We start from the raw sequence: 55,901 nt of genomic DNA, 5'->3' as shown, positions 1-55,901 counted from the left end.
CATGGCGCCGCTGTCGATCCGGTGGCCGCCGAACCACAGCACCGCGACGCTGGACAGGTTCACGATCAGCATCACGGTCGGGAACATCAGCGCCATGAGCTTGCCGGCCCGCAGCGAGACGTCGGTGAGCTCGTCGTTCGCGCCCTCGTACCGGGCCTGCTCGCGGTCGTCGCGGACGAACGCGCGGATCACCCGGATGCCGGTGATCTGCTCGCGCATCACCTGGTTGACCTTGTCGATGCGCACCTGCATCGTGCGGAACAGCGGTCGCATCCGCACGATGATCAGGCCGACCGTGGCGATCAGGACCGGGACGATCACCAGCAGCATGCCGGAGAGCGGCACGTCCTGGCGCAGCGCCAGCACCACGCCGCCGACGCACATGATCGGCGCCGAGACCATCAGCGTGAACGTGAGCAGCACCAGCATCTGGACCTGCTGCACGTCGTTGGTGGTCCGGGTGATCAGCGACGGGGCGCCGAACTGGCCGACCTCGCGGGCCGAGAAGTCCTGCACCCGCGAGAAGATCGAGTTACGTACGTCGCGGCCGACCGCCATCGCGGTGCGGGCCCCGAAGTACACGGCGACGATCTGCGCCGCGATCTGGAGCACGGTGATGCCGAGCATCCCGACGCCGATCCGCATCACGTAGCCGGTGTCGCCCTTGATCACGCCGTTGTCGATGATGTCGGCATTGAGCGTCGGCAGGTAGAGCGTCGCCAGCGTCTGGAGGAATTGGAAGAGCACGACCAGGATGATCGCGTTCTTGTACGGCCGGAGGTGGCCGCGGAGTAGTTGGATGAGCACTTCTACTGAGCCCCCCGCTTGTCGTCGTCCTTGACAAGAAATCCGTCTAGTAGCAGCGAGACCAGCTCGGTCCCGCGGAAGGAGTCCGGGTCGCCGAACGGCCCGTACGTGTTGGCGCCGCAGAACAGCAGCAGCATCTGCGCCACCGCGTGCGGCGGGCGGCGCAGCAGTGCCGCGTCCGGCTCGATGACACTGATCAGCGCGTCCCGGAGCCGTTCCCGGCTGGAGAACATCCGCGATTGCGCCTCCGGGTCACCGCTCTGCCCGGCGAGGATCAGCTTGCGCGCCGCCGTGAGCAGCTGTGCATTTTCGGCGAATCGGGCATGAATCAGCTCGGCCGCCTCGGCGAGACGGGAACGCAACGGCAGCGACCGGTCGATCGCCTCCAGCGCGTCGAGCGTCACCTGCGGGTCGAGCGCCTGGATGACCGAGCACACCACCAGCGAGTTCTTGCTTTCGAAGACGCCGAAGATGGTGCCCTCGGCGACGCCGGCGGCCGTGGCGATCTGCCGCGTGCTGACGTCGAGACCGTGCTCGTGCAGCAGCGGGATGGTCGCCGCGATGAGGGCCTGCCGGCGCTCCTCCGGCGCGAGCGCCGGGACCCTTCTGCGCCTGTTCTCCATGAAACGACACCCTAACTGAGCGAGCACTCACTCAGCCACTGACATTTGTCATGGGTGCGGAACGGGTGCGGATCAGCTCATGTCGGTAAAAGTCCGGCCGATGAACGAGCCGTGCGGCGACACGAGTTGGACGATCACACCGCGGACTACTGGGCCCGTCAGATCCTCATCGCGTCGACGATCGCCGCGGTGGTCACCGCGATCGGCGGTCTGCGGATAGCCCTGAGCTGGCCGTCCGAGATGCGGTGGTGGCTCATCCCGGTGATCGCCGCGGTCGTGCTCCAGGTCGCCGCGCTCCGGCTGCCCTGGAACCGGATGGTGCGGCAGGAGAGCCTGCGGCGGCGGCTGCCGATCTGGTGGTTCGCCGAGCTCCCGGTGCTGGTCCTGTTCGGCATCGCCGACCCGCGTGGCGCGATGCTCTACCTGCCGGCCGCCGTCCTGCTGCTGATGTCCGCGGCCACCGTCTGGTCGCCGAGGTTCGTGGTCGTGATGGGCGTGTTCACCGGCGCCGGCTACGCGCTGCTGCTGCCGCTGAAGGCGAACCTCGGCCCGGTCGGCATCTTCGTCCTGCTCGGCATGTACGGCTGCCTGGTCGCGCTCACCGCGATCAACGCGCAGAGCCGGCGCCGCCTCGACGCCCGCCGGCACGCGGCCGAGCAGCGGGCCGAGACCCTGCTCGAGGCGTCGGCCGACGCCGTCGTCGCGGTCGGCCGCAGCGGTGAGCTCAAGTACGTGAGCGCGTCCATCCGCAACCTGCTCGGCCGCGACGCCGCCGCCCTGACCGGCAAGCTGCTCACCGAGGTGATGCACGCCGACCGGGCCGGCGACGTGCACGAGTTCATGAACCGGATGCTGGCCCTGCCGATCGGCCGCAGCGAGCGCACCGAGACCCGGTTGCGCAACGCAGACGGCGAGTGGGTCTACGTAGACGTCATGGGCACCAACTGGATCAACGACCCCGACCTGCAGGCCGTGGTGGTGAGCCTGCGCGACATCGGGGAGCGGCGCGAGCTGGAGCGCCGGCTGATCCACCAGGCGTACACCGACTCGCTGACCGGCATGCCCAACCGGGCGATGTTCCGCAAGAAGCTCGAAGACGCGGTCACGACCGCCGGCGACCGCCCGGTGACGGTGCTGCTGCTCGACCTGGACGACTTCAAGCTGGTCAACGACAACCTCGGGCACAGCGCCGGCGACGAGTTGCTCAGCACGATCGCCGAGCGGCTCCGCGCCCAGGTACGCCCCGGCGACGTGCTGGCCCGGCTCGGCGGCGACGAGTTCGCCATCCTGCTGCGCGACCTCGACCCGGCCGACGCGTCCGGCCTCGCCGACCGCCTGCTGACCACCGCCCGCGAGCCGATCCGGCTGGCCAGCCGCGACATCAGCTGCTCGCTGAGCATCGGCCTCGCCAGCTCCACCGGCTGCGAGCCGACCTCCGGCGGCGCCGTCTGCGCCGAGCAGCTGCTCGGCAACGCCGACCTGGCGATGTACGCGGCCAAGCGGGCCGGTCGCAACGCGTACGCGATCTTCGACCCCACCATGACCATGTCGGTCCTCGAGGAGGCGCAGCAGCGCGCCGACCTCGAGCACGCGCTCGAGCACGACGAGTTCCGCGTGCTCTACCAGCCCGTCGTCGACATGCACACCCAGCGGCTCACCGCCGTCGAGGCGCTCGTGCGGTGGCAGCACCCCCGCGACGGGCTGCTCGGCCCGTACCACTTCATCGCCGGCGCCGAGGCGAACGGCCTGATCGTTCCGCTCGGGCGCTGGGTGCTGCGCCAGGCCTGCGCGCAGCTGGCGAGCTGGCGCGCCGAGACGCCGGCCGCCGCCCACCTCAAGGTCAACGTCAACCTCTCGGCCCGCCAGTTCCAGTACGCCGGCCTGGTCGACGACGTGGCGGCGGCGCTCGCCGATGCCGGCCTCGACGCGGCCTCGCTCACCCTCGAGATCACCGAGTCGATGCTGATGGCCGACATCGAGGCCGCCAAGGAGACGCTGCACGCGCTGCGCCGCCTCGGTGTGCGCCTGGCCATCGACGACTTCGGCACCGGCTACTCGTCGCTGAGCTACCTCAAGCAGCTCCCGGTCGACATCATCAAGATCGACAAGACGTTCGTCGACGAGGTGCACATCGACGAGGACGACGTGGCGCTGGTGGACGCGGTGGCCGGCCTCGGGCAGGCGCTGAAGATGCAGACCGTGGCCGAGGGCATCGAGACCGACGAGCAGTGGGAGACGCTGCGCCGCATCGGCATCGATCACGGCCAGGGCTACCTGTTCGGCCGGCCGGCCGAGCCCGGCGACATCGCGGAACTGCTGTCGACCGAGCTTCTGTCGGATCGGGAACACGTGTAAAACATTTTTGACATGGCCCTCGACCGTGAGCTCATGTCCAGTGAAGAGAAGAGAGCGTGGGTCCTCGGCGGTGTCACCGCGCTGATCCTCGCGCTGGCGCAGACCGGCTACTTCTGGATCGCCAACACCATCTACCTGGGCTTCATCCTGTCGGCCGCGGTCGGCTCGCTGGCGCGCGTCTGCGCCTACCGCTACGGGCTGCCCGGCCGGCGCGCGTGGTGAAGCCGACCCGGATCACCAACTCGATCCGGGAACTACGGCAGGCCGCCGACGGCATGACCCAGGCCGAGCTGGCCCGGCGCCTCGGGATGACCCGGCCGACGGTCATCGCCATCGAACAGAGCCGCTACTCGCCATCGCTGGAGACGGCCTTTCAGATCGCCCTGATCTTCCGGGTGCCCCTCGACGACGTCTTCCACTACCCCGACGAAGGAGAACACCAATGAAGGCGATAACCCAAGACAAGCTCGCCGATCTCGAAGCTCTCGCCGGTCTTCTCGCCGACGGCACGCTGCGGCCGGTCATCGATCGTACGTTCGGCCTGGAGGCGGCACCGGACGCGATTCGCTACCTCAACTCGGGTGCGGCCCGTGGAAAGGTGGTGGTGACCATGCCCTCGGCTTGAACCGAAGCCGCGGAGACGCCGTGTACTGAAGGCAGGTAACACCGGCGGTTAGGAAACCCGAGTTGTCCCACTTCAAGCGGCATCTGCGCCATGTCGGTGGCGCGATGCTCACCACGCTCGCCGCTCTGCTCGTCTTTCTCGAGCTGGTCATGCCCGACCAGATCACGCGGCTCCCACCCGGTAACTTCTGGCTGAACGCGCTGGTCCGCATCCCGATCGAGGCTGTCGTCGCGGTCGCCGTGCTGCTCGCGCTCCCGGCGCGCCCCCGGCGCGTCCTGGCTACCCTCCTCGGCCTCACGCTCGGCCTGCTCACGATCGTGAAGATCGTCGACATGGGCTTCTTCGCGGTGCTGGCACGCGAGTTCGATCCCGTACTCGACTGGGTGCTGTTCGTTGACGGATACCACTTCCTCGAAGACTCCATCGGCAAGCTCGGCGCCTTCGCGGTGGCCGCGGGAGCGATTCTGCTCTCCGCATCGATCTTGACATTCACGGCATTTTCCGTACGACGATTGAGCCGTGTCCTCGCCGAACATGCCCGTCCCACGCGTCACGCCACCTTCGCCCTCGCGTCGGCCTGGGTGATCCTCGCGGTGCTGGGCGTTCAGATCGTCGGCGGTGTGCCGGTGGCCGCGCAGGCCGCCGCCGAGCTGGCCCGCGACACCGCGCTCAAGGTGCCGCAGGACATCGCCGACCAGAAGGCGTTCGAGCACGAGGTCCAGATCGACGCGTTCCGCAATCTGCCCGACGACCAGCTGCTCACCGCGCTGCGCGGCAAAGACGTGATCATCAGCTTCGTCGAGAGCTACGGCCGCGACGCCGTGGAGAACCCCGAGTTCAACTCGACCGTGCTCAACCAGCTCCAGGTCGACGACGCCAAGCTCGCGTCGGCCGGCTTCGCGGCACGCACCGGCTACCTCACCTCGTCGACCTCGGGCGGCGGCAGCTGGCTGGCCCACTCGACGTTCCTGTCCGGCCTGTGGATCGACAACCAGCAGCGCTACCGCAGCCTGGTCAACTCCGACCGGCTCACGCTGACCCGCGCGTTCAAGCGGGCCGGCTTCCGCACCGTCGGCGTCGAGCCCGGCGTCACGTACGCGTGGCCCGAGGGCCAGTTCTACGGCTACGACCAGGTGTACGACGTGCATTCGCTGGACTACCACGGCCCGATGCTGAGCTGGTCGACGATGCCCGACCAGTACGCGATGCGGCAGCTGCAGAAGTTCGAGTACAGCCGGACGTCGCGCGGCCCGCTGATGGCCGAGGTCACGCTGACCTCCAGCCACACCCCGTGGGCGCCGCTGCCGAAGACGCTGCCCTGGGACCAGCTCGGCGACGGATCGGTCTACGGCCCGATCATCAAGTCGGCCGAGGGCGCCGGCACGATCTGGAAGGACAACCACCGGGTCCGCGAGGCCTACGCCACGTCGATCGCCTACTCGGTCGACACGCTCAGCTCGTACGTGCAGAAGTACGCCGACGACAACCTCGTGATGATCTTCCTCGGCGACCACCAGCCCAACTCGATCGTGGTCGGCCAGAACGCGAGCAAGGACGTGCCGATCTCGATCATCGCGAAGGACCCGAAGGTGCTCGACCGCATCAAGAGCTGGGGATGGACAAACGGGCTCACACCGGCGCACGACGCGCCGGTGTGGCCCATGAACGAGTTCCGCGACAAGTTCCTCACGGCGTACAGCCCCGACGGGGAGCCGCACTAATCAGTTACGCGGGGGAGCGTCTCGGCCTTCTTCAACGCCGCTGCGGCGCTCGAGTACGGGTTGTACGTGTACGTCCGCGACAGCGAGCCCGGGACCGTGAAGTACTCGGCCGACAGCTTGGCCGGGTCGGTCGCGATCTCGCCGCGGGCGGGCGCGTCGTTGCCGTCGTCCCAGCCCCACGGCGCGTTCGCCGAGTTCGTCGAGCACGACCAGGTGCCCACGCCGCAGTCGCCCGAGGTGTCACCGGCGAACGTGCCGAGGTTGGCGAACAGGGCGGCGTTGGTGCGCTGCGCCCACATCCCGCCGTCGGCGAAGATGTCGATCAGCTGGTACCGCACGTCGCGGTCGTCGGCGCCGCTGGGCGACTCCGAGGCGGTCAGCGACGGGTAGTAGACGATGCCGTCGCCGTTGATGTCGTACTGCGGCCAGGCCTTGAGGCCGTGCCCCTTCGCCTCCTGCGCGGTCACCGGGTGCTGGAAGGAGTCGTGCGTGGACGCCTGGAGCTGCAGCGTCCCGTCGATCGTCTCCTTGCCGTTGGTCCAGGTGCTGCCGGACGGCGCGTAGGAGTAGAAGTCGCTGTGCGCGACCGTGACGGCGGCGCGCAGGATTCCGTACGCGGAGCCGTCCTTCTCGATGATCTCGGTGAGGCCTTCACCGTCGTTCTCGTGCTCGGTCTCGAAGAACGGGTGGTCGACCCAGTCGCGGGGGTGGAAGAAGAAGTACGTGACGAACCAATGCGTGCTGGTCTCGGTGACCGCGTAGTAGGCGGCGGCCTGGGTGCTTTGACCGGCGTGGTCCCAGTTGTCCTTGCCGATCAGGTTGCCGTCGAAGTCGTACCGCGTGATGAAGTCGGACTTTCCGGACAGCGCGTGGCTGCCGGTGGCGTCCACGTCCTGGTAGTGGATCGGCGCCCAGCGCAGCGCCAGCTCGGCCCGACTGGGCGCCGCGTTCGCCGGCGCGGCGACGACGCCCGCCATCAGGATGCCCACCGCTATCCCTTTGATCACCATGGCCATTTCCTTTCGATCGACCATGGTGAATCTTTTGGGGTGATCCTTGTCAATGAGGGTTATTCAGGGCCTACCTTGAGCTGCACCTCGCCGCAGGTCAACGGCTTGGTCTCCACCGCCCTGAATAATCCTCTTTTGGGTGGACCGGAGGCGAAGTCTGCCTGCACGCCGGACGTAGGCTTCCCGGGTGTTCTCCGTAGACCTCGGCGGCGGCGCCACGCTGCGGCCCCTCGAGCCCTGGCAGGCCCCCGAGTTCCTGGCCCACATGGACAGGGCGCGCGCCACCGTCGACCCCTGGATCCCGTGGGCGAGCCGCAGCCCCGACCTCGACGGCGCCCGCGCCACCCTCCAGCGCTACGCCGACCTGCAGTCCCAGGACGCCGGCCGCCTCTACGGCATCTGGCTCGAGGACACCCTCGTCGGCGGCACGATGTTCGTCTCCTTCGACGTCGACTCGAGCGTCGCCGAGGTCGGCTGCTGGCTCGAGCCCGCCGCCACCGGCCGCGGCCTGATCACCACCGGCGCCCGCGTCCTGATCGACTGGGCGTTCCGCGTGCGCGGCCTGCACCGCATCGAATGGCACTGCCGCACCGACAACACCGCCAGCTCGAACGTGGCCCGCCGCCTCGGCATGAAGCTCGAGGGAACGCTCCGCGAGAACTACCCCTGGCAGGGCGTGCGCCACGACACCGAGGTCTGGGCTGTGCTCGCCTCCGACTGGCAGTAGCATGCTGGGCATGTCGCAGACACCCCCGTAAGGACGGCGCTCGTTCCCGCCTCCTTCCGTCTGCGCATTCCTAGGAGCCCCTTTCATGCCCCGCCCCGCCGCGGTGGGGAGTTACCGTGCTGTCCTGCTGCTGCCGTCCGCGTCGCGCACGTTCGCGCTCGCGCTCGGTGGCCGGCTCGCGTACGGCCTCCTCCCGCTAGCCACCCTGTTCACCATCCAGCAGGCGACCGGCTCGTACGCCGCCGCCGGCCTCGCCCTGGCCTTGTTCGGCCTGGCCGGGATCACGCTGCCCCTGAAGGCCCGCCACCCGGTTCTGCTGCCGTGGCTGGCCCTGTTCTGCGCCCTGTTCCTGGCGGCGGCCGCCCTGACACCGTGGCCGGTGCCGTTCGTGGCGCTGGCCGGCCTCGCGGCCCCACCGCTGGGCCCGGCGATGCGGGCGACCTGGCGCTCGCTCACCGAGGGGACGTCGCTCAAGGAGCGCGCGTACGCCCTCGACTCGATCGCCGAGGAGACCCTGTACCTGATCGGCCCGCTGCTGGCCGGCCTGCTGATCGCCGCGGCGCCCGCCCGCTGGGCCCTGCTGCTGACCGCGGCCCTCCTCCTGACCGGCACCGTAGGCATGGTCCTGGCCGCCCCCACTGTGCGTCCCGTGCCCGCCGTGTCACCTGAGCCCGCCGTGTCGCCTGTGCCCGCCGTGTCACCTGAGCCCGCCGTGTCGCCTGTGCCCGCCGTGTCGCCTGTGCCCGCCGGGCCTCCGCCCGCGCCCATCACTTCGCCGCCGGGGCCCGTGCCTACGCCCGAACCCGGCGTTGCTCGCCGCCTGCGTGGCTTTCTCGATCCCGGTCCGTTGCGGTCACGAGGCCTGCTCGGCGTGCTGGCCGTGCTCCTCCTGACCGGCGCCGGAATCAGCGTCGCCTACACCGGCATGGCCGCCGTGGCCCAGTCTCACGGCCGCCCCGGCGCCGCGGGTCTGCTGGAGGGCGCGGTCGGCGTAGGCAGCGTCCTCGGCGGCCTGCTCTGGTCCCGCCGGAGGCACACCCGGCCGCGTTCCCGCCACTTCGCCGGCCTCCTGGCCCTGCTGGCCGCCGGCCTGCTGGCGGCCACCGTCGCCCCCGGCCTGCTGGCCCTGGGGTCGATCATGGGCGTGGCCGGCCTGGCGATCGCCCCGCTCTACGTGGTCGCCTACCTGGCCGCCGACGACCTGACCCCACCCAGCCATGCCACCGAGGCCGGCACCTGGATCAACGTCGCCGCCAATGCGGGCAGCGCCCTGGGCGCCGCCACCGCCGGCCTGGTCACCGATCGCCTCGGCCCGTCCCCGGCGTTCCTGCTGGCCGGCGTGGCAGTGGCCACCGCATCGCTCGCCGCCCTGCTCGGAGGGTGCCGCCGTGCTCGGAGGGTGCCGCCCTGCTCGGAGGGCGGCGCCCTGCTCGGAGGGTGCCGCCGTGCTCGGAGGGCGCCGCCCTGCTCGGAGGGCGCGGCCCCCATGTGGCCGGCCTCCTGAGCCGCGGGGCGGGACCTACGCTCAGCAGGTGCTCACAGAACCCACGCTGACCCACCGCCCCGAGGGCGGCCACGACATCCCGCTGCTGGTGTGGCGCCTGCCCGCGCCGGCCCGCTCGATCTCGTCGGCCGTCCTCGGCGGCGGCATAGGGGAGTGCCGCTGGGTGGTCAACGCGAGCGTCCCGATGTCCTACGACCGCGACGACCCGGCTGCCCACCTGGCCGCCATCGCCGCCGACCTCGGCCTGCCCGGCCCCGGCGTAGGCCTGCTCACCGGCGTAGACGTAGCCGACGTCGTGGTCGAGACCGACGGGGGAGTGCGCCTGTGGGCGACGGTAGGCCTCGGCGCCCCCATCCAGGCCGCGCAGCAAGTCATCAATGACGATTCGCCGTCCGCCGCGCGCGGCAACTCATCAAGGTTGGGGCACCCCCGGCCGGGGACGGTCAACGTCGTGGTGTGGGTGCCGCAGCGACTGAGCGACGCCGCCCTGGTCAACGCCGTCGCGACGGTCACCGAGGCCAAGACGCAGGCGATTCGCGATCTCGGGCTCGCCGCCACCGGCACCGCGACCGATGCCGTCTGCGTGCTCTGCCCGCCCGAGGGCGACGAGGCCTCCTACGGCGGTCCCCGCTCTCAGTGGGGCGCGCCGCTGGCCCGGGCCGCCTACCGGGCCGTCCTCGCGGGCGGCGAGATCAACCTCGCCGGCACGCAGTCGTGGTCGGACCGGATACGCCGGTAGCGCAGTACGGCCGGCGCCGGTCGCGTTCTCGCGATGCCCCTGCACTCCCCGCTGCCCTGCACTCCCCGCTGCCCTGCACTCCCCGCTGCCCTGCACTTCCCGCTGGCCCGGCACTTCCGCCGCCATTCTCGCACTTTCTCGCGATAAATCTGGTAAAAGGGCTGTTCCTGGGTTTTCCCGGCGCTGAGGTGGTGCCCTGATCGGGTCATTTCATCAGCAGGGAGGACGCGACATGAACACCACCGTACGACTGTCGGTGCTGATCGGCGCCGGTCTCCTGGCCGGCGGCCTCGCGGCGGGGCCGGCTCAGGCGAGCCCGGGGCACTCGCAGGACGGCAACGACATGGTCGGCTACTTCGCCGACGAGTCCGACTGCGATTCGATCGCCGATCTCGGTGACCAACTGGGCCGTTGGAGGGACGCGAGCTGCGACAAGGTCGACGGCGGCGCGCATGACGGGATGTGGGCGCTGACCGCCACCTGGGACGACGACAGTGACGGATGGGTCGTCCGCCACGACAACTTCTACGACGACAACGACTACTTCCCGTTCGACGGTGATTTCCCGTTCGACCACGACTATCCGTTCGACCACGATTTCCCGTTCGGCTCCGGCTGGACCGGGTTCCCGTTCGCCTGAGACGAACGCGAGGCGAGCAGATCGGGGAAGAGGCCAGAAGATCAGCGAAGAGGCCGGACGCGACAGCGCCCGGCCTCCAGCGCCAGAAAACCCTAAGCGGCCGGCATCAGCGCGGCCGCCCGGTCCAGATCGGACTGCTTCACCGCCGCGACCGAGCCGAAGATCAATTGGGGGTGTCCGGCGTGAGCACCACGACCGCGGTCTCCCGCCCCCGGCGAGCGGAGAGCTCGTCCAGGTCGCCGTACCCCTTGACGGTGTGCAGCTCGGCCCAGAGCCGGTCCCGCTCGGGGCCGGTGGCGCGCGCGGCGGTCACCGCGCGTGGGCCGCCGGCGGTGTCGACGGTTGCGGACGGGCGCGTCTTGAGGTTGAGCCACCAGGCCGGATCGGCCGGATCCCAGCCGTTCATGGCCAGGGTGACCAGGCGTCCCTCGTCTTCGATGTAGCAGAGCACGACGGCGCGCGGCTCGCCCGAGCGGCGCCCGACGGTGTGCAGCCGCAGGATGCCGCAGCGCTCGGGTGTCGGCGGGTGCAGCCCTCGATCGGACGTGGCGCGGAGCAGAAGCTTGTGCGCCACCCAGGCGCTGCGGACGAACCATCTCGGCGGAAGCATGAGCGTATCCTCCTACGGTGTAGACCTACGCCGTAGAGTAAGCCCTACGGCGTAGAAGAGCAAGTAGGATCGGGGAGTGCCACGACGTGCGAGCAACGAGACGACGCGTACGACCAAGCGCCTGACCAAGCAGAAGATCGTCACCGAGGCGATCGCCCTGGCCGATGCCGACGGCCTCGACGGGCTGAGCATGCGCAGGCTCGCGCAACACCTGGCCGTCGACCCGATGTCGCTCTACTACCACGTACGCGACAAGGACGCCCTGCTCGCCGAGATGGCCGACGCGGTCGTCGCCGAGATCAGTCCGGTCCCCAGGACCGGAAGCTGGATCGAACAGCTGCGGGAACTGATCATGGCAGCGCGCGCCACGATGGTGCGGCACCCGTGGGCGGCCCGCGTGCTGGAGGGCCGCGACACCCCCACCCCGGCCGTGATGCTCCATCTCGAGCGGGTCCTGGCGATCATGCGGGGCGGCGGCTGCTCGGTCGACCTCGGCCACCACGCGATCCATCTGTTCGGCAGCCGCCTGCTCGGCTTCAGCCAGGACCTCTTCGACGACGACCCCGACACCGCGCCGCCCCCGGACGCGGTCGCCGCGTGGGCCACGACCATGCCGCACATCGTCGAGCTGGCCACGGCCGTCACCCACGACGGCGCCCTCGGCGGTTGCGACGACGACGGCGAGTTCGCCTTCGCCCTCGATCTGCTGCTGGAAGGGCTGGAAAAACGACGAGCTGGAAAAACGACGAGCTAGAAAACCTGCGAGCTAGTGGTACGCGAGCTCGCCGGCCTCGATCGGCGCGGAAACCCGGTTCTCCGGCGGCGCGAGCGGGCACAGCCAGGCGTCGTCGTACGCGCAGGACGGGTTGTACAGGTAGTTGAAGTCGAGCCGCACGCGGTCGCCCCCGAGAACGTCGAGACCCCGCCCGTGCGTCCCCTTCACCGTGTCGGTCAGGTAGCGCCCGCCGCCGTACGAGCCGTGACCGCAGGTGCCGTCGCGTACCGGCAGGAACAGCCCACCGCCGTACGCGGAGATCCACCACAGGGAAAGCGAGCCGTACGGAGTCTCCAGCACCCCGACGCGGTGGTAGCGCACGACGCCGTCGGGCCCGCCGGTGTCGATGTCGATCTCGCCGGACGCGGGCCGCACGACGGTCTCGACGATCGCCGCGTCGTTCGGGGCGAAGTAGCGGATCCCGGTGAACGAGGCCCGTTCCCCGGCCGGGATGGGCGACTGCGGGTGGGTGGCGAACAGCTCGTCCCGCCGGGCCCGGAAGTCCTTGAGGTCGGCGGCGTCCAGATACATCCGGGCGACGGCGGCGCGGTAGTCGGTCAGATCGAGTGCCTCCATGGACGTCACGCTAACGCTCAGGCGGGGTAGGCCGTCGCCTCCTGGGCCTTCACCGTGGCCCACACCTCACGTCCCGGGGCGAGTTCAAGCTGCACAGCCGCCGCGGGTGTGACGTCCGCCGCCACCGGGATCGGCCCCGCCAGCTCGATCCGCAGTACGTCGCCGTGCCGGGCCATCGTGGTCACCGTCGCCGCCCACGTGTTGCGAGGGCTGCCGTCCGGGCGGTCCGGGAAGAGCGAGACCGCCGCCGGCGGAAAGGCAACAAAGGCATCACCCTCCAGCGGTACGGCGGTGACCAGCGCGAACCCGTCGGGGAGCGTGACGGTCGTCCCCGACGCGTGCCCACGGTACAGGTTGAGCCCGACCAGACGGGCCACGTAGTCGGTGCGCGGCTGGGCGGTGATCGTGGCGGCGTCGCCGGACTGCACGATGCCGCCGTCCTCGACGATCACCAGGCGGTCGGCGAGCATCAGCGCGTCGAGGGGGTCGTGCGTGACCAGCACCGTCGCGCCGGGGAACGACGCGAGGTGCCCGCGCAGCTGCGCGCGCGTGTCCAGCCTGGTGCGGGCGTCGAGAGCCGCGAGCGGCTCGTCGAGCAGCAGAAGCTTGGGCTCCGCGGCGAGCGCGCGGGCGAGCGCGACCCGCTGGGCCTGGCCGCCGCTCAACTGACGGGGCTTTTTCCGTACGTGATCCGCGAGACCCACCCGCAGCAGCCACTCCCGGGCCGTGTCCCGGGCCTCGCGGCGCGGCACCCGCCGGCAGCGAGGCCCGAAGGCCACGTTGTCGAGGGCCGTGAGGTGCGGAAACAGCAGGTAGTCCTGGAAGACGACGCCGATCCGGCGGCGCTCGGGCGGTTCCCGGTCGATCCGGGCGCCGTCGATCGTGACGTGCCCGTCGTCGAGGTCGGTCAGCCCGGCGAGCGACCGCAGCGCCGTGGTCTTGCCCGCGCCGTTGGGCCCGAGCAGCGCCACCACCTCGCCGGCCGCGACCGTCAGCTCGATGTCGAGCGTGAACCCGGCGTGCCGGACGACGAGGTGAGCATCGAGCATCATGCCGCCGCCCACTTGTCGCGCAGGGCGGCGAGGATGCCGACGGAAACGACCAGCAGCAGCAGACTCAGCACGATGGCCGCGTCCAGGTCTTGTTCCAGGGCCAGATAAACGGCCAAAGGCATGGTTTGCGTACGGCCGGGGAAGTTGCCGGCAAACGTGATCGTCGCGCCGAACTCGCCGAGCGCCCGCGCCCAGCACAGCACGGCCCCCGCCGCGACCCCCGGCGCGATCAGCGGCAACGTGACGCGCCGGAACGCCGTCCAGCGACTCGCGCCCAGCGTCGCCGCGGCCTCCTCGTATCGCGCGTCGGCGCCGCGCAACGCGCCCTCGACGCTGATCACCAGGAACGGCATGGCCACGAACGCCTCGGCCACCACCACGCCGGCCGTGGTGAACGGCAGAGTGACGCCGAACGCCGAGTCGAGCCACTCGCCGACCAGGCCGCGCCGGCCGAAGACCAGCAGCAGCGCCACGCCGCCGACCACCGGCGGCAGCACCAGCGGCACGGTCACCAGCGCCCGCACCAAGCGGCGGCCGGGGAACTCGGCGCGGGCCAGCACCCACGCCAACGGCACGCCCAGCACCAGGCACACCGCGGTGGCGAGGGTCGCGGTGAGCAGCGAGAGCCGCAGCGCCGCGAGGATGCCCGGCTCGGTCAGCCGCTCGGGAAGCGTCGACCAGGGCGCCCGCCAGAGCAGCCCGAACAGGGGGAGGACCAGGAACGCCAGCCCGGCGATCGCGGGGATCGCCAGGGCCGGCGGAACCGTGGGACGACGCTTGCTCAGGGCTTCTGGAACCCTGCGTCGGTGAGCACCTTGAGCGCGGGCCCGGTCTGCACGTAGGCCACGAACGCGGTCGCGGCCGACGGGTTGGGGGCGGCCTTGAGGGCCACGATCGGGTAGTCGTTGATCGCCTCGGACGACTCGGGGAACTCGATGCCGTCGACGTCCGCGGACGCCGCCTTGCCGTCGGTGCGGTAGACCAGGGCCGCGTCCACCTCGCCGAGCTTCACCTTGGACAGGGCCGCCTTGACGTCCTGTTCCTCGGTCACCGGGGTGACCTTGACACCGGCCGCGTCGAGCGCCTTGTGCGCCGCCGCGCCGCACGGCGCCTGCTCGGCGCAGAGCGCCACCTTGAGATCGGGATTCGCCAGGTCGGACAGTCCCTTGACGCCCTTGGGGTTGCCCTTCGGCACCGCGATGACCAACTGGTTCTTCACGAACACGACGGGCTCGCCGGTCGCGTCGCCGGCGCCGGTCACCGTCTTCATGGTGACCGGGCTCGCGGCCGCGAACACGTCAGCGGGGGCGCCCGACGTGACCTGCTGAGCGAGACCCGAGCTTCCCCCGTACGAGAAAGTGACTTTGACCCCGGGGTTCGCCGCCTCGAAGTCCTTGCCGATCTGATCGAAGGACTCGGTCAGCGACGCCGCGGCGAGCACCGTGAGATTGCCGGTGACGCCCGATGCCGCGCTGGATGCCGAGCCGGCCGGACTATCGGCCGCGTTGCCGCCGCAGGCCGCGAGCATGGCGGTCAGCGCCAGCGCGGCCAGTATCTTCGTCACTTCTCATCCCCTCGTTCCACGACCACCGTGGTGGACTTGATCACGGCGACCGCCGTCGAGCCGACCTCCAGCCCGAGCTCGTCGACCGCCTCGCGGCTCATGAGCGAGACCACGCGGAACGGCCCGGCCTGGATGTCGACCTGTGCCATCACCGCATCGCGGGTGATCGCGGTGACGATGCCGGGCAGGCGGTTGCGCGCCGACGAGCGGCGCGCCCCCGGGTCGGGCTCGTCGGCCAGCGACCGGGCGAAGCTCGCCAGGTCGGCCCCCAAGATGGTGCGGTGCCCGTGCTCGTCTCGGTCGGCGGTGAGCCGCCCGGAATCCACCCAGCGGCGCACGGTGTCCACGCTGACCCCGAGCAGTTCCGCCGCCTCCCCGATGCGGTACGTCGTCACGCGACCACCCTACGGCCGCAGATGCGAGGGCTAGTAGCTCGAATGACTCGCAGATGCGGAACCGTTGCGTAGCTCACGCGCTCACCGGCATGCTGGACGGCGTGCCGGAACGGATCGCCGAGGTCACCGGGTTTCTCGCGGAGGTGCTCGCCCCCCGCGCGCCCTTGACCGTGATCGTCGACGGCGGCGACCACGGCGCCGCGGCGGCCTTCGCCGCGCGGCTGGCCGAGGCCTTCCCGCCGTCCGCCCGAGCGTGGACGGTGGACGCGGTGCTCGGCCTGAGCGGCCCCACCGGCAGCCGCGTGGATTCGGCGCTCAACGTCCTGGAGCCCGCCGCCGACCGCGTCATCGTGTACCTGCGCAGCGGCCGGCGCGGCAACGGCGAGGGCGAGCGCCGGGCCCAGGTGGTGATCGACCACCACGATCCCCAGTGGCCGGTCATCCGGCACGTGCACCCCCGCCTGGCCGACCCCGAACGGTGGTACCTGACGGAGAGCAGGGCGTTCTTCGGCGCCCGGGCCGCGGATTGGGACACGAGGTTCGGCGACGACCTGCCGGCGTACGCGAAGGCCGTCGAAACGGCCGTGCCGTGCCCCGGCGACCTGGCCCTCGACGTCGGGTGCGGCACCGGCCGCGCGTTGCCCGCCCTGGTCGCCGCCGTCGGTCCGGCCGGCCGGGTGCTCGGCTTCGACGTGACGCCCGCGATGCTCGACGCCGCCCGGGACGCCGGCCGCGACGACTGCGCCGGCCTGGTGCTGGCCGACGCCCGCCGCCTGCCCTTGCCCGACGCGGTGGCGGGCCTGGTCTTCGCCGCCGGCCTGGTGCAGCACCTGCCCGACCCGGCGGCCGGGCTGGCGGAACTCGCGCGAGTGACCCGCCCCGGCGGCCACCTGATGATCTTCCACCCGTCGGGGCGGGTGGCCCTGGCGGCGCGGCACGGGCGCACGCTGCGTCCGGACGAGCCGCTGAACGAGGAGAACCTGGGGCCGCTGCTCGTGGCGGCCGGGTGGGAGCTGACGCTTTACGAGGACCCCGACGACCACTTCCTCGCGCTCGCCGTGCGCCGCCGGATCGGCAGCCCGGCTCAGGGCAGGTCGGCCAACTCCTGAGCGAGCAGCCCGGTGAGGTAGTCGTGGCGGCCGTCCGCGATCTGGATGCCTCGGCTGGGGCCTTCGGCGATCATCAGCCCGTAGAGGTGGATGCGGTACAACGCCAGCCGGATGCGGGCCGGCTCATCGAACGGCGCCGGCCGGTAACCGGCCACGAACGGGTGGTCGGGTATGTCCTCGATGCGGCGCAGGAGCGCCGGCGACACGAAGTCGAGGAGCGGGTCGCCGTACAGGTATCGCTCGCCGTCGACCAGGCCGGTCAGCGAACCGTCCGGGCCGGCCAGGACGTTGCCGTCCCACAGATCGAAATGCAGCAACGCCGGGCGGGTCACGGCGGCCAGCACGTCGCGGTAACGGGCGACCACGCCGTCGAGCGGGGGCAGGGGGACGTTCCAGTCGGCGGCATCCGCTCGCAGCGCGTCGATGATGGCCTCGAAGGCGGTCGGCCAGTCGTCGCCCGAGGCGCGGTCGCCGGTGTATCCGAAACGCGGGCCGGTGATGTTGTGGACCTGGGCTATGCAGGCGCCCAACTGCTCGCGGGCCTGGGGCGAGTCCTGAGCGGCGAGCGGGGTGCCGGGCAACAGCGTGGTGATGATCCAGGCGGGGTCGGCGGAGACGGCCAGGACCGTCGGGACCGGAACCGTGGGGGCCTGCGAACGGATCATCGAGAAGTACTCGGCCTCGGCGGGGATCAGGCCCTGCTCGTACCGGAGCAAGCGAGCCGCCGCCGGCGGACCCACCTTGACCACAACCTGACGACCGTCGGACAGGTCGGCCCGCCATACGGCGGCGAAATTGCCGCCGGACAGCTCCTCGGCGCCGGTGACCAGAGCGCCGGCGCCGAGTCCGTTCGAGACGATCGAGGCGATGTCCGTCGAGGACAGATCAGGCTGGGTAGGGCTGCGCATGATCAGACTGTAGAGGCCTGAATCCGAGGGTGTGCTCCGCGAAGGTGCGGTACCGGGCGAGCTCGATGAACAGCCAGCCGAGGGAGATGACGCCAGCGGGGTAGTGCGGTACAGCGAGTTGGGTGACGAGGTCGGGAGCGTCTTTGAGGTACGCGATCCTTGCTCGGCCGTAGACCTTCAGGCGCCGGCGCCGTGGTGGCTGTGTTGTTTCGACGGCGGCAGCGGCCGCGAGCGTGTGGCCGGTTCGGCCGAGGCGTCGGGCCGGGTTTGGCGCAGGGTGGTGTGGACGCGGTGGAGCAGTTCGCGGCTGGTGAAGGGCTTTTCGATGATGGTGACGCCGTCCTGCAGGGTGCCGTTCTCGGTGAGTACCGGTTCGGCGTAGCCGGACATGTAGAGCACAGGCAGGTCCGGCCGGATGGCTTGGACGTGCGCGGCAACTTCGTTGCCCATCATCTTCGGCATGATCACGTCGGTGAGCATGAGGTCAATGGGGTCGGGGTGGGTTTGGGCGATGTGGATGGCCTGCGCGCCGCCGGTGGCCGCAAGCACGTGGTAGCCGGCGCGGGCGAGGATGCGGGTGGCCACCTGGCGCAGGGCGTCTTCGTCCTCGACGAGCAGGATCGTCTCGGTCGCCGGCGTGTCGGCGGCGGGCGTGCTGTCGGGCACCGCGATCGTGGTGTCCGTGTCGGCGGGCGCGTCGACGGCGGGAAGCACCACGGTAACAGTGGTGCCGATTCCGGCTTCGGAGTACAGGTGCACGTCCCCGCCGGCCGCGGTGGCGATGCCGTACACGGTGGCCAGGCCGAGACCGGTACCGGAGCCTTTCGGTTTGGTGGTGTAGAAGGGCTCGAAGGCGCGCTCGATGACCTCGGCGGGCATCCCGGTGCCGGTGTCGCTGACCCGCAGCCGCACGTACCGGCCGGGCTGAAGATCGCCGGTGATGTCGTCGGTATCGAGTTCGGCGTTGCTGGTGTCGATCGACAGGGTGCCGCCGCCCGGCATGGCGTCGCGGGCGTTGACCGCGAGGTTCACCAGGATCTGTTCGACCTGGCTGGCGTCGGCGTAGACCGGCCAGAGCTGCCGGTCGAGGCTGGTGATCAGGTGGATGTGTTCGCCGAGGGTGCGGCGCAGCATCGGCTCGACGTCGGCGATGACGTGGTTGAGGCTCAGGACCTGTGCCTGGGTGATGTCGCGGCGGCCGAAGGCGAGCAGTTGCTTGGTGAGCCGGGTGGCCCGTTCCGCGGCGCGGCTGATCTGTTCGAGGTCCTTGCGGGCGGCGGCCAGGTCGGCCGGTTCGGGTGCGGGGCACTCCATGGTCTCGGCGAGTAGTTCAGCATAGTTGGTGATCACGGCAAGGATGTTGTTGAAGTCGTGCGCCACCCCTCCGGCGAGTTGACCGAGGCTCTCGAGCCGGCGGGCGTGTTGCAGGCGACGTTCGCCGGCGTCGCGTTCGGCCTGGGCGATCAGGCGTTCCCGTTCGTGCTGCGCGATGAGTCGTTCGGTGACGTCACGAACAGCCGCGGACACGATCAGGCCCCGGTCGGTGTCCAGCGCCGAGAGGCTGATCTCCGCGGGGAACTCGCTGCCGTCCTTCCGCACCGCGGTCAACGCCTGCCCGCCACCCATAGGCCGGCTCCTCGGCTGGGCGAAATAGTGTTCCCGCTGCAGGCGGTGGCCGGCGCGGACCCGGCCCGGGACGAGGACGTCGATCGACTGGCCGAGCAGTTCCTCACGCCGGTAGCCGAACAGCCGTTCCGCCTGAGCGTTGATCAACGTGATGGTGCCATCGCGGGTGACGCCGACGATCGCGTCCGGCGCGGCCTCGAGCAGTCCCTCGAACATCGCCTCGGCGCGCTGGCGCTCGGTGATATCCCGGGAGATCGACGCAATCCCCGTGACCTGGCCGTCCTGATCGCTGATCGGCGACAGCGTCAGAGAAACGGTCATGGTGGTTCCATCCTTGCGCCGGTGCGGTACCCGATGTTGCTGGATACGCTCGCCCTCGATGACGCGGTCCAGCAGCCGCGCCTCGGTTTCCTGCGCACCTGGCGGGAACAAAACGGACACGTGCCGGCCCAGCACCTCGGCGCGGCGGTAGCCGTAGAGCTTCTCGGCACCGGTGTTCCAGCTGGTGACGACGCCGTCGACCGTGAAGGCGATGATCGCGTCGTGGGACGACTCCACGATCACGGCGAGGCGTTCGCGTTCGGCCAGCGCCCGGGCCCGGCCGGCCAGCGACCCCGCCTGGACGGCCAACTCGGTGAACAGGGACACATCGTCGTCGGCGAACAGCCTGCGGTAGCGGTTGAGCACCAGCAGCGCGCCCAGCCCGTCGGCGGTGTTCACCGCGGCCACGCTCACGAACCGGGTGTTGGTGACCTGAGCGAGCTTGACCGCGACCGCCGGGGGATGCGTCCACCCGGCGAGGGCGTCGATCGTGCCGTGAGCGGCGAGGAGTTCCCCGAGGTCCCGGCCGGTGCATTCGTAGTCGGCCGACCGAATGCCCGCCGCGCCCGCTACTCGGATCGTCCCGGCAGCGGCCGGCATCAACACCACCACGGCGTCGGCGCCGAGAACCTCCGCGGCGCCCTGGCAATAGGCCTGCCAGGTCAGCGCCGCCGGCTCGTGCACCGGCGCGGCCAGCAACCGGCGCATCACCGCGTACGCCGCCCGCCATGACCACCCGCGTCGCAGCCAGTGCGGCGGCACGAACGCCAGCAGGTACAGCAGCGCCGAGACCATCGCGACCGCCCGTGCGTCCGCCGCCAACGCCTGCCCGCCGCCGGCCATCAGCAGTGCGGCTCCGAACAGCGCGGTGCCACCGGCGGCGCACCACAGCCGGGTGCGCGCCGCGCCGCCACGCCGGCGGGCCTCCTTCGCGAACAGCCACGCCGCGGTCGTTTCGCCGGCGAAGAAGACGATGACGCACGGCCAGATGATCACCGACGGCAAGGGGCGGGGCAGGACAAGCACCGGAATCGCCGAAAGGATCCAGCCAACCGCTACCGCGGCGATTAACCATCGAGGCACCGGCCGTAGCCGGCGCACCAGCCGCAAGGTCAGGTATGGCTGCGCCAGAAGCAACGCTGACACGAGCCCGCGTGTCGGCCGGGGTGGCTCACCCACGACCCGGCTGAACACCGCAAGGACGAACAGCATCCCGACCGCGGCGAAAATCGCCATGACGTCGAGCAGCAGCGGATCCCGGTCGCGTAGATATCGCCACGACACCCACACGAGTATCAGGACGAACAACGCGGTGACCAAGACCGTCATGGTGCTCTGCCTCTCGAACGAAACCGGCAATAGGAGCACATCAGGCCAAGCGTAGTCACATTAGCCTGCATGCCATTCCGGAATCGAAGACATCAGAACAAAAGGTATCGATGAACACCGGCGAGGTTCATGCCGAACGATGGTCGCGCGTCTCGCTGCCGACCCAGGGCGCAGAGCCCCAACCGCGGAGACCTGCCCGGCCGGGAAGGGTGCATTCACGCCTCGGGGAGCCCTGCTGGACGACGCGAAGAGGCGGGGCGCGACGATCGCCGCCGGGGGAGATCTCCGGCCGGACGGCGTGCTGCGCCCCTCGCTGGTGACCGGCGCGCGCCCGGACATGCGGGTGAGCGCCGAAGAGGTCTTCGGTCCGGTGGTGGCAGTCACCCGCTACGACGACCTCGGCGAGGCGCTGGCTCTCGCGAACGACACCCGCCACGGCCTCCAGGCGGGCATCTTCACCTCCAGTCTGGACACGGCCCTGCGGGCGCCCGGGGGCTCGACTTCGGAGGCGTGATCATCAACGACGTGCCGACGTGGCGTGCCGATCTCCTGACAAGCGACCCAAACGCCGGAGACCGAGCTCCACTGTCGGCCCGTAGCTTGCAGCGTCGCTGTACGAAGGCAGTGCAGCACCGGCGTGGCGAGGACCGGCCGCCTCGAAGCAGACGAGGAATTCGCTGCTCTACGGAGCAACGTTGACGCACATGGCGTTGTCGTAGGCAGCTCGGAGCCGATCGCTCGGGCGCGGCGCAGTGGGATCTGGTCGCGGGATACCGAGGTGGAGCTCGCGCAGCTCGTCCATCATCTCGGCCACCAGGCCGGGACCGCCGTCGCGCAGCAGTTCCGCGCGAACACGCAACCGCGGGGAACCGTGCCGGTGCGCAAGGCCCCAGTTGCCCAGCGCGACCATGACCGGGAGGACCTGAATGCCCGCCTCGGTCAGGGAGTACATCGCCCGCTGCCCCCGGTGGGCGTCCTCGCGGGTCAGCAGACCCGCGGCGGTGAGCTGTTTGAGCCGACTGCTCAGGATGTTGCTCGCGATCCCCTCCTCGGAGCCCGTGAGCAGCTCCCGGAAGTACCGGCGATTACCGAACATGACATCGCGCAGCACCAGAACCGCCCACGAATCGCCGAGCACCTCAACGGCGGCATTGATCGGACATCCCGAACGCGGCGCGCTCTGCATCGGTCACCTCCCGGCTAGTGGTTGCAACTTACCACCACATTGCCTAGCCTCGGCCTAGTTGCAAACAGCAATCACTTGGAGGGGTCATGCCTGAGACAGAGCCGTACTCGCCGCCGCCGCAGCCCGCGGCCGGCAAGGTGCTGATGCACTTCGCGGTGTCGGTGGACGGGTTCGTCGCCGGCCCAGATCACGACATGAGATTCATGCAACGAACGACAGTCCGCGACGGGCTGCACCGCGAGTACATCGAAAGCACAGGGGCGATTCTCGCCGGACGCAACGGCTTCGACAGCGCCATCGGCGACTCCCGCCCTTACGGCGGCGCATGGAAGGGGCCGATCTTCGTGCTCACCCACCATCCCGAAGACGCCCAACCCGCCGAGGACATCACGTTCCTGTCCTGCCCGGTGGACGAAGCGGTACGCATCGCCCTCGCCGCAGCGCTGGGCAAGAACGTCGAAGTGTTCTCTCCCACCATCTGCGCGCAGCTGCTACCTCTGGGGCTCATCGATGAGATCGACATCCACATAGTGCCAGTCCTCCTCGGCGACGGTGTCCGGCTGTACGACGCGATAGGCGGGCATCCACTGCACCTCCGGCGCGACAGCGACACACCGAGCCGTACCGTCGACCTGCGCTACCAACCGATCCGTACGACCTCCGGCAAATGACACCATCCGCGGCGACTGCCGTGGCTACGGCATCATGGTCCGCACCCTCGACGGCGACCAGATCGCCACGATCACCGGCAGTGCTGCCCGGCGAATAAATCGGCGGCGGTCCCGATCGGCATCTCCTAGGCTCGCGAGGTCGAAAGGTGAGCACCTGACCCAGAAGGGATCGATCATGAGGGTTTCCGGCGGTTTCCCCAGTTCTCCGTCCGTCTCCTCCGCCGGAAGGGCACTCCGTGTCAGGTCTGTTCACCACGCCCATCGATCCCTTCCCGGCCGGTAACGGTCGCACGCCCGCCGCCGGCGTCCGGCGGTTCCTGCGGCAAGAACTGCGGCCGCTGCGCGCGGTCATGGTCGCGGCCGTCGCCACGACCATCCTGTGCGCCGCGATCGAGGTGTGGCTCATCGGGTACGGCGGACGGCTGGTCGACACGCTCGCCGCCGCCGGCCCGGCCACCCTCTGGTCCGGGCACCGGGGCGAGCTGCTCGCCGTCGCCGCGTTCGTGCTGCTGGTCCGGCCGTTGATCACGCTGGCCGGCGAGGCGCTGGACGACATCGCGTTCCGCGCCAGCGCACGGCCGCTGGTCCGGTGGCGGCTGCACCGCTACGTGTCCCGGCAGTCCGTCGGCTGGTTCCGCGACGATCTCGCCGGACGCATCGCCACCTGGGTGCGCGACGGCGGTGACGCCGCGGCCACCGCCGCCTACTCGGTGATCCACACACTGGTCTTCGTGATCGCCTACATCGCCGGGTCGGTGTGGCTGATGTCCACGATCGACGTGCGGCTGCTGCTTCCGCTGGCCGGCTGGATTCTGGCGTACGCGCTGCTCATGGCCTGGGCGGTGCCGCGGTATCGGCGTGCGTCCGAGCGATTGCAGGACGCCGAATCGGCGCTGACCGGCCTGCTGGTCGACTCGTACGCCAACGTGGACACGCTCGCCCTGCTCGGCGGCGCGGATTCGCGTACCGGATACGACCGCCGGGTGTTCGCGGCAACCCGGCGCGCGCATCTGGACCTGCAGCGCGTCGAGGTGACGATCAACAGCGGCATGATGGCTCTGGGCAGCGCGCTCCTGGTCGGCCTGGTCGGCTACGGCATCGTGCTATGGCGGTCCGATGCCGCGCCGCTGGGCCTGGTCGCGGCCGCGCTCGCGTTCAGTTTCCGGATCACCGCAATGGCGGAGTGGCTGCTCGACGCCGTTTCGGCGCTCTTCGGATCGGTCGGCGCGCTCCGCCATGCCCTGCGCACCATCGCCCAACCGCTGCGGGTCGCCGACAAACCACAGGCAATCCCGTTTTCCGTACGCGGCGGGGCCATTCAGTTTTCTCGCGTCAGCCACCACTACGGCGGCCGGGTGGGCGGGCTCGACCGGTTGAGCCTGGACATCGACGCCGGGGAACGGGTGGGCGTCGTCGGCCGGTCCGGCGCGGGCAAGTCCACAATGGTCGGTCTGCTGCTGCGGTTCTACGACGCGGAGCACGGCACGATCAGGATCGACGGCACCGACATCGCGGACGTGACCCAGGAGAGCCTGCGCGCCGCGATCGCCGTGGTCGCCCAGGAGGCCACGCTGCTGCACCGCTCGGTCCGGGAGAACATCGCCGGCCCGGACGACAGTGACGACGCGCGGATCGAGGCCGCGCTACGCCGGGCGTCCGCCGACGGGTTCGTCGGCACATTGCGCGACGCGTACGGCCGAACGGGTCTCGATGCCCACGTCGGCGAGCGCGGCGTGCGCCTGTCCGGCGGGCAGCGGCAGCGGATCGCCCTGGCCCGTGCCTTTTACCGGGACTCTCCGATCCTGGTGCTCGACGAGGCGACCTCCGCGCTCGACTCCGAGGCCGAGGCGGCCATCCACGACACGCTCGACGAGGTGATGGCCGGCCGTACGGTGATCGCGATCGCGCATCGGCTCTCCACGATCGCCCGGATGGACCGGATCGTCGTCCTCGACGCCGGCCGGATCATCGAGCAAGGCCCCCACGCCGAGCTGCTGGAGCGTGGCGGCCTCTACGCATCGCTGTGGTCGCGGCAGTCCGGCGGGTTCCTCGCCCGCGACACGGCCGCTTAACGTCCGGGCGCCAGCCGATCCGTGTTGACGTAGGAAGATTTTGCCTATGGGAAAGATGGGTTATAGTAGGCGCTTCCCAGCTACGCCGATGCAGAACCGTGCCGGCGCTGTCGGCCAGTAGCGAGCCATAGGGCAGCTCGTCCTGCCCGGCCGCGGCGGCGGCGAGATCGATCGCGAAGGCCAGGAGCTTCTCGTCGCCGGGGTTCATGCCAGCCGGAGCTCTCCGTGCGCGGTGACCAGTCCGGAGCCGGACAGCCGTACCCGATCGACGGCCACGTCCACCCGGATGCGACTCGGACGTCCGAGGTGGTGACCCTGCTCGATGAAGATGGGCGCGTCGGCCGGCGCCCGGCCGGATCGGATGAGGGCGACGGCGAGTGGGCCCGCCGCCGTGCCGGTCGCCGGGTCTTCGGCGATGCCGACGGTCGGGTTGAAGAAGCGGGCATACGCGGCCGCGTCGTCGCCGGCGGTGGTGTAGAGGTAGCAGCCCTCGCCGCCGGCTTCCGCCAGGATCTCGGCCAGTTCGCGGCTCTGCGCCACGGCCGCGTCGACCGCCGCGCGGGTGGCGAGCGGGACGAGCAGGTGCGCGACGCCGGTGGAGACCACCTGGGCGGTGATGTCGGGAGAGAGGTGCCGCGGTTCGAGTCCGAGCGCGCCGGTCAGCCGTTCGGCGTCGGTGACGTGTTTGCCGAACTGGGGGATGCCCTGGTCCATGACGATGCGGGTCGGTTCGCCCGGCGCGCGCAGGATCTCGACGGCGAGGATCTCGGCGCCGATCCGTTGCCGCATCGTGACGGCCGGCTGGTCGCCGGTGAGGCCCTGGTCGGCCAGCCAGAGCCAGGCGCCGAGGGCGTTGTGGCCGGCGCCGTCGACCTCGGCGCCGGCCGGGGTGAACGAGCGTAGGCGCCAGTCGACTCCTTCCTCGCCGGGGCGGAGCAGGAAGGTGGTCTCGGACTGGTTGAACTCGCGGGCGATGGCTTGCATCTGTGGCACGGTCAGGTCGTCGGCGTCGGGCACGAGCGCGAGCGGGTTGCCGGTCAGCGGGCGGTCGGCGAACACATCGACGAAGAAGAAGCGGGTCATGGCTACCAGTCTCGATCGCGGCCGGCGCGAACGGCAGCGCCCTTTTGCGGAACGACCTCATATCACCGCTGGAGCAGGATCAGATCATCACCTCGTACGCCGCCCGGGTCGTCGCCGAGGCCGTCGGCTACGCGCTGCGCGCTGGCGGTGCGGTGCGGTGCACCTCTTGGCCGGCGCGAACGGCGAAGGCGCCGTCGCTGCCGAGGGTGATGACCACCAGCTCTGGTCCGAGAGTGGCCCACTGGCGGGCGACCGCGGTCGCTGGCTCGTCCGGGTAAAGAACCTGTAGGTCTTCTTTGCTGGCCACCGGGATGGGCGCGGAAGCCACCGTCCGCGTCGCTGGGCAGCAGATCGACGATGGTCTCGCCGAGGACGGTCAGCACGTCGCCGCCGTCGTGGTGTCCGCCTTGAGTGTGCCGTCGGCGAGTCGGACGGGCATGGGGTCACTAAGGCCGCCGACGAACCTGCCCCCGCCACCGCGGTTGTGGAAGGCAAGCAGCTGCCATTGTCCGTGCGGGTCTTTGACGAGGCGGCCGGCGTACAGGCTTTCATCGGTGACAAGGCGGGCTTTCGACGTGTCGAAGGGACCTAGCAGGCTGTCGCCGGTGACCGCCCAGATGCCGCCGGTTTCGCCGTCTGCGCGGCGTGCTGCGGACAGTTCAGGCTGAAGGCAGGAGAACAACAGCACTGGCTGCCCGTCGACGATCTCGACCTGTGACACTTCGAGTTGTCCGAAGCCGCTGCCGGGGCTGGTCAGCGGTGGTTGCACTTGCCAGGCGATCAGGTCCGTGGAGCGTGCGTGGCCGATCACGCCACGGTCGTCGGCCGGGCCCTGGTTGGCGCGGGCGGTGATCAGCATGTGCCAGCCGTCGCCGTCGGGGTCGGCGAACACCCACGGGTCGCGCCACGCCTCGTTGGGCCAGGGGGCCTCGCCGAGTCGCTCGTACCAGCGCGGGTCGGCCTCCAGCAGCGGTCCGTCGTGCCGGGTCCAGGTGGTCAGGTCCGCGGAGGTGGCCAGTCCGATTCGTTGCACGAGCCCGTCATCGGGGCTGCCGACGCCGGTGTAGAACATGCGCCACAGCCCGTCAGAGCCGCGGACCACCGAACCGGTCCAGGTCGCGATGTCGTCGAAGGCCGGCCGGTCGTCGTGAACCAGCGCGTCGTCGACCTGGGTCCATTGGCGCAGGTCGGTCGAGACGGCGTGGCCGATGCCTGCCCGGTAGTGCCGGCGATCCGGGTCGCGAAGCGCCCGGGAAGCCTGCAGGAAGAACAGGTGGTAACTGTCGCCCTCGCGAGCCAGCCAGAAGTCCCACGACCAAGCATTGGCCATTGTGAACACAGAAGGATCCTTTGAAGTCAGCGTGGACCACCGGTCCCGCGTCGTGCGCGGAACCGGGGCAACGGGTGCGGTGGTTCAGGGAATGGTCGGTGCGGCCACGGAGTCGCGCCGAACCAGCGGGCATTCCATGGTTATGTGCGCGGGCGCGCGGCGCCGGCGACCTGCCGGTTGTACCGCGCTCAGCCTGTCGATCATCGTGTTGACCGCCCAGGCGCCCATCTCGTAGTGGGGCAGGGCGACTGTGGTCAGGGGCGGGAACAGGCCGTCGGCGATGAGTTCCTGGTTGTCGAAGCCCACCACTGACAGGTCGTCCGGAATCCGTAGCCCAAGCTGGTGGGCGGCCCAGTAGGCGCCCATCGCCATGCGGTCGTTGAAGCAGAACAGACCGGTTGGCCGGTCCGGGCGGCGCAGCAGTTCCATGGCGGCGCGGTAGCCGCCGGGCGTGTCGGATTGCTCGACAACGACCAGCTCGGGTGCGAACGGTATGCCGGCCTCGGTGAGCGCTTGCCGGTAGCCGACCAGCCGGCCATGCGTGGCGGGGATGTCATCGATGTTGGTGGCGAATCCGATCCGGCGATGCCCGGCGGCGACCAGCTCCTGCACGGCGGCGCGGCCGCCGCCGACCTCGTCCGGTACCACGGAGGGATAGGCCGTCGCGGTGGAGCTGGCGTCCAGGAGTACGACCGGCAGGCCGGCGAGCCGGTCCGGGACGGTGACCTGCCGGTGGTACATGGTCGCGTAGAGCACCCCGTCGACCTGGTGCTGCAGCAGCGCGCTGATCTCCCGATCCTCGAGGTCCGGGTCGCCGCCGCTGTTGAGCAGCAGCACGACCCAGCCCTTGGCCGAGGCCGCCTCCTGGGCCCCGAGCATGATGCGCCCGGCGTGCGGGGTAGTGGCGATCTGATCGGAAAGCAGGGCGAGGATTTGCGTACGCTGCAGCCGCAAGCCTTGGGCGAGTTTGTTCGGGGCGTAGCCGAGCCGCGCGGCGGCTGCGGTCACCCGCTCGCGGGTCACCTCACTGACGCGTGCGCCAGTGGTGTTGTTGAGCACGTGCGAGACCGTGGTCACGGACACGCCCGCCGCGCTGGCCACGTCCCGGATGCTTACGTTGCGTCCCATCGCCCAACCTATGCCGTTTCGAATGTCCACCCGGGTGCCGACGCGGCTGTCCGTGCCGGCACCACGCTAGCGGAGCGCCTATTCATCCCACAGCCCGTGCTCCGGCCACCGGCGGGGCAGCCGCTGCTCGACCGGCGGCAGTTCCGGGGTCGGTCGATGCGGCAGGTGCTGGTACCAGTAGGCGACGCTGGAGTAGTCGTTGCCCTGGTCGTTGGCGTGGCCGTGTTCGATGGTGACCCGGATGGACGCGCTGAACCGGACCGGGTCCTCGATGTGGAAGCGGTAAAGGCTCCACAACCCGAAGTGTTCCTGGGCGCTGCTGGCCAGGGAGATGCCGTGGTAGGGCCCGGCGTAGGCGCCGCTGGGAAAGCCCCATGCCGCGCCGAAGTAGTCCTCGGTGCCGGTTCCGTGCAGCGACGGCGGCCATACCTCGCCGTCGATGAAGATCATGTCGTCGCCTTCGCCGGGCCAGGTGAACTCCTGGTTGGAGGCGTCGAAGTTGTCGATGCTCAGCACGCAGCCGACGTAATGACCGGTGCCTTCCGCGTCGAGGATGACGTAGTTGTCGTCGCCGGTCACGTTCACGCCGGGCAGATCCCACGGGGCCGGCTTGTCGGCGGTGGCTGGGTGCACCACCTTCTGCGTTGGTTTCTCCTGCCGGTAGAGGGCGTGGAATCGACCGATGTCGTCCGGTACGGGTTCATCGGTGAGGTCGTAGTCGACGTAGTAGAAGAGGTTCTCGATCGGCTGGTCGCTCTCGTTGCGGATGACGATCCGCGCACTGCTGGCGAAGGGCATGGGGAAATAGCAGTTCATCGCGGCTGCGAAGGGTCCTTTCGGGCCGCGCCGCGGTCCGGTCACCTGGCTGATCGGCAGGGCGACGAAGTGTGAGCTGACCGCGTGCCCGACACCGAAGAAGTCACCGAGCGGGCTTCGTACGCTGGGTGTGTCTTCGCCGTCCCAGTACATCTCCAGCACGATTTTGCGCAGGTACTGCGGGGAATAGCAGCGGGTGGTGAGCCAGATGTGGGTGATGATGCCCGTGCCGGTCAGGTCGGCCAGCACGTGGGTGCCGCCGGCCGGGACGACCGCGAAGTCGCGGTTGCCGCCGGTGCGGTCCCAGCTGGATTCGCGCCGGGACCGGGCGGACTTGATCTTCGGTAGTCCCCCGAGCGGGCTGCTGGCTTGCCAGAACGTCACGGTGTTTCCTTTCGTACGGGTGGCGGGGTCAGCCCTTGACCGCGCCGAGGCTGAGGCCGGCCACGATGCGCCGCTGCAGCAGCAGGGTGAGCACGACGGCGGGCAGGGAGTACAGGGCGGCCAGCGCCGTCATCGGCCCCCAGTCGAGGCCGAACTGGCTTTGCAGGTTCGCGATGGCCAGCGGGGTGGTCTGCGCCTTGATCGAGGTGAGCAGCAGCGCGAACAGGAACTCGTTCCACGAGGCGAGGAACGCGAAGATCGCGGTGACGGCGGTTCCACCCGCGACAACCGGCAGGATCACCGAGACCAGGGCGCGTGGCCGGGAGCAGCCGTCGACCAGGGCGGCCTCCTCGATCTCCGGGGGTACGGATTCGAAGAAGCTGGCGAGCAGCCAGATGGACAGCGGCAGCGCGATGGTGGTCTGGGCCAGCGCGAGCCCGGTGGGGGTGTCGATCAGGTGGACGGCGCCGAGAATGCCCACCAGCGGCACCCCGATCGCGACGGCGGGCGCCATGCGGACCAGCAGCGAACCGGCGAGCATGAGCCGGCCGGCGCGGGTGCGGTAGCGAGTGATGCCCCAGGCCGCCGGGATGGCCAGGACCAGGGAGATGACAGTGGCCAGCGTCGCGGTGGTCACGCTGTTGATGAACGACGCCCGTACGCCCTGCCGGTTCACTGCGGTGATGTAGTTGTCCAGGGTGATGCGGTGCGGCAGGACCGTCGGCGGGACGGCGATGGCGTCGGTGGCCGGCTTGAGCGAGGTCAGCAGCAGGTACAGGAAGGGGAAGGCGTAGGCCGCGACGACGGCGATCGCCAGCAGCCACAGCAGCGCGCGGCGCAGCCGCCGGGCGGGATCGGTACGGCGGCTCATCACGACTCCCGGCCGGGTCGCCAGATGGTCATGACCGCGATCAGGGCAACCACCATCGTCACCGCCATGAAGACGGTGCTCATCGCGGCGGCGGACCCCGGGTCGTTGTAGGTGACCATCGTCTTGTAGATGTGCAGGCTGAGTGTCTCGGAGGCGGACTGCGGGCCGCCGCCGGTCTGGATGAGGATGGTGTCGAACGCGCGGGCGGCGTCGACACCGCGAATGATCAGGGCGACGGCGATGACCGGTCGCAGCAGCGGCAGGATGATGGTGCGCAGCAGGCGCAGCCCTTGAGCGCCGTCCAGGCGAGCTGACTCGAGCAGTTCCGGCGGGATGGACTGCAGGCCGGCGAAGATCATCAAGGTCATGAACGAGGTGGTGAGCCAGACGTCCGGGATAGCGACCGAGAACAGCACCAGGTGCGGGTTGCTCAGCCAGGCGATGTCGCTCGGATCGCGGAGAAGGCCGACCCGGGTCAGCAGCTCGTTGACGATGCCGAAGTTGTCGATCAGCATGAACCGCCAGAGCAGCCCGGCGACCAGCGGCGCGATCATCAGCGGGTAGAGGAACGCCGTCCGCAGGACCTGCGATCGGGGGCCGAGGGCGTAGAACAGCAGCGCCACCGCGAGACCGAGAGCGAGCTCGGCCGCGACGACCACCACCGTGTAGACCAGAGTCCGTACGCCCGCGGAGCGCACGGCGGGGTCGGTGAACAGGTCGCGGTAGTTGGCGAGTCCGCCGAAGCGGGGACCACCGGGGTCGAACGTAGAGCCGGTGTGAAGGCTGTCGATCAGCAGTTTCAACAAGGGCCAGCCGACGAGGGCGAGCAGCACCAGCGCCGCGGGAGCGATCAGCAGTAGTGCGTAATTGCTGTCGCTGACTCCACGGCGGCGCCGGCGGGCGCTGCTCTTGGCAGGTCCGCGCAACACGGCCGGTCGCGCGGCGGCTGGGGCTCGATTCACTTGATGATGCCTTCGATCTGCGTACGGGCCGACTTCAGCAAAGCCGCGTAGTCGGCGCCCGGGGCGACGGCCTTCTGCAGCATGGGAATCAATGCGCTGTCGACGATCTGCTGCCACTTCGGGTGCGCGGGGCGCGACCGGGTCGCGGACGCGTCGAGGGTCTTCAACAGCGGGCCGAACGCCTCGAAGCCCTTCTTGTCCGCGTACTGCTGGTAGGCGGACTTGCGCGCGGCCAGGCCGAGCGAGGTGTCCAGGCTCAGCGCGTTGTTGTCATAGCAGAACTGGATGAACTGCCTGGCGAGATCCTGCCTGGTCGACGACTGCGGCACCGACAGATACCAGGGGCCGGGGATCCCGGCGACGCCGGCCGAGCCGCCGATCATCGGCGCGACCCCGACCTTGCCGGCGACCGCGGCGTCGGCGGGGATCTGCCGGTACGCGTGCGCCCAGAACCGGGTCATCGCCGTGCTGCCCTGGTTGAACAGATTCTGCGCGGCCGACCAGTCGATCTGCGCGGCGCCGGCCGGGCTGACCTTGTACTTGTTCTGCAGATCCGCGTAGAAGGTCAGCGCGGCCAGGTGCTGGGCGTTGTCGACGATCACCGCTCCGGTGTCGTCGAGCACCACGCCGGGCGAGCCGGCTTGCAGCACGTGGGCCAGCCACTCGGTCTCCACCTTGCCTTTGACGTCGGTGCCGTAGAGCTTCTTGTCGGGGCGGGTGAAGAACTGGGCGACGTCGGTGAACTGCTCCCAGGTGGCCGGCGGAGTCAGCTCGTAGCCGTACTTGGCCTTGAACGCTGCTTTTTCCTTGGCGTCGCCGAACAGGTCGGTGCGGTAGAGCAGTACCTCGGCGTTGGTCCAGACGGGCATTCCGATGAAGTGGCCGCCGACCTGCGGCTCCTTGACCAATGCGGGGAACAGGTCGGCCTGCACGGCCGGCGTGAACAGGTCGTCGAGGGGTGCGAGCTTGCCCGCGAACAGCGGGATCCAGACCGCGTCGATCGCGCAGATGTCGAAGCTGGCCTTGGCGCCGGCGAGTTCGCTGGTCAGCCGGTTGAACAGGCCGTCGTAGGGCAGCTCCACGAGGGTGACGGTGGTGCCGGTCTGCTGTCGGAACTTGTCGACGATCGGTTGCAGCTCGATCTTGCCGCCGCCTTCGCAGGCGAGGGTGAGTGTCTTGGAGCTTCCTGAATCGGAGCTGTCGCCGCCGGCGCCGCAGGCACTGGCGAGCACAGCGACTCCGGCACCGGCGGAGAGGCTGAGCAGCCGCCGGCGGCTCAGGCCGGCGGACGCGGCTGGATCGAAGGGGGCAATGGCGCTGCGGCTCGGAAAGCGCGCGCCGCGACGGGCAGAGAACACGGACTGGCTCCTTCATGGCAAGGCAAGAACCGTCGAGCGCCCGGACACGCGGGACGAGGCACACCACGCCGCGGTCATCTACCAGCCTGGCGCGCGGCGCCCAAGAAACGCAGGCGACCAGGAGAATCCCGGATCCGATCGTCTGCCAAAACGTTAAGCCAAATGGTTTTGGCAGACGATAGATCGCACGTCGTGTGGCCGTCAAGTGTCGAAGGTGTTTCGACGGCGATCTCCTTGCGGCCGCCCATCGCGACGGTTGACGCCAGCAACGCCACGGTGCTACGACTTGCGCTGACACGCGCTCGCTCCTGCAGGTGTGGCATCGCCGGCCCACCCGAGGACGCATCGGTCTGCCCCGGCCGTGTCATTCCGGGTTCCCACGCGAATCGCCGCTACCCCACTCCAGGAGTGGCTCATGCCTGCCCACGAAAACCCCATCGGCCGGCGCACGGTACTCAAGGCGCTGGCCGCCGCGCCGATCCTGGCAAGCCCGCTGGCCGGGTCAACCGACCGCGCCGGCTCCGGCGATCACCGGCGAACACGCGCGCCACGGTCACCGATCGGCGCGCCGGCCCTGGCTCACGAAACACTCATCGGCGTCCTGTGACGCCGAGATCGCCCGCCCTGCCACGACTTTCCCAGGAAGGACGGTGGACTGTGTCCACTGTGTACGACGTGACCCGCTGGACGATTCCCGGCCGGCCCGGCGTCAACGCCAACAACGATATCGGCGCCGTGATCAACAGCATCATCGCCGATGTCAAGGCCAGCCAGCCCGGCCAGGTATCCAAGCCCGGCGCCGTCATCTACATCCCGCCCGGTGACTACTCGCTCAAGACGCGCGTCGTCATCGACATCAGCTACCTGCAGATCAAAGGATCCGGGCACGGCTTCGCCTCGCTGAGCATCCGCTACAACACCGCCGACACCTCCGGCTGGCACGAACTGTCGCCCGGCGCGAGCCACATCAAGGTGGAGAACACCGACGGCAACGCGGAGGCATTCCTGGTCACCCGCAGTGGCGCCCCCCGGCTGGCCGCCATCGAGTTCCGCGACTTCTGCATCGACGGTGTCAGCTTCACGCCGAACCAGAACTCCTACCGCAACGGCAAGATCGGCATCCGCATCGCCTCCGACAACGACGCCCTCAAAGTCGCCGGCATGGGCTTCGTCTACCTCGAACGCGCCCTGGTCAACAACGGCGCGGACGCCTTCAACGTCACCGACAACTTCATCGCCGAATGTGGCAGCTGCGTCGAACTGACCGGCGCCTCCCAAGCCAGCAAGATCACCAACAATCTGATCGGCGCCGGCTTCGTCGGCTTCTCGATCTTCGCCGAGAACACCGAAGGCCTGCTCGTACAGGGCAACAACATCTTCCCCCGCGGCCGCAGCATGGTGCATCTGAAGACCAGCAATCGCTGTTCGATCACCGGCAACCGGTTCCAAGGTTTCTACCCCGGCATGATCGACTTCGAGGGGGTCAACAAGGAGAACCTGATCGTCGGCAACCATTTCCGGCGCGTGCCGGAAGGGTTCCCGCCCCTGCAGGGCTACAACAACGGCAAGGACGACCTGTACGGAGTGATCCACCTGCTCGGTGACAACAACATGTTCTCGGGCAACCTCATCAGCTTCGATGTGCCCGCCTCGGCTGTCACGCCGGCCGGCGCCACTCCGACCATGGTTCTGGTCGCCGGCGGCGACGCAAACTTCATCAGCAACAACCACGTCGTGACCAATATCGCGACGAACCATGTCGTCCTGGACGCCGGCACCACCAACACGAAGATCCTCGACAGCGGTACGGCGGAGCAGGTCGTCGCCTACAGCGCGAGCTACGCCCTGCGACCGACCCCGTAAGGCATCCTCGCTCAACCGGCATCGGCCGCTGTCCCGAGCGCGAGACACTTGCGACCGACGCCGTGCGGCAACATTCCCTGCCAAACAATTTTGGCAGTGAATGTTGCATTTATGGCCTTGATTAAACGTTTTGGCAACGTCACGCTCACATGACCGACACAATCCCTTCTCGGAAAGGACGGTCGTGATGAGATGGTTGACCCGCGCCGCGGTCGCGGTCCTGCTCCTCCTCCAACCTGTCGCGCTGTCGTCGCCGGCACGGGCCGCCGCAGCCAACATCGTCAACCCCGACTTCGAGACCGGCGACCTGACCGGGTGGAGTGTCACCGGAACCGCCTTCACCAACGCCGTCACGACCGACACCGGCTGGGGCTGGGGATGCTGTTTCGGCCAGCACGGCACATCCCACGTCTGGGGCTTCCGCACCGCTGGAGACGCCGCAACGGGAACCCTGACATCCAGCCCGTTTCAGCTGTCCGGCTCCGGGCAGGTCAGCTTCCTGCTCGGCGGCGGCAACGACGCCACCAACCTGTACGTCGCCCTGGTCCGCGCCGGCGACGGCGCAATCCTGTTCCGCGCCACCGGCCGCAACGAGGAGAACTACCAACGGGTCAGCTGGGACGCGTCCGCCCAGCTCGGGCAGACTCTTTCGCTGAGGGTCGTCGACAACGCCACCGGCGGCTGGGGGCACCTCAACCTCGACGATGTGCGGCTCGACGAGCCCGCGCCGGGCGACATGGTCGCGCACTGGTCGTTCGACGAGCCGAGCGGATCGGTAGCTCACGACAGCGTCGCCGACCGGGACGATCCGATCAACTACGTCTTCAACAACGCCGTCTACAAGCCGTCCACCGCCCCGCAACGACGTCCGGGCGTGGCCTCCAACGCGTTGCTGTTCGACGGCTACTCCACGTGGCTGAGCCGTTCCGGCCTGGAAACGCCGACGCAGGCGCTGACGGTGGAGGCCTGGGTCGCGCCACGCGCCTTCGAGTGGGGCGACGACCGCAAACTCTCCGCCATCGTCGACCAGCACGACGAGGCCGCCCGGCAAGGCTTCATCCTCGGCGTGGGCCGCCACGGCACCTGGTCGTTCCAAGCCGGCATCGCCGGCACCTGGCAATCATTGTGGGCCGACCCCGCCAAGCCGCTTCGCCGCGACAGCTGGCAACACGTCGTCGCGACGTTCGACGCGGCGACCAGCACCATGCGGCTCTACCTCAACGGCGCGCCCGCAGGAAGCCTCACCACACCGGCCGGCGGCATCACCCGCTACCCGGGCAACCTGCAAATCGGGCGGCACAACCAGGGCGTGGTCATCAACGGCACGTTCACCGTCAACATGTTCGCCGGCCTTCTCGACGAGGTGAGCCTGCGCCGGCGGGCACTCAGTGCCGCCGAGGTGGCCGCCTCCTACCAGGCGGTGCCGGCTCCGCCCTCCCCGGACCTGGCGATGCGCCGCAGCCGATACGACGGCGACATCTACCGACCCCAGTACCACTTCATGGCACCCGAGCACTGGATGAACGAACCGCACGCCCCGGTCTACGCGAACGGCCAGTACCACCTGTTCTACCAGCACAACCAGCACGGCCCGTACTGGCACAACATCAGTTGGGGGCACGGCGTCAGCCCCGACATGGTGCATTGGCGAGACGCCCCGGTCGCGTTGGTACCCACCGCCGGATCGGTCGCACCGGACGGTGTGTGGAGTGGCAGTGCCGCCGTCGACGCGTCCGGCAACCCGCTGCTGTTCATCACCGCCGGCGACGACTCGGTCTTCCCCAACCAACGCACCGGCGTCGCCCGCAACACCGGCGGTCCGAACGACACCGACCTCAACAACTGGACCATGGACCCCGCGCCCGTCACGGTGCAATCTCCCACACTCGATGTCGGCGCCGGACGTAAGGTCCGCTACGGCGACTTCCGCGACCCGTTCGTCTGGCGTGAAGGCAACACCTGGTTCCAGCTGGTCGGTTCCGGCGTGCAGACCAGCGCCGGCGACGACGTCGGCGGCACCGCACTGCTCTACACCTCCACCGACGCCAAGAACTGGACCTACTCCGGCCCCCTGATGGTCGGCGACGTCCATACGTACCCGAAAACCGGCCAGGTATGGGAACTGCCCGTGTTCCTGCCCATCGGCGGAGGCAAGCACATCCTGCTGACCAACCCGATGTGGAGCTACGGCACCGATTACAACGTCAAGTACGTGTGGTACTGGATTGGCGTCTGGAATCCCACCACCCGCAAATTCACGCCCGATACCACCGAGCCCCGCCTCTTCGACTACGGCGAGCACTTCACCGGCCCCAGCGGCTTCGTCGACCAGAAGGGCCGCTCAGTCGTGTTCTCCATCGCTCAGGACAAGCGCACCGAGCAAGCCCACTACAACTCCGGATGGGCCCACAACGCCGGTCTGCCCGTCGTGCTGTCCCTCGGCCCGGACGGCGACGTCGCCGTCAATCCACTCCCCGAACTGGCCACCCTGCACGCGACAACCAGCCCGCAGGTCGCCATCACCACCGACACCTCCCTCGAGGTCGCCAACCAGCAACTGTCCAGCGTCCGTGGCGACATGCTGCACCTGACCCTCGAGCTGGCCGCTGGTAGCACCGGCCGCTACGGCATCAAGCTGCGCCGCAGCCCCGGCGGCGAGGAAGAGACCCTGCTGGTCTACGACGCCGCCACCGGCAGCCTGTCCATCGACCGCACCAAATCCGGCAACAACTCCAGCCTCTACGGCAACCTCGGTATCCAGGGTGGACCGTTGAACCTGGCGGGCCAGAACCTCAAGCTCGACATCTACCTGGACAAGTCCATGATCGAGGCGTATGCCAACGGGCGCCGCTCCATCACCAGCCGGGTCTACCCGTTCCGCGCGGATGCCCTCGGCCTGCAGCTGTGGGCCGATACGGCGGTGACCGTGAGGAACCTCAAGGTGTGGCAGATGGATCCCGCCTACAGCTGAGGCCCACCCGCAGTCAACCTCGACCGCAACAAGCACGTAACAGTCCCTTGACTTGGACGCAGTCGGGGAGCAACATCGTTAACCGGGACGCCAAATCGTTTTGGCATCTGGTTTGACGACATTGAGGCCACAGGCGGGAGACCGCGCCGGCTCCGGTGGTACGACGGCGACGCAGCACCGGGGCGCCTTAACGGATTCCGTCACAGGCCACTTGCGCCGCTGCACGAATCGAATCGCAGTTGACTGCCCGCCGGCAGGACCGGCGAATGACAAAGGGAAGGCGGTGACGCTGGCGGACCGGCCGTGCCCGCGGACGCCGGAGGCAGAACCGGCGTCCGCGGCACGCACCCGCCCGTTGCGCGTCGCCTCGGCTGGCTCCGCGCACGCCGGCGCCTGCCACCAAACCCACGATCGCTATCGGCGCCCCGCTCCCGGCCGTCAAGCACGACAACCCGTTCCGATGCCGCAGCGGTCGTTTCCGCGACGGTTCCCACCCCCGGCGCGGGCCGAATTCAATCAGTTGGAGGAATCTCCATGTCAGCACAACGATTCAGGCGCCTCGCGACCGCGAGTGTCGCGGCCGCCGCCGTGGCGTTGACCACGGCATGCTCCACATCGGAGGGAACCGGATCGTCCTCCTCGAACGGGACGACCACCCTCGTGCTCTGGACACACAACGCCGGCAACGACAAGGAACTCGGCGTCGTCAAGCAGGTCATCGACGACTTCAACGCGAGCCAGACCAAGTTCAAAGTCGAATACCAGGCCTTTCCGCAAGGGTCCTACAACGATGCGGTCGTCGCGGCCGCCACGGCCAAGAAACTGCCGTGCCTGCTCGACGTCGACGGCCCTAACGTGCCCAACTGGGCGTGGGCAAACTACCTGGAGCCCCTGAACATCCCGGACAACCAGTTCACCGGACAGCTACCCAGCACGGTCGGCAAATACCAGGAAAAGGTGTACTCGTTCGGCTTCTACGACGTGGCTCTCTCCATGATCACCCGGAAGTCCACCTTGGACAGCAACGACATCCGGGTGCCCACGCTGGCCCAGCCGTGGACCGCCGCGGAGTTCGCCGCAGCTCTGGCCAAAATCAAAGCGAGCGGCAAGTTCGACCATCCGCTCGACCTGGGCACCGCCGGAACCGGTGAGTGGTGGTCGTACGGCTACTCGCCGTTCCTGCAGAGCTTCGGCGGCGACCTGATCGACCGTTCCGCGTACACGACCGCCGCCGGCGCCCTCAACGGCGCCCCGGCCATCGCCTGGGCGAAGTGGTTCCAGGATCTGGCCGCGGACGGCCTGATGGCCAAGAAGTCCGGCCAGGACCCGGCGCTCGACTTCACCAACGGCAAGACCGCGATCAGCTGGAACGGCAGCTGGGCGGCCGACACGGTGACCGCCAAGTTCGACGACGTGTTGTTCCTGCCGCCACCGGACTTCGGCGCCGGGCCCAAGATCGGCGGCGCGTCCTGGCAGTGGGCGATGACCTCCAGCTGCGGCTCGAAGGAGGGCGCGCAGGCCTATCTCGCGTTTTCCCGGCAGACCAAGTACTTCGTAGCGTTCGCCAAGACGCTGGGGCTCATCCCCGCCAGCACCGAGGCCGCGGCGCAGATCCCTGACTACGCCCCGGACGGCAAATACCGGGTCTTCCTGGAACTGGCCGGCAAGGCGGCAGTCGTGCGGCCCGAGACGCCCGCCTACCCGTACATCTCCTCCGTCTTCACCAAGGCCGCCCAGGACATCCTCAACGGCGCCGACCCCAAGCAGACCCTGGACAAGGCCGTGGCCGAGATCGACAACAACATCAAGCAGAACGACAACTACCGCTCCTGACCATGACACCGACTGCCGGGCAGGACTGCCTGCACCTGCCCGGCAGTCGGCCCGCGCGGAGGCGCCATGACCACCACCCTGACCACCCCAGCGCTCACCGAACCGACCGCACCAACCGGCCGGCGCAACCACGCCCGGCGGCTGGAGGCGCTGACCGCCGCGGCGATGGCCAGCCCGGCCGTCGTGCTGCTCGTTGTCTTCCTGGTCGTCCCGATACTGCTGGCGTTCGGGCTGGCCTTCACCAACGCCCAGCTGATCTCGCCGCGGCCCGCACGATTCATCGGGCTGGACAACTTCGCCCGCCTGGCCGAGGACACCGTCTTCTGGGCCTCGCTGCGCAACACCCTCTACTTCGCGGTCGTGGTCGTACCAGTGCAGGCCGGCTGCGCGTTGGTGCTGGCGCTGCTGGTCAACGGCAAGATCCGGGGCCGCAACTTCTTCCGCACCGTCTACTTCGTCCCCGTCGTCACGTCGATGGTCGTCGTCTCGCTGCTGTGGCGGTTCATGTACCAACCCGACGGCCTGATCAACAGATTCCTCGCCACCCTCACCCTCGGGCACTGGGAGACGGTCGACTGGCTGAACAACCCGAGCACGGCGATGCCGGCCATCATCGCCATGTCGATCTGGCAAGGCGTCGGATTCCACATGGTCATCTGGCTCGCCGGCTTGCAGACCATCCCGACCGAGCTCTACGAAGCAGCCGCGATCGACGGCGCTACCGGCTGGAACCGCTTCCGCTACGTCACCTGGCCCGGCCTACGCGCGACCCGCACGTTCATCCTCATCACCATCACGATCGCCACGTTCAGCCTGTTCACCCAGATCAGCGTGATGACCCAGGGCGGACCCCGCGACGCGACCACCACGGTGGTGTTCCTGGCCGTGCGAACGGGCTACGAACAGCACTCCACCGGCTACGCGTCCGCCATCTCGTTGACCTTCTTCGTGCTCGTACTCGCCGTCTCCGCAGTTCAGCGGTTCTTCACCCGGGAGAAGTCCTGACATGAGCGCCACCACGCGGATCGCCGGCACACGCCCGCAAGCTACCTCCGGACCGCTGCGCCGCCTCGCCGCCCACACCCTGCGCATACTGCTGGTCGTCTTCTTCGCCTCACCGATCATCTTCATGGCCGTCTCGTCGCTGAAACCGGACCGGCAGATCTTCACCGACCTCGGCACCCTCAAGGCCTTCCTGCCCGCCGGCGACGTTTCGCTCGACAACTACCGCGGCGTGTTCGACCGAGTCCCCGCCGTCCGGTTCCTGCTCAACTCCATCCTGATCTCCGCGATCACGGTCGCCGCCGGACTTGTCATCAACAGCCTCGCCGCCTTCGCGCTGTCCCGAATGCGCTGGCCGGCACGCAAGGCGATCCTCAGCGCCATCATCGCCACCCTCATCGTGCCGTTCGAAACCGTAGCCCTGCCGCTGGTCTGGTGGGTCAACAAGCTGCCCTGGCTCACCGCCAACGGTTTCCAACTCGTCCTCACCGAAGGCTGGCTCGACACCTACCGGGTGCAGATCCTGCCGTTCGTGGCCAACGCCTTCTCCATCTACCTCTTCCACCAGTACTTCTCCAGCATCCCCACCGAGCTCGACGAGGCCGCACGCATCGACGGAGCAGGGTTCTTCACCATCTACCGGCGAGTCGTGCTGCCTCTGTCCGGCCCCGCCATCGCCACCGTCGCGATCCTCACATTCCTGCCCGCCTGGAACTCCTACCTGTGGCCACTCATGGTGGTCCAAAGCGAAGGCCTGCGGCCCGTGATGGTGGGCATCCAGTATTTCTTCCAGCTCAACGTCGCCTGGGGCCAGATCATGGCCTACGCAACCATGATCACCATCCCAGTCCTCGCCCTGTTCCTGGCCTTCCAACGATCATTTATCAGCAGCATCGCCGCCACCGGCGTAAAAGGGTGAGCTCGCCGCCACGTCGGGACTGTGGATCTGGCGCTCTTGTCGGCGTGGTGTTCGGTGGGCCGGCGCCGCTGGTGATCGAGAAGGTCGAGAGCGCTGGCAACAGGATTGTGGTACGAGCGTCGACGCCGTTGGTGGCAGCGTGACTGGCCACCGCCCGAGGTTCAGGCGGTGATGTCGTGGAACTGCGGCGGGGCGGCGGCGACCGAGCCGATGAAGGCCGTCCACTCCCGCGTGTGGGCCTGGTCCTTGTGGGCCTGGTGCTTGTCCTTGTTCTCCCAGATCTCCAGCAGGCGCAGGTTGCCGGGCTCGCCGATCTTCCAGGAGAGCTGGTACTCGACGCAGCCGTCCTCGGCCTTGGAGGCCTTCTGGAAGGCGGCGCCGGCGTCCTCGACGTCGCCGATGCGGGACGGGTCGACGGTGATGCCGCCGTGCACGATGATCATTTGTTGCTCCTTTGCTCGAACGAATGGCGGAGGGCTGGCAGGACCTTCTGGCCGATCAGCTGGATGGCGGCGGCCGGGTCGGGGCCGACCGGCGGGCCGAACGAGATGTGCCGGACGCCCGCGTCGATCAGCGCCGCGCAGTGCTCGATCACGTCGTCGACGCTGCCCACGATGCCCAGCTGCAGCATCGACTCGGTGACCGAGGCGATCGCGTCCTCTTCGCGGCCGGCGAGCATCAGTTCCTGGGTGTGCGCGAACTCGGCCGGGTTGAGCCCGTTGGCGGCGAGCGCGTCGGTCGAGAGCGAGCCGCTGTAGAGGGCGATGTGCCGGGCCAGCAGGCGCCGGGCGGTACGCCGGTCGTCGGAGATCGAGGCCCACACGCAGGCGGCGACGTCCAGGTCGTCGAGGGTGCGGCCGGCCTTGGCGGCGCCGGCCGACAACTGGTCCATCACGCTGTACACGTGTCGGGGTGGAAGGCAGAGCGGGAGCGCGCCGTCGGCGATGCGGCCGGTGAGATCGAGCATTCTGGGGCCCATCGCGCCGATGTAGATGGGTGTGGGCCGCCACGATCGCAGGACGGCCTGGGACGTCCAGCCCCCGGCGACGCCGGGCACGTCCGCCGGGCTGCGGCCGTTGACGAGCTCGCGGATGGCGAGCACGGCCTCGCGCGTACGGATGACGGGTTTCTTGGGGTTGATGCCGCCCCAGCGGAAGAACACGTCGGAGCCGGCGCCGATCCCGAGCAGGAACCGGTCGCCGGAGAGCTCCTGCAGGCCGGAGGCGAACATGGCGATCTGTGCGGGATGCAGCGACACCGGGTCGATCACGCCCGAGCCGAACCGGATGCGGCTGGTCCTGAGCGCGATCGCGGCCAGGGTCACCAGGCCCGGTTCGCCGAAGATGTCGTTGCCGGTCCAGACCTGGTCGAAGCCGGCCTCCTCGACCAGCACGGCCTTGTCGACGACGGACAGCACGCCGTGGCCGCCGACGCGGGCGCTGAACACGACGGGTCTCATTGATCCACCTCGACTCTTATGTGCAGGTTCTCGGGCGGGTCGGGACAGGCGAGCAGGGGCCGGCCGCGCAGGTAGTCGTCGGGTTCGTCGGCGTCGAGCCGGCCCAGCACCGACGGGATGACGGAGGCGATGGCGAAGTAGCAGAACCGCTTGCCGTCGGGGACGGTCACGCCGGTCGGGGACAGCTCGAAGAAGTCGCCGACCGCCAGCCCGCAGGCCGAGTAGTTCATGGCCTCGACCGTGCAACGGATCTTCACGGGAGGGCCTCCAAGCGCAGGACCACGCCGTCGGAGGCGTCCGGGCAGCACAGGTACGGCTTGCGCACCAGCCAGTCGTCGGCGGGGATCGGGTTCTGCCGCATGCCCAGCACCGGCAGCACGCCCATCAGCGCCATGGGGCAGAACGGTTTGCCGCCGGTCGACAGCCCCGGCCCGTCCACGTCGACGGCGTCGCCGACCTTGATGCCGCAGCGCGGCGCGTCGGCGCGCTCGACCACGATCCGCACGCGTGGGCAGGCCGGCAGCAGGTTGTCACCCACCGATCGGCTCCCCGCCGGTGACCCACAGCGTCTGCCCGGTCAGTGCGGGCGACCGGACGAGGGTCAGCACGGCCGCGGCCACCTCGGCGGGTGTCGGGAAGGTGGGCAGGGCCATCCGCTCCAGCAGCCGGGCCGCGAGGGCGGCCTGCGCGGGGGTCAGCTCCTCGTCCTCGTCGGGGTCGACGACCCGGCCCGGCGCCACCACGTTGGCGGTGATCCCGTGCCGGCCCTCCTCGAGGGCGAGGTAGCGGGTGAGCACGGTGGCGGCGGCCTTGGCCGCGCCGTAGGCGCCCAGGCCCGGGGCCGGCCGCGACATCAGCGCCCCGGAGACGTAGACGATCCGGCCCCAGCCGCGGTCGCGCATGCCGGGGACGACCTGCGCGCAGAGCGCGGCGTGGGCCTGCACCCCGGCCAGCTGGGCGGCGAGGTCGGGAGCGGCCGTCTCGGCCACGGGCGCGGGCGTCCGCAGGGCCGGGTGCGCCGCGTTGACCAGCACCGCGACCCGCCCGACCTCGTCACCGAGCCGGGACACCGCAGCCGGGTCGCCGAGATCGGCCGCGACGGTCAGGTGCTCGCCGGGCAGCCCGGCGACCACCTCCTCGGCCACCTCGGGGCGGCTGCGGTAGTGCACTGCGACCCGGAATCCCTCGTCGGCCAGCGCGACTGCGACGGCCCGGCCGATCGGGCCGGTCCCGCCGGCGACCAGGGCGACCGCGGTCATCGGAGGACCGCCGCCAGGAACGCCTGCGTGCGCTCGTGCCGCGGCGTCACGAGCACCTCCTCGGGCGTGCCCTGCTCGACGATGCGGCCGTCATCCATGAAGATCACCCGGTCGCTGACCTCGCGGGCGAAGCCCATCTCGTGGGTGACCACGACGACCGTGATCCCGCCGGTGGCGGCCAGGTCCTTCATCACCGCGAGGACCTCGCCGACCAGTTCCGGGTCGAGCGCGCTGGTCGGCTCGTCGAAGAGCATGACCTGCGGCCGCATGGCCATGGCGCGGGCGATCGCCACGCGCTGCTGCTGCCCGCCGGAGAGCTTCGACGGGTACGCGGCCGTCTTGTCGGCCAGCCCCACCCGGGTCAGCAGCTCCCGGCCGTACTCGCGGGCCGCGCGCGCGTCCTGCTTCTTCACCTTGATCGGGGCGAACGCGACGTTGTCCAGCACCGTCATGTGCGGGAAGAGGTTGAACTGCTGGAAGACCATGCCGATGCCGAGCCGCTGCCGGCATGCCTCGGACTCGCGCAGCTCGTGCAGCCGGCCGCGGTGCTCGCGGTAGCCGACCAGCTCGCCGCCGACCTCGATGCTGCCGGCGTTGATGTCCTCGAGGTGGTTGATCGTGCGCAGCAGCGTGCTCTTGCCGGACCCGGACGGCCCGATCACGCAGACCGTCTCGCCCCGGCGTACCTGCAGGTCGACGCCGTGCAGCACCTGGTGCGGGCCGTACCACTTGTCGACGCCGCGAATGTCGATCATCACGTCGTTCAGCACATCGGTCATCGTTCGGCCGCCCTTCGCTCGAGGAAGTACTGCGCGACCGAGTAGACCGAGATCACCAGCAGGTACCAGATGGTGGCGACGATCAGCATCTCGATCGTGCGGAAGTTGATGCCGGAGATGCCCTCGACGACCGTCAGGAGGTCGCCGCCGGCGATGACGGAGACGATGGCCGAGGCCTTGAGCATGCCGATCGACTCGTTGCCGAGCGGCGGGATGATCACCCGCAGGGCCTGTGGGAGCACGATGTGGCGCAGCGTCTGGGCCCGGTTGAGCCCGAGGGCCTTGGCCGTCTCGTGCTGGCCCTTGCCGACCGCGAGCAGCCCGCTGCGCACGATCTCGGCCATGTATCCCGATCCGGCCAGCGACAGCCCGATCACCGAGGCCACGAACGGGGTCACCACCTGGCCGACCGGCGCCGACCAGAACACCACGCCGGTGAACGGGACGCCGAGTGTGATGTTCTTGAAGAACAGGCCGAGGTTGCCGACCAGGATGAGCAGCACGATCAGCGGGACGCCGCGGAAGAGGAACACCCAGGCGGCTGCGACGCCGGCGATGACCCGGCTGGGCGACATCCGCATCACGCCGATCACGACCGCGAGCACGAGCGCGATCACCATGCCGATGACCGTCATCTCCAGGGTCAGCAGCAGGCCCTTGAGCACGGTCTTCGCGAAGAGGTACTGGCCTACGACGCTCCACTCGAAGTTCGGGTTGGTCGCGAAGCTGTAGGCGGCGCCGAGCACCAGCAGCGCGACCACGGCGGCGCCGGCCATCCGGCCCCAATGGCGGACAGGCACGACGTCCCGCTTCGGCGCCGCGCGGGTCGCGGTGGTGGTCTGAGTCATCGGCTCTCACCCATCGCTACCAGCGTTTGGCCTACCGAGGTCCAGCGGCTGCGCCAGGTCGAGGCGTGGGCGGTGACGCCGGTGCTGTCGCGCACCAGCCGCTCGAACGGAAAGCTCTCGTACACCACCTGGGAGCCGAGGATCTCGCCGCAGCGGTCGAGGACCACCCGGGTGAACTCCTGCGCCATCGGGGCGTCGCCCCGGGCCATCGTCAGCTCGTCGGGCACCGTTCCCTCGGTGAAGATCTGCTCGTCGATCGCCCGCATGCCGTCGAGTACGAGCGAGCGCGCGGCCCGCACATACGACACGGCCTCGCCCAGCAGGGTCAGCTGCCGCTCGGTCGGCTTGCGGTCGCGCAGATGGCCGGTGGCCAGGTCAACGGCGTGCTGCGCGAGGCCCACCGAGATGCCGGCCATGCTGTAGAAGGGCAGCTCGACGTGTTTGTTGAGCGGGTCGGCGTCGCCGGTCGGTGCGAAGAACCGGTCGAACGAGTGCTCGGCCGGCACGAAGACGTCGGTGACCGTGTAGCCCTGGCTGCTGGAGCCGCGCAGCCCGATGACGTGCCAGTCGTCGAGCAGCGACACCTGCTCCTTGGGCAGCCAGACCCCGAGGGTCAGCACGCTGCCGTCCGGCGTGCGCACCGGCTCGCCGTCGCGCTGCACTTCGACGCCGGCCACGATCCGGTCGGCCGAGCGGATGCCGCTGCCGAACTTCCACCGCCCGGTCACCCGGTACCCGCCCGGCACTTCGACCGCCTTGCCCTTGGGGTGGAACGAGCCGCAGGTCGGCAGGTCGAGCTCGGGGTACAGCTCGGCGAACGCGGCGTCGCCGAGCCGGCCGGCGTAGAAGCCGGTGGCGGCCAGCACGGCCACGTTCCACGCGATGCCGGCGTCGGCGGTGGCGACCGACTCGACCATGCGGGTCTGGTCGGTCAGGCTCATCTGCGGGCCGCCGTGGCGGCGAGAGAAGCCCACTCGGTACGCGCCGGCCGCCCGCAGCGCCTCGCGCATGCGGTCGGTGAGGAACGCCTGCGCCTGGGTGGCATCGGCCTCCTCGCGGATGACCGGCGTAAGCGCGCGGACGTTGGCCAGGATGTCGACGGCGGTGCGAGGTTCGCGCAGCGCGGGCAGCGCGTCGGCCGTTTCGGTGACGGACGTGGGGGTGGCAGCCATGGTGACTCCGATCAGAGGTGGGGTAGGACGTGGCGGCCGAGCAGCGCCACGGCCTCGGTGAGCGAGCCGCCCAGCGGCTGGCCGAACGACAGATGACGGACGCCCGATGCCTTCAGCTCCAGGCAGCGGTCGATGACGTCGTGGACGTCGCCGGCGATGCCCAGGCGCAGCATGTCGTCGTCGACCGCGGCGGTGGCGGCGGCCAGGTCGCCCGCCGTGACCAGCGACTGGACGTGCCGGAAGCGCTCGACGTCGAGGCCGGCGGCGGCCAGCGTGTCCGGCGCCAGCGAGCCCGAGTACGCCGCGATCTTGGCGGCGAGCCGGGCCCGGCCGGCGTCCCGGTCGTCGTCGATCGAGACCCAGAGGCAGCAGGCGAGGTCGAAGTCCGGCTTCGACGCCGCGTCGCCGACCCGGCCGGCGAACCAGTCGAACTGGGTGGGGGGCAGGCAGAGCGCGAGGACGCCGTCGGCCTCGCGCCCCGCCAGGGCCAGCATCTTGGGGCCCATGGCGCCGAGGTAGATCGGCGTGGGCGCCGGCCCGTCTTTCAGCGCGGCCCGCTCGTGCCAGCCGTCCGGCACGCCGCCGGCGAGCAGGGTGCGGACCGCCCGCAACCCCTCACGCGTACGGCGTACCGGCGTCGGCAACGCCAGGCCGGCCCAGCGCAGGAACACCTCGGAGCCCGCGCCCAGGCCCAGCAGGTAGCGGCCGCCGGAGAAGTCCTGCAGCCCCGCGGCGATCATGGCGATCTCCGCGGGGTGCAGGCTCACCGGGTTGAGCACGCTCGAGCCGACCCGGATCCGGCTGGTCGCGGCCAGGGCCACCGTCACCGGCACGATCCCGGAGCGGCGCAGCAGGTCGTTGCCCGTCCAGATCTGGTCGAAACCGAGCTCCTCGGCGGTCACGGCACAGTCCCGGAACACCTTCGCCGGGGTGCCGCTGCCTAGCCGTACGCTGAATCGCATTTGTCTATGGCCTCAGGACGCGGCCTTCTCGCCGATCGCGGTCTTGGAGACCGGATTGGCGACCAGCTCGCTGCTGGTGATAGCGGCCGAGGTCATGTCGTACTTCGCCATGATCTTGTCGTAGGTGCCGTCGGCGAGGATCTTCTGCATCGCGCCGAGCACCGCCTTGGTGAGGCCGGGCTGGGCCTTGCCGATCGCGATCGTGGTGTACTGCGCCGCGAACTCGCTGGTCGGCACCTCGACGACGGCGAAGGTGGAGCCACTCTTCTTGACCGCGGCCTGCTGGCTGGTGGTCGAGTCCATCCAGGCGTCGACCGTGCCGGCCTTGACCGCGCTGATCGCGGCCGTCGCGCCGGAGTACTCGGCCAGCTGGATCGGGTTGCTCGCGCAGGACGCGGCGCTGACCTTCTTGACCGTGTCGGACTGGATCGAGCCGACCGGCAGGCCCACCTTCTTGCCGCACATGCCGGCCAGGCCGGTCACGCCGGAAGTCTTGTCGCTCAGCATGAGCAGCGCCATCGTCGACTTGTAGAAGGGCACCAGGTCGACGACGCTCTTCTCCCGCTCCTCGGTGGCCGAGACCTGGCCCCACAGGGCGTCGACGCTGCCGGACTGCACGCCCGGTAGCTGGGCCGGCCATTGCATGTTCTTCCAGACCACCTTGACGCCGAGCACCGGAGCGATGGCGGCGGCCAGGTCGGGGGCGATGCCGACCGGGGTCGAGGTGTCGGTGGTGGTGACGCTGATGACCGGCGGGGTCTCCCAGAGCGCGCCGAGGCTGATCTGCTTGGACGACTTGATGGTGTCGGGCAGTTCTCCGGCGAGCGTGCTGTCGACCGCGGCCGACGGGACGTCGGCGGCCGGGGCAGCCGCCTCGTCGGTGGGTGTCGAACATCCGGCCAGTAAGGCGGCGAGGGCGATCAGGGAGAGACGCGAACGGGAGAGGCGCATGAGGATCCAATCAATAAATAGCTCGATATATACGTCTTCTGATGGGTGCGTGGTGCGCCTGACCGCCGTCGTGGCGTTCAGACAGGGAGGGTGGTGAGGATGAGGGCGCAGCCCTCGGCAGCGCAGGCCTCGGCGACAGCGTCGTTGCTGTGGGCCGGGGCCAGGACGATGATGGTGTACTCGTGTCCGTAGCGGTCGATGAAGTAGGCGGCATCCTCGGGGCGGGTGGCCGCCTCGCCGGGCCGGGGGCGGAGGTGGGCCAGCCGCCGGGCCGGGGGAACGCCCGCGTCCCGCAGGACCTCCGTGATCCCGTCGAGCAGGTCGCCGGGGGCGGGCATGCCGACCGCGATGCCGAGCCGCCGGCCGGCCGGCCGATGTGCGGCGCGGATGCAGTCGAGGATCGTCACGCGGCCTCCAGGCGGCGGAACGCCGAGCCGTGGAAGATCAGCGGATCGAGGGCGTTGTCCTGCCAGAGCTGATGCACCTCGAGCAGGACGACGCGGTGGTCGCCGGCCGGGATCTCGCCGAAGACCGAGCAGTCCAGCCAGAGCGGAGAGCCGGCGAAGAGCAGGGCGCCCTCGCTCGTGCGCTCGATCGGGTCGTCGCCGAAGCGCGCGCCCCGATCGCGTCCGGCCAGGCGCCGGCAGAGCTCGGCCTGGTCGGCACTGAGCAGCGAGACGCCGATCCGGCGGCTGTGGCGCAGCCGCGGCCAGGTCGTCGACTCGTTGCGCACCGAGAAGAGCACCAGCGGCGGGTCGAGCGAGACACCGACCGTGAACGACGACGCCACCAGGACCGCGGGCTGGTCGCCGGTGTCGGCGGCGAGCGCCACCACGCCCGAGGGGAACCGGCCGAACGCCGAGCGGATCAGGCCGGCGTCGCCGCGATGGGAAGTGAGGGTCATGCGGCACCTCCGGAGGTGACCTGCTCGACGTACGCGTGGGCGTGCGGCAGGAGGCGGTCGCGCAGCTCCTCGAACAGCGGCAGGCTACGGCGGGCCGGCCAGTCGTCGGGCAGCAGCGAATCGGGCAGGCCGGGATCGACGTACGGAATCGGCCGCCAGCTGTCCAGCCCGCGGATCGCGACCGCGAAGGCACGCCGCGGCGCCGGGTCCTTCACCGCCGCCTGCACGTCGTCGGCGTGCGCGGCGAGGAAATCGTCGTGCAGCGCCCGGATCGCGTCGAGGTCCCACCAGAGCGCGACCGCGACCGGAGCCGGCTTGTCGCCGCGGATCTCGTCGGCCAGAAAGACCGTGGCCCGCGCGTTGAGCCCGAGATCGGCGAGGATCTCCTCGACCTCGTCGACCAGGAAGCCCGGGCAGATCCACAGCGCCGGCGAGACCGAGCCGCAGCCGATCCAGGACAGCCGGCGGCGCAGCTGGTGGCGCAGGTCGCGCTGTTCCTCGGGAACCGAGTAGGAGATCAGGCACCAGCGGCCGTCGCGGGTCATGAAGCGCGGGCGGTAGAGACGCTGCTCGCCGCGCTCGATCATCGGCACCGCGTCCTCGGACAGCCGGTAGCCGGTGATCTTGCCGCGGGAGTCGGGAACGAGCAGGCCCTTGGCCTTGAGCCGGCTCAGGGCGTTGCGGGTGCGGGGGTCGGGAACATCGATGGCGCGCATCAGCGTGATGAGATCGGCGACGGCGATCCAGCCGCCGAGGCGGCGCAGCGAGGTGGCGACGATCGTGCGCAGCAGAGACGTCGTGCTTCCGGGCGCCGCATCGAGGTCGTCCAGTTGCGGCCTCATACCACAAAGTCCCTGTTCACAGGTCCTCCACGGGATCGGGGGTGACCTGGAGCATATCGCGATCGTGACGACCGGCAAGATGGTGATATGTAAATTCGCGATTTCTGGAAGCTGGACATCGGCCGCACCTCCGACTTGAGCCCTCACCCGGCCGGGCGTATCAGGCGCGGGCGTCCTCGTACGCGGTCCGGATGCGAAAGCCGCCCCGTGTTGGCCGGGCTCGTCGCGTCACCGATCGAGATCCTGGCCCAGCCGGTACCCGCGGACGGCTTCACGATCGACGGCGAGCCGCTGCTGCCGGTCGAGGCCGGGCACAGCGACACCGACGACAGCACGGTGCTGCACGTACCGTCAATCGGCCTGGTCGCCGCCGGTGACGTGGTCTACAACAACGTCCACCAATACCTCGCCGAAACCGGCGACGGCGGCGCCGAAGGCTGGCACCGGGCGCTCGACGTGGTCGCCGCGCTCACCCCGCGAAACGTGGTCGCCGGGCACAAGGATGCGACGCGCGACGACAGCCCGGCAAACATCGACCTGACCCGCCACTACCTCGACGAGACGAGCACGTTGCTGGCCGCCCGGCCGTCCCGCGAGGACTTCTTCTTCGACGTCAAACTATCGACGAGCCGGATCCGGAAGGCGAAGACGCGACCACGCCCGGGTCTAGGCCGACGCTGTCCGGGTCTCTGCGTACGGGTAGCCGTCGAAGTGTCTGAGCTGGACGCGCCTACGCTGCCGGGTTGCCGGATCCGGGGTTGCCGCGTCGAAGGTGAAGGGCTTGAGGTAGTCGCTCGGGTCGACTGTCCATCGGATGTCCGGCCATTCGCTTGGGGGAAGGCCCATGTTGCGAAGCTGCTGGAGGTAGATGGCGTAGTGCACGACCGCCTTCGTCTCCCCGACATCGGAGCCGCCGGTGGTCTGGTGGTTCGGAACGAACACTCGCGGCCGGAGCGCCTGCTGGTAGTCGACGAGGTCGCGCAGCCCGTTGTTGAGGAAGTTCGCCGTCCCGACGGCCGCCGAGAAGAAGTCCACCGGCGCCATGATCTTCAGGATGTCGGTGATGCGCTTTCCGTCGGCGGGTGTGCCGTCCGGCCAGGCTGATCCCTTGCCCTCCCGGAGCGCGCCGATGGTGTCCTGCCAGGCGAGGGAGAAGTTCGAGCCGGTGCGCAGGGTGATGTTGTAGAAGATGGCCACCGGCCCGCCGGCGCCGCCACCCGTGCGCAGGTCCATCTGTCCACGAACAGGTGGGTCGGATGGGCGGAGGGGAACGCCGGGCGGGAACAGCGCGGCGTCGCGTGGGTCGACCGGCAGGACACCGTCCGCGGGAATGAGGGCGTTACGTGGATAGGTCGAGTCGTACGGTGTTGCGATGGAGTGCAGGTGGCGGAACGCGACCACTTGGGCGAAGGGCTCCAGGATCTTGAGGCGCAGGATTTGCGTTCCGGGCACGGACCCGGTGGTGGTTACCGTGACCAGCTTGAGGGTCGCGTCACGCGGGAAGCGGGCGACCGGATCGTTCTGAATCGCCGGGTCTTTGCTGATGCGCTCGAAGTCGCTGCGCATCACACCGCAGGTCTCCTCTGATGCATAGAGCGTCGCGCCGGTCTTGCCCGCCAGGTAGGCCGCGTTCTCGGCATGGTCGGAGTGCCCGTGGCCGAGCAAGATCGCGCTGGGCGCCACATCGACAAGATCCTTGATCACAACCGGGGTACGCCCCGGAGTGACCTCGAGTCGCGTGATGAAGGTGTCGAGGAGGATCACCCGGCCGGCTACTGCGAGAACGAAGCTGGAATTGGTGGTCCACGAAATGATCACCCGATCCTGAGGTAACAGGCCGGTTCGTGGGTCGACGTTCTCCACGCCGAAGATCAGCCGTCGGGCGGCGATGGTCTCGGATCGGCGGGCGTTCGCTCTCTCGGCCACAGTGAGGTGATCGGCGGCGAAGGCGGACGCGGGCGGGGCTCCCACGACGCCGGCGGCCGCGGCGGTGCCAGCGACCGCGGCGCCCGCAGTGATGACAGTTCGGCGTTTCACTCAGTTACTCCTTCGAGCGGTGGGACTGCGTTGCAGGCCTCACATCTCCCCGGACCGGACTTGGACCGCGGGATGAAGGCCGAAGCATCCGCGACGGACGGAAAGGGTTCTTGGAGCGGCACATTGCTGGTCCACTCTGCGGACCAGTTGAACCGAGCCATGGACTGACCTTAGGGTCGGGCGAGGGGCGAGCGCAACGTCTATCGATATGCGAGCCAGGGCGTCGTGGGGTTGGCCACGGCCAGTGCCGCACCCGGGTGCACCTGCGGGTCATCGACTTGTCGGACCTCGACCATGTGAACCTCATCGTCCATGCTTTCGACTCGAAGCCTGCCGGCGCATGGGTCGAATTCGAGCAGGCCCGCGTTCTTCCGAGGTTTAGGCGCCCGGCCCCCTTCCGGAAGCCGGGCGGGCGTGCGCACGGCCGCTATTCGGTGCGTAGTGCCGTTGCCGTTCTCGTCCGGGCGGCCCACCCGGCCGGGAGCAGGGCGCCGCCGGCCGCGATGACCAGGCCCGCCAGTGCGAGGGCGGCGATCAGGCCCGGGGCGTACACATCGATGGTGGATTGCGGAAGGCGGATGCCGGCGCCGCGGGCCATGGCGGGCAAGGCCCAATGGTGGATCAGGTATCCGGCCGGGACGCCGGCGAGCCCGCCGATCAGGCCGGGGATGCCGACCGAGGCGACGACCATCGCGGCGGTCTGCTTCGGCGTCATTCCCACCGACTTGTGTACGCCGATGTCGTGCACCCGGTCGCGCGAGTCGAGCACGACCGCGTTGAGGACGCCGAGGCCCGCCACGGACACCAGGAGCGCCGTGAGGAGGGCGGTCAGCGAGTCGAGGATGATCAGCGTTCCGTCCGGGCCCTCGGTCCGGGTGGCCTCGGCGTGGATGTTCTTGCTCGTCAGTGCCTGAATGTAGGCGGTGCGGTCGGTGCCCGGCTTGAGTTTGACGTACCACTCCAGGATCGGTTGAAGGGCCGGGATGCTGGCGACGTCGGTGTAGAGGTGGTTGTTGGCGCTGCCATCGAACGCCTCGCCGACCAGGGTGAGCGGTTCGTGGCCGGCGCCGGTCACCGTGTCGCCGATGTGCTTGCCGGTGGCGGTGAGGAAGGCAGTATTGACGACCGCCTCGCCCGGTGCGGTGTACCAGCGGCCGTCGAGCATCTCGTACCCGGCCCAGCCGGCGTCGCCCGTGGTGACGGTGCCGCGGGCGGCCTCGCGCAGGCCGTCGACCGCGATGTCGGCGGGTCCGCGGCCGTAGTACTGCCCGGTTCCCGGCGCGGCGGCAATGACGGCGCTCGGGTCCGCGCCGTCTCGGTCGGGCGCGACAAGCAGGTCGGCCGAGGCATCGGGTCTCTGGTCGGCGGCCTGGACCTGGCGCAGCGAGCTGGCCAGCCCGATGGCGAACGTCGCCGCCGCCGTGCCGAGCCCGATCGTCAGCAGCATGGCCAGCAGCCGGGCGGGTCTGGTGAACGGCTGGGCGAGCCCGAGGCTGAGCGGCCTCGGCAACCGGGTGCGGGCGGCGAGGCGGGCGGCGACCCGGCCACGGCCGCTGCGCGGGGTGCGGCCGACGGCGAGCGCGTCCACCGTACGGAGCCGGGCGGCCCGCCACGCGGCCGGCGCCGCGGTCGCGGAGATGAGCAGCACCGCGGCGATGATCGCGGCGGCGTCGACCCAGGGGGTGACCGACATCGGGACGGTCCCGAACAGGTCGGCGACATCAGCCGTCAACGGCACCGCGAGAAAATTGCCGGCGACGATGCCGAGGGCCGCGCCGATCAGGCCGGGAATCAGTGCTTGGACCAGGCACGCGCGCACCACCTGCGACGGGGTCAGCCCGAGCGCCTTCATGACACCGATGCGGCGGGTGGCCGAGGCGACCGAGCCCGCGGTGACGCTGCCGATGACCAGGGCGGCCAGGGCGAGGCCGATCAGCCCGAACGCGCTCAGCAGGGGCACGTACAGCTGGGTGCGGTGCGCGGCGTCGTTGCGTACGTCGAGCCAGGATTGGGTCTGTACGCCCGGGCCGAGCGCGTTCTTGTGTGCGGTCATCGCGGCCTCGGTACCGGCGTCGGCGTACCGATAAAGCATTTGCCAGCCGGTCTGCCCGAGCGCGGCAGCCTCGGCGGGTGTCACCCAACCCTGCGCGGTCTGGCTGAGCGACCGGGCTTCGCCGACGACCGTCAGCGTCGACCCGTTCTGCAGTTGCAGGGTCGTTCCGGTGGGGATCCTCAGGTTGGCGCGGGCCACCACGATCTCGCCGGTGGTGCGCGCCCAGCGCCCGGCCAGCAGGGTGACCTTGTCGATCGAGTCGCTGCCCGGGTCCGCTCGCCCGACGACCTTCAGCGGCGGGGTCGGCGGAGTTCCGGGGTCCTCCTTGATGACGGCCGTGGCCACCGGGAACGGGCCGATCGCCCGCTCGGCCTGCGACGAGGTGGCCGCGGCCTGCTCCTCGGTCGTCTTCGCGGGGTCGAAGAGCGCGGTCAGGTGCGCGCCCTTCTGCTGAGCGAACGCGTTGGCGAACGGCGCCGAGGACGCGGCCAGCAGCAGGCCGGCAAGGACGGTCGCGGTCACGGCCATCGTCGTCGCCGCGATGATCACGATCGTGGAGACGCGGCGCCGCTGCGCCCCGCGCACCACGGTCCGGATGGCGCTCACGCCGCGACCTGCCCGTCGACGAGGCGTACGGTGCGGGTGGCGACGGCGGAGGCAAGGGCTTCGTCGTGGGTGACCAGGACGATCGTCTGGCCGTCGGCGTGCAGGTCGACCAGAAGTTTGCGGACCTCCGTGCCCGACGCCGTGTCGAGCGCCCCCGTCGGCTCGTCCGCGAGAAGCAGCGGCGGCCGGTTCATCAGCGCCCGCGCGACCGCGACCCGCTGCCGTTCTCCGCCGGAGAGGCGGCCGGGGTAGGCGTCGGCATGCCGGTCGATGCCGAGCGTCTCGAGAAGCTCGCGGGCACGCTGGCGCGACTTGGCGGCGGGCCGGCCGGCGATCTGAGCGGGCAGCAGCACGTTGTCGGCGACGGTCAGGTCGTCGAGCAGGTTGAAGAACTGGAAGACCAGGCCGATGGTGGCGCGGCGGTAACGGGCGGCGGCAGCCTCGCTCAGCCGGTCCACGCGGGCGCCGCCGACCGTGACGGTGCCCTCGGTGGGGCGGTCGAGGCCGGCGATCAGGTTGAGCAGGGTCGACTTGCCGCTGCCGGACGGGCCGAGCAACGCCAGG

The 55,901-nt window shown here is 69.6% G+C and carries 56 protein-coding genes (2 of these 56 cut by a window edge); 20 read left to right on the top strand and 36 right to left on the bottom strand.

Going from position 1 to position 55,901, the window contains the following annotated elements; translation table 11 throughout:
* Both ACIA5D_RS25870 and ACIA5D_RS25865 read right to left on the bottom strand, forming a co-directional pair.
* Positions 1-807, bottom strand: partial view of an ABC transporter ATP-binding protein gene (locus tag ACIA5D_RS25870; RefSeq protein WP_396032756.1) — the 5' end (the start) only. The gene continues 930 nt to the left of window position 1, outside the view; the window shows 807 of its 1,737 coding nt (coding positions 1-807); its start codon is at positions 805-807; the stop codon falls past the left edge of the window.
* Positions 808-809: 2 nt separating this feature from the next.
* Positions 810-1,430, bottom strand: a complete 621-nt coding sequence (locus ACIA5D_RS25865; RefSeq protein WP_396032755.1) for a TetR/AcrR family transcriptional regulator — start codon at positions 1,428-1,430, stop codon at positions 810-812.
* A gap of 111 nt (positions 1,431-1,541) precedes the next feature.
* On the opposite strand from ACIA5D_RS25865, the gene ACIA5D_RS25860 reads away from it, so the two are divergent.
* The 5 genes from ACIA5D_RS25860 to ACIA5D_RS25840 all read left to right on the top strand — a co-directional run bounded on the left by ACIA5D_RS25860 (position 1,542) and on the right by ACIA5D_RS25840 (position 6,131).
* The gene (locus ACIA5D_RS25860; RefSeq protein WP_396032754.1) at positions 1,542-3,785 is read left to right on the top strand and encodes a putative bifunctional diguanylate cyclase/phosphodiesterase; all 2,244 of its coding nucleotides are present in this window, start codon (positions 1,542-1,544) and stop codon (positions 3,783-3,785) included.
* A gap of 33 nt (positions 3,786-3,818) precedes the next feature.
* Complete coding sequence (locus ACIA5D_RS25855; RefSeq protein WP_396032753.1) at positions 3,819-4,007, top strand: hypothetical protein; 189 nt, start codon at positions 3,819-3,821, stop codon at positions 4,005-4,007.
* The gene (locus ACIA5D_RS25850) at positions 4,001-4,231 is read left to right on the top strand and encodes a helix-turn-helix transcriptional regulator (protein ID WP_396032751.1); all 231 of its coding nucleotides are present in this window, start codon (positions 4,001-4,003) and stop codon (positions 4,229-4,231) included. Before ACIA5D_RS25855 ends, ACIA5D_RS25850 begins: the two co-directional genes overlap by 7 nt.
* Entirely contained in the window at positions 4,228-4,410 is a 183-nt protein-coding gene (locus ACIA5D_RS25845; RefSeq protein ID WP_396032750.1) for a zinc-binding dehydrogenase, read from the top strand. The genes ACIA5D_RS25850 and ACIA5D_RS25845 overlap by 4 nt, the downstream gene beginning before the upstream one ends.
* A gap of 62 nt (positions 4,411-4,472) precedes the next feature.
* Complete coding sequence (locus tag ACIA5D_RS25840; protein WP_396032749.1) at positions 4,473-6,131, top strand: sulfatase-like hydrolase/transferase; 1,659 nt, start codon at positions 4,473-4,475, stop codon at positions 6,129-6,131.
* Here the strand turns inward: ACIA5D_RS25840 and ACIA5D_RS25835 are convergent.
* Positions 6,128-7,141: a hypothetical protein gene (locus tag ACIA5D_RS25835; RefSeq protein ID WP_396032748.1), complete on the bottom strand. Its 1,014-nt coding sequence runs from the start codon at positions 7,139-7,141 to the stop codon at positions 6,128-6,130. The two genes, ACIA5D_RS25840 and ACIA5D_RS25835, sit on opposite strands and share 4 nt — an antisense overlap.
* 187 nt (positions 7,142-7,328) lie before the next feature.
* Between ACIA5D_RS25835 and ACIA5D_RS25830 the strand changes: the two genes are divergently transcribed.
* The 4 genes from ACIA5D_RS25830 (at position 7,329) to ACIA5D_RS25815 (ending at position 10,751) form a co-directional block, all read left to right on the top strand.
* A complete protein-coding gene (locus tag ACIA5D_RS25830; RefSeq protein WP_396032747.1) occupies positions 7,329-7,868 on the top strand; it encodes a GNAT family N-acetyltransferase in 540 nt (179 codons plus the stop codon).
* An 85-nt stretch (positions 7,869-7,953) separates the two neighbouring features.
* Entirely contained in the window at positions 7,954-9,372 is a 1,419-nt protein-coding gene (locus ACIA5D_RS25825) for an MFS transporter (protein WP_396032746.1), read from the top strand.
* A 28-nt stretch (positions 9,373-9,400) separates the two neighbouring features.
* The gene (locus ACIA5D_RS25820) at positions 9,401-10,111 is read left to right on the top strand and encodes an adenosylcobinamide amidohydrolase (protein WP_396032745.1); all 711 of its coding nucleotides are present in this window, start codon (positions 9,401-9,403) and stop codon (positions 10,109-10,111) included.
* A 232-nt stretch (positions 10,112-10,343) separates the two neighbouring features.
* A complete protein-coding gene (locus tag ACIA5D_RS25815) occupies positions 10,344-10,751 on the top strand; it encodes a hypothetical protein (protein ID WP_396032744.1) in 408 nt (135 codons plus the stop codon).
* A 163-nt stretch (positions 10,752-10,914) separates the two neighbouring features.
* Here the strand turns inward: ACIA5D_RS25815 and ACIA5D_RS25810 are convergent, their stop codons facing one another.
* Complete coding sequence (locus ACIA5D_RS25810) at positions 10,915-11,361, bottom strand: nitroreductase/quinone reductase family protein (RefSeq protein ID WP_396032743.1); 447 nt, start codon at positions 11,359-11,361, stop codon at positions 10,915-10,917.
* A 76-nt stretch (positions 11,362-11,437) separates the two neighbouring features.
* Here ACIA5D_RS25810 and ACIA5D_RS25805 point away from each other — a divergent pair, with 76 nt between their 5' ends.
* Positions 11,438-12,115 carry a TetR/AcrR family transcriptional regulator gene (locus ACIA5D_RS25805; protein ID WP_396032742.1) on the top strand — a complete coding sequence of 226 codons (678 nt, stop codon included), beginning with the start codon at positions 11,438-11,440 and terminating at the stop codon, positions 12,113-12,115.
* A 12-nt stretch (positions 12,116-12,127) separates the two neighbouring features.
* Here the strand turns inward: ACIA5D_RS25805 and ACIA5D_RS25800 are convergent, their stop codons facing one another.
* From ACIA5D_RS25800 to ACIA5D_RS25780, 5 genes are read right to left on the bottom strand one after another with little or no spacing between them, the layout of a single operon-like run.
* On the bottom strand, positions 12,128-12,712 hold the full coding sequence (locus ACIA5D_RS25800) for a DUF1684 domain-containing protein (protein ID WP_396032741.1): 585 nt from the start codon (positions 12,710-12,712) through the stop codon (positions 12,128-12,130).
* A 17-nt stretch (positions 12,713-12,729) separates the two neighbouring features.
* The gene (locus ACIA5D_RS25795; protein WP_396032740.1) at positions 12,730-13,764 is read right to left on the bottom strand and encodes an ABC transporter ATP-binding protein; all 1,035 of its coding nucleotides are present in this window, start codon (positions 13,762-13,764) and stop codon (positions 12,730-12,732) included.
* Positions 13,761-14,549: an ABC transporter permease gene (locus ACIA5D_RS25790; RefSeq protein ID WP_396033079.1), complete on the bottom strand. Its 789-nt coding sequence runs from the start codon at positions 14,547-14,549 to the stop codon at positions 13,761-13,763. The genes ACIA5D_RS25795 and ACIA5D_RS25790 overlap by 4 nt, the downstream gene beginning before the upstream one ends.
* The gene (modA, locus tag ACIA5D_RS25785; RefSeq protein WP_396033078.1) at positions 14,546-15,292 is read right to left on the bottom strand and encodes a molybdate ABC transporter substrate-binding protein; all 747 of its coding nucleotides are present in this window, start codon (positions 15,290-15,292) and stop codon (positions 14,546-14,548) included. Before modA ends, ACIA5D_RS25790 begins: the two co-directional genes overlap by 4 nt.
* Positions 15,293-15,324: 32 nt before the next feature.
* Positions 15,325-15,723 carry a molybdopterin-binding protein gene (locus ACIA5D_RS25780; protein WP_396032739.1) on the bottom strand — a complete coding sequence of 133 codons (399 nt, stop codon included), beginning with the start codon at positions 15,721-15,723 and terminating at the stop codon, positions 15,325-15,327.
* A gap of 53 nt (positions 15,724-15,776) precedes the next feature.
* On the opposite strand from ACIA5D_RS25780, the gene ACIA5D_RS25775 reads away from it, so the two are divergent.
* Positions 15,777-16,832 carry a class I SAM-dependent methyltransferase gene (locus ACIA5D_RS25775; protein WP_396032738.1) on the top strand — a complete coding sequence of 352 codons (1,056 nt, stop codon included), beginning with the start codon at positions 15,777-15,779 and terminating at the stop codon, positions 16,830-16,832.
* Here ACIA5D_RS25775 and ACIA5D_RS25770 read toward each other — a convergent pair.
* The gene (locus ACIA5D_RS25770; RefSeq protein ID WP_396032737.1) at positions 16,808-17,740 is read right to left on the bottom strand and encodes a phosphotransferase; all 933 of its coding nucleotides are present in this window, start codon (positions 17,738-17,740) and stop codon (positions 16,808-16,810) included. The genes ACIA5D_RS25775 and ACIA5D_RS25770 overlap by 25 nt on opposite strands.
* A 177-nt stretch (positions 17,741-17,917) precedes the next feature.
* A complete protein-coding gene (locus ACIA5D_RS25765) occupies positions 17,918-21,016 on the bottom strand; it encodes a PAS domain S-box protein (protein ID WP_396032735.1) in 3,099 nt (1,032 codons plus the stop codon).
* Positions 21,017-21,155: 139 nt separating this feature from the next.
* Between ACIA5D_RS25765 and ACIA5D_RS25760 the strand changes: the two genes are divergently transcribed.
* Positions 21,156-21,530 (top strand): aldehyde dehydrogenase family protein, encoded by a 375-nt coding sequence (locus ACIA5D_RS25760; RefSeq protein WP_396032734.1) that lies wholly within the window; start codon positions 21,156-21,158, stop codon positions 21,528-21,530.
* A 168-nt stretch (positions 21,531-21,698) separates the two neighbouring features.
* Here the strand turns inward: ACIA5D_RS25760 and ACIA5D_RS25755 are convergent, their stop codons facing one another.
* Positions 21,699-22,202: a winged helix-turn-helix transcriptional regulator gene (locus ACIA5D_RS25755; RefSeq protein ID WP_396032733.1), complete on the bottom strand. Its 504-nt coding sequence runs from the start codon at positions 22,200-22,202 to the stop codon at positions 21,699-21,701.
* 143 nt (positions 22,203-22,345) lie between these two features.
* Between ACIA5D_RS25755 and ACIA5D_RS25750 the strand changes: the two genes are divergently transcribed.
* Entirely contained in the window at positions 22,346-22,873 is a 528-nt protein-coding gene (locus tag ACIA5D_RS25750; RefSeq protein WP_396032732.1) for a dihydrofolate reductase family protein, read from the top strand.
* Positions 22,874-23,109: 236 nt separating this feature from the next.
* Entirely contained in the window at positions 23,110-24,945 is a 1,836-nt protein-coding gene (locus ACIA5D_RS25745; protein WP_396032731.1) for an ABC transporter ATP-binding protein, read from the top strand.
* A 204-nt stretch (positions 24,946-25,149) separates the two neighbouring features.
* On the opposite strand, the gene ACIA5D_RS25740 is transcribed toward ACIA5D_RS25745, so the two are convergent.
* From ACIA5D_RS25740 to ACIA5D_RS25710, 7 genes are all read right to left on the bottom strand, one after another.
* Positions 25,150-26,028, bottom strand: a complete 879-nt coding sequence (locus tag ACIA5D_RS25740) for a PhzF family phenazine biosynthesis protein (RefSeq protein WP_396032730.1) — start codon at positions 26,026-26,028, stop codon at positions 25,150-25,152.
* Between the two features lie 376 nt (positions 26,029-26,404).
* The gene (locus ACIA5D_RS25735; protein WP_396033077.1) at positions 26,405-27,358 is read right to left on the bottom strand and encodes a glycosyl hydrolase family 32; all 954 of its coding nucleotides are present in this window, start codon (positions 27,356-27,358) and stop codon (positions 26,405-26,407) included.
* Positions 27,359-27,442: 84 nt separating this feature from the next.
* Entirely contained in the window at positions 27,443-28,486 is a 1,044-nt protein-coding gene (locus ACIA5D_RS25730; protein ID WP_396032729.1) for a LacI family DNA-binding transcriptional regulator, read from the bottom strand.
* Between the two features lie 78 nt (positions 28,487-28,564).
* Positions 28,565-29,686 (bottom strand): glycoside hydrolase family 172 protein, encoded by a 1,122-nt coding sequence (locus ACIA5D_RS25725; RefSeq protein ID WP_396032728.1) that lies wholly within the window; start codon positions 29,684-29,686, stop codon positions 28,565-28,567.
* 28 nt (positions 29,687-29,714) lie between these two features.
* The gene (locus tag ACIA5D_RS25720) at positions 29,715-30,557 is read right to left on the bottom strand and encodes a carbohydrate ABC transporter permease (protein ID WP_396032727.1); all 843 of its coding nucleotides are present in this window, start codon (positions 30,555-30,557) and stop codon (positions 29,715-29,717) included.
* Entirely contained in the window at positions 30,557-31,519 is a 963-nt protein-coding gene (locus ACIA5D_RS25715; protein WP_396032726.1) for a carbohydrate ABC transporter permease, read from the bottom strand. The genes ACIA5D_RS25720 and ACIA5D_RS25715 overlap by 1 nt, the downstream gene beginning before the upstream one ends.
* Positions 31,516-32,877 (bottom strand): ABC transporter substrate-binding protein, encoded by a 1,362-nt coding sequence (locus ACIA5D_RS25710; RefSeq protein WP_396032725.1) that lies wholly within the window; start codon positions 32,875-32,877, stop codon positions 31,516-31,518. Before ACIA5D_RS25710 ends, ACIA5D_RS25715 begins: the two co-directional genes overlap by 4 nt.
* Before the next feature lie 415 nt (positions 32,878-33,292).
* Between ACIA5D_RS25710 and ACIA5D_RS25705 the strand changes: the two genes are divergently transcribed.
* The 6 genes from ACIA5D_RS25705 to ACIA5D_RS25680 all read left to right on the top strand — a co-directional run bounded on the left by ACIA5D_RS25705 (position 33,293) and on the right by ACIA5D_RS25680 (position 41,465).
* Positions 33,293-33,484, top strand: a complete 192-nt coding sequence (locus ACIA5D_RS25705) for a hypothetical protein (protein WP_396032724.1) — start codon at positions 33,293-33,295, stop codon at positions 33,482-33,484.
* A 50-nt stretch (positions 33,485-33,534) separates the two neighbouring features.
* Positions 33,535-34,740, top strand: a complete 1,206-nt coding sequence (locus tag ACIA5D_RS25700) for a NosD domain-containing protein (RefSeq protein ID WP_396032723.1) — start codon at positions 33,535-33,537, stop codon at positions 34,738-34,740.
* Positions 34,741-34,927: 187 nt separating this feature from the next.
* Complete coding sequence (locus tag ACIA5D_RS25695) at positions 34,928-37,711, top strand: GH32 C-terminal domain-containing protein (protein WP_396032722.1); 2,784 nt, start codon at positions 34,928-34,930, stop codon at positions 37,709-37,711.
* Positions 37,712-38,245: 534 nt separating this feature from the next.
* Positions 38,246-39,544: an extracellular solute-binding protein gene (locus ACIA5D_RS25690; RefSeq protein ID WP_396032721.1), complete on the top strand. Its 1,299-nt coding sequence runs from the start codon at positions 38,246-38,248 to the stop codon at positions 39,542-39,544.
* A gap of 66 nt (positions 39,545-39,610) precedes the next feature.
* Positions 39,611-40,549, top strand: coding sequence for a carbohydrate ABC transporter permease (locus ACIA5D_RS25685; RefSeq protein WP_396032720.1), 939 nt, complete (start codon positions 39,611-39,613; stop codon positions 40,547-40,549).
* 1 nt (position 40,550) lies between these two features.
* A complete protein-coding gene (locus tag ACIA5D_RS25680; RefSeq protein WP_396032718.1) occupies positions 40,551-41,465 on the top strand; it encodes a carbohydrate ABC transporter permease in 915 nt (304 codons plus the stop codon).
* A gap of 161 nt (positions 41,466-41,626) precedes the next feature.
* Here the strand turns inward: ACIA5D_RS25680 and ACIA5D_RS25675 are convergent, their stop codons facing one another.
* From ACIA5D_RS25675 to ACIA5D_RS25595, 17 genes are all read right to left on the bottom strand, one after another.
* Positions 41,627-41,908 (bottom strand): putative quinol monooxygenase, encoded by a 282-nt coding sequence (locus ACIA5D_RS25675; protein ID WP_396032717.1) that lies wholly within the window; start codon positions 41,906-41,908, stop codon positions 41,627-41,629.
* On the bottom strand, positions 41,905-42,924 hold the full coding sequence (locus ACIA5D_RS25670; RefSeq protein ID WP_396032716.1) for an LLM class flavin-dependent oxidoreductase: 1,020 nt from the start codon (positions 42,922-42,924) through the stop codon (positions 41,905-41,907). The genes ACIA5D_RS25675 and ACIA5D_RS25670 overlap by 4 nt, the downstream gene beginning before the upstream one ends.
* A complete protein-coding gene (locus ACIA5D_RS25665) occupies positions 42,921-43,181 on the bottom strand; it encodes a TIGR04076 family protein (RefSeq protein WP_396032715.1) in 261 nt (86 codons plus the stop codon). The genes ACIA5D_RS25670 and ACIA5D_RS25665 overlap by 4 nt, the downstream gene beginning before the upstream one ends.
* On the bottom strand, positions 43,178-43,462 hold the full coding sequence (locus tag ACIA5D_RS25660; RefSeq protein ID WP_396032714.1) for a TIGR04076 family protein: 285 nt from the start codon (positions 43,460-43,462) through the stop codon (positions 43,178-43,180). Before ACIA5D_RS25660 ends, ACIA5D_RS25665 begins: the two co-directional genes overlap by 4 nt.
* Complete coding sequence (locus ACIA5D_RS25655; RefSeq protein ID WP_396032712.1) at positions 43,455-44,183, bottom strand: SDR family NAD(P)-dependent oxidoreductase; 729 nt, start codon at positions 44,181-44,183, stop codon at positions 43,455-43,457. Before ACIA5D_RS25655 ends, ACIA5D_RS25660 begins: the two co-directional genes overlap by 8 nt.
* Complete coding sequence (locus ACIA5D_RS25650; protein WP_396032711.1) at positions 44,180-44,962, bottom strand: amino acid ABC transporter ATP-binding protein; 783 nt, start codon at positions 44,960-44,962, stop codon at positions 44,180-44,182. Before ACIA5D_RS25650 ends, ACIA5D_RS25655 begins: the two co-directional genes overlap by 4 nt.
* Positions 44,959-45,810, bottom strand: coding sequence for an amino acid ABC transporter permease (locus tag ACIA5D_RS25645; protein ID WP_396032710.1), 852 nt, complete (start codon positions 45,808-45,810; stop codon positions 44,959-44,961). Before ACIA5D_RS25645 ends, ACIA5D_RS25650 begins: the two co-directional genes overlap by 4 nt.
* Complete coding sequence (locus ACIA5D_RS25640; RefSeq protein ID WP_396032709.1) at positions 45,807-46,982, bottom strand: hypothetical protein; 1,176 nt, start codon at positions 46,980-46,982, stop codon at positions 45,807-45,809. Before ACIA5D_RS25640 ends, ACIA5D_RS25645 begins: the two co-directional genes overlap by 4 nt.
* 11 nt (positions 46,983-46,993) lie before the next feature.
* A complete protein-coding gene (locus ACIA5D_RS25635) occupies positions 46,994-47,944 on the bottom strand; it encodes an LLM class flavin-dependent oxidoreductase (RefSeq protein WP_396032708.1) in 951 nt (316 codons plus the stop codon).
* 12 nt (positions 47,945-47,956) lie between these two features.
* A complete protein-coding gene (locus ACIA5D_RS25630; RefSeq protein ID WP_396032707.1) occupies positions 47,957-48,895 on the bottom strand; it encodes a transporter substrate-binding domain-containing protein in 939 nt (312 codons plus the stop codon).
* A gap of 77 nt (positions 48,896-48,972) precedes the next feature.
* Positions 48,973-49,302, bottom strand: a complete 330-nt coding sequence (locus tag ACIA5D_RS25625; protein ID WP_396032706.1) for a hypothetical protein — start codon at positions 49,300-49,302, stop codon at positions 48,973-48,975.
* Complete coding sequence (locus tag ACIA5D_RS25620; RefSeq protein WP_396032705.1) at positions 49,299-49,799, bottom strand: flavin reductase family protein; 501 nt, start codon at positions 49,797-49,799, stop codon at positions 49,299-49,301. Before ACIA5D_RS25620 ends, ACIA5D_RS25625 begins: the two co-directional genes overlap by 4 nt.
* Entirely contained in the window at positions 49,796-50,641 is an 846-nt protein-coding gene (locus tag ACIA5D_RS25615; protein ID WP_396032704.1) for a PaaX family transcriptional regulator C-terminal domain-containing protein, read from the bottom strand. The genes ACIA5D_RS25620 and ACIA5D_RS25615 overlap by 4 nt, the downstream gene beginning before the upstream one ends.
* A 351-nt stretch (positions 50,642-50,992) precedes the next feature.
* Positions 50,993-51,190, bottom strand: a complete 198-nt coding sequence (locus tag ACIA5D_RS25610) for a hypothetical protein (protein WP_396032703.1) — start codon at positions 51,188-51,190, stop codon at positions 50,993-50,995.
* Between the two features lie 117 nt (positions 51,191-51,307).
* Positions 51,308-52,678, bottom strand: a complete 1,371-nt coding sequence (locus ACIA5D_RS25605) for an MBL fold metallo-hydrolase (protein WP_396032702.1) — start codon at positions 52,676-52,678, stop codon at positions 51,308-51,310.
* A gap of 427 nt (positions 52,679-53,105) precedes the next feature.
* Positions 53,106-55,337, bottom strand: a complete 2,232-nt coding sequence (locus ACIA5D_RS25600; RefSeq protein WP_396032701.1) for an FtsX-like permease family protein — start codon at positions 55,335-55,337, stop codon at positions 53,106-53,108.
* A protein-coding gene (locus tag ACIA5D_RS25595) for an ABC transporter ATP-binding protein (RefSeq protein WP_396032700.1) crosses the window boundary here: on the bottom strand, positions 55,334-55,901 show its 3' portion. Its footprint extends 89 nt past the window's final position; the window shows 568 of its 657 coding nt (coding positions 90-657); the start codon falls outside the window, past its right edge; it ends in the stop codon at positions 55,334-55,336. Before ACIA5D_RS25595 ends, ACIA5D_RS25600 begins: the two co-directional genes overlap by 4 nt.

Origin of the sequence: Actinoplanes sp. NPDC051513, from assembly GCF_044454685.1 — a bacterium.
GTDB lineage: Bacteria > Actinomycetota > Actinomycetes > Mycobacteriales > Micromonosporaceae > Actinoplanes.
This window is presented reverse-complemented; position numbering and strand designations above follow the sequence as displayed.

What these genes read in the sequence shown, in the direction of transcription:
- ACIA5D_RS25775 (WP_396032738.1), top strand. Translation starts at nt 15,777, where the DNA reads ATGCGGAACCGTTGCGTAGCTCACGCGCTCACCGGCATGCTGGACGGC.
- ACIA5D_RS25765 (WP_396032735.1), bottom strand. Translation starts at nt 21,016, where the DNA reads ATGACGGTCTTGGTCACCGCGTTGTTCGTCCTGATACTCGTGTGGGTG.
- ACIA5D_RS25735 (WP_396033077.1), bottom strand. Translation starts at nt 27,358, where the DNA reads ATGGCCAATGCTTGGTCGTGGGACTTCTGGCTGGCTCGCGAGGGCGAC.
- ACIA5D_RS25680 (WP_396032718.1), top strand. Translation starts at nt 40,551, where the DNA reads ATGAGCGCCACCACGCGGATCGCCGGCACACGCCCGCAAGCTACCTCC.
- ACIA5D_RS25645 (WP_396032710.1), bottom strand. Translation starts at nt 45,810, where the DNA reads ATGACTCAGACCACCACCGCGACCCGCGCGGCGCCGAAGCGGGACGTC.
- ACIA5D_RS25695 (WP_396032722.1), top strand. Translation starts at nt 34,928, where the DNA reads ATGAGATGGTTGACCCGCGCCGCGGTCGCGGTCCTGCTCCTCCTCCAA.
- ACIA5D_RS25720 (WP_396032727.1), bottom strand. Translation starts at nt 30,557, where the DNA reads ATGAGCCGCCGTACCGATCCCGCCCGGCGGCTGCGCCGCGCGCTGCTG.
- ACIA5D_RS25635 (WP_396032708.1), bottom strand. Translation starts at nt 47,944, where the DNA reads ATGCGATTCAGCGTACGGCTAGGCAGCGGCACCCCGGCGAAGGTGTTC.
- ACIA5D_RS25810 (WP_396032743.1), bottom strand. Translation starts at nt 11,361, where the DNA reads ATGCTTCCGCCGAGATGGTTCGTCCGCAGCGCCTGGGTGGCGCACAAG.
- ACIA5D_RS25750 (WP_396032732.1), top strand. Translation starts at nt 22,346, where the DNA reads ATGCACTTCGCGGTGTCGGTGGACGGGTTCGTCGCCGGCCCAGATCAC.
- ACIA5D_RS25615 (WP_396032704.1), bottom strand. Translation starts at nt 50,641, where the DNA reads ATGAGGCCGCAACTGGACGACCTCGATGCGGCGCCCGGAAGCACGACG.
- ACIA5D_RS25650 (WP_396032711.1), bottom strand. Translation starts at nt 44,962, where the DNA reads ATGACCGATGTGCTGAACGACGTGATGATCGACATTCGCGGCGTCGAC.
- ACIA5D_RS25675 (WP_396032717.1), bottom strand. Translation starts at nt 41,908, where the DNA reads ATGATCATCGTGCACGGCGGCATCACCGTCGACCCGTCCCGCATCGGC.
- ACIA5D_RS25630 (WP_396032707.1), bottom strand. Translation starts at nt 48,895, where the DNA reads ATGCGCCTCTCCCGTTCGCGTCTCTCCCTGATCGCCCTCGCCGCCTTA.
- ACIA5D_RS25770 (WP_396032737.1), bottom strand. Translation starts at nt 17,740, where the DNA reads ATGCGCAGCCCTACCCAGCCTGATCTGTCCTCGACGGACATCGCCTCG.
- ACIA5D_RS25815 (WP_396032744.1), top strand. Translation starts at nt 10,344, where the DNA reads ATGAACACCACCGTACGACTGTCGGTGCTGATCGGCGCCGGTCTCCTG.
- modA (WP_396033078.1), bottom strand. Translation starts at nt 15,292, where the DNA reads ATGCTCGCGGCCTGCGGCGGCAACGCGGCCGATAGTCCGGCCGGCTCG.
- ACIA5D_RS25740 (WP_396032730.1), bottom strand. Translation starts at nt 26,028, where the DNA reads ATGACCCGCTTCTTCTTCGTCGATGTGTTCGCCGACCGCCCGCTGACC.
- ACIA5D_RS25685 (WP_396032720.1), top strand. Translation starts at nt 39,611, where the DNA reads ATGACCACCACCCTGACCACCCCAGCGCTCACCGAACCGACCGCACCA.
- ACIA5D_RS25620 (WP_396032705.1), bottom strand. Translation starts at nt 49,799, where the DNA reads ATGACCCTCACTTCCCATCGCGGCGACGCCGGCCTGATCCGCTCGGCG.
- ACIA5D_RS25755 (WP_396032733.1), bottom strand. Translation starts at nt 22,202, where the DNA reads ATGCAGAGCGCGCCGCGTTCGGGATGTCCGATCAATGCCGCCGTTGAG.
- ACIA5D_RS25705 (WP_396032724.1), top strand. Translation starts at nt 33,293, where the DNA reads ATGCCTGCCCACGAAAACCCCATCGGCCGGCGCACGGTACTCAAGGCG.
- ACIA5D_RS25835 (WP_396032748.1), bottom strand. Translation starts at nt 7,141, where the DNA reads ATGGTGATCAAAGGGATAGCGGTGGGCATCCTGATGGCGGGCGTCGTC.
- ACIA5D_RS25640 (WP_396032709.1), bottom strand. Translation starts at nt 46,982, where the DNA reads ATGGCTGCCACCCCCACGTCCGTCACCGAAACGGCCGACGCGCTGCCC.
- ACIA5D_RS25845 (WP_396032750.1), top strand. Translation starts at nt 4,228, where the DNA reads ATGAAGGCGATAACCCAAGACAAGCTCGCCGATCTCGAAGCTCTCGCC.
- ACIA5D_RS25655 (WP_396032712.1), bottom strand. Translation starts at nt 44,183, where the DNA reads ATGACCGCGGTCGCCCTGGTCGCCGGCGGGACCGGCCCGATCGGCCGG.
- ACIA5D_RS25730 (WP_396032729.1), bottom strand. Translation starts at nt 28,486, where the DNA reads ATGGGACGCAACGTAAGCATCCGGGACGTGGCCAGCGCGGCGGGCGTG.
- ACIA5D_RS25800 (WP_396032741.1), bottom strand. Translation starts at nt 12,712, where the DNA reads ATGGAGGCACTCGATCTGACCGACTACCGCGCCGCCGTCGCCCGGATG.
- ACIA5D_RS25855 (WP_396032753.1), top strand. Translation starts at nt 3,819, where the DNA reads ATGTCCAGTGAAGAGAAGAGAGCGTGGGTCCTCGGCGGTGTCACCGCG.
- ACIA5D_RS25795 (WP_396032740.1), bottom strand. Translation starts at nt 13,764, where the DNA reads ATGATGCTCGATGCTCACCTCGTCGTCCGGCACGCCGGGTTCACGCTC.
- ACIA5D_RS25670 (WP_396032716.1), bottom strand. Translation starts at nt 42,924, where the DNA reads ATGAGACCCGTCGTGTTCAGCGCCCGCGTCGGCGGCCACGGCGTGCTG.
- ACIA5D_RS25825 (WP_396032746.1), top strand. Translation starts at nt 7,954, where the DNA reads ATGCCCCGCCCCGCCGCGGTGGGGAGTTACCGTGCTGTCCTGCTGCTG.
- ACIA5D_RS25760 (WP_396032734.1), top strand. Translation starts at nt 21,156, where the DNA reads ATGGTCGCGCGTCTCGCTGCCGACCCAGGGCGCAGAGCCCCAACCGCG.
- ACIA5D_RS25690 (WP_396032721.1), top strand. Translation starts at nt 38,246, where the DNA reads ATGTCAGCACAACGATTCAGGCGCCTCGCGACCGCGAGTGTCGCGGCC.
- ACIA5D_RS25865 (WP_396032755.1), bottom strand. Translation starts at nt 1,430, where the DNA reads ATGGAGAACAGGCGCAGAAGGGTCCCGGCGCTCGCGCCGGAGGAGCGC.